Here is a 55,964-nt window from a genome sequence, read left to right on the forward strand (position 1 = left end):
TCACCACGCGCTCATAGGTCTGCCCGGTCTCGCGGGCGATGAGCCGGTTCAGGCGCTCCTGCATCTTGATGATCTCTTCGGCCTCGATCTCGATGTCCGAGGCCTGGCCGCGCACGCCGCCGGCGGGCTGGTGCAGCAGGAAGCGGGTGTTCGGCAAGCAGAGCCGGTTTTCCTTGGTCGCGCCCAGGAAGATGTGCGCGCCGGCCGAGGCCACCCAGCCGGTGCCGATCACCTTCACCTGATTGCCGCAGAAGCGGATCATGTCGTGGATGGTGTCGCCGCTCTCCACGTGGCCGCCGGGCGAATTGATGATCACACGGATCGGCTTGTCGCTGTCGGAAGCCAGGGCGGTGATCTGAGCCGTGACCCGCTCGGCCAGGCGCATGTCGATCTCGCCGAACACCAGAACGGTGCGGCTCTTGAACAGCGCGTTCTGGACCGGCCCGGCGGTCATGGGCATGTCGGGCAGGCGGCCCTTGTCCTCGTCGTCGCCGTCTTCGTCGTCGAGGTAGGAGATCCACTTCAGCATCTTCGGCAGCCTTGTCTGTTCGCCGCGAACGGGCGGCGGCGTTTCGTCCCCCAACAGCTATTGATCCCCGCGGCTTCGGGCAAGTGCGGAGGAGGGTTACTGTGTCGCCGTGACGACGAGGCGCCCATAGAAGTCGATCATCTTCTCCAGATTCTTCAGCGTCATGTGCTCGTTGGTGCCGTGGATCATGGAGATGTCCTTCAGCGACAGCTCCAGCGGCTGGAAGCGGTAGACGTCCTTGGCGACCGGGGTGAGGAACCGGCTATCCGTGCCGGCGGTGACCAGGCTGGGGGCCACGGGCGCATCGGCGACCGCGCCCGCGGTGGCGGCGAGGACCTTCCATCCCCACGAACTGGTCGACGATACCGGCGAGGGATCGTTGGGCTCGGCGTTCCAGGCCAGGGCCACCGGCAGGTCGCCGACCGCCGCCTCGGCGCGCGCCATCACCGTCGTCGAGGTGTCGCCCGGGGCGATGCGGTAGTTGATCCAGGCAGTGGCGTCCTGCGGCAGGACGTTTTCCTTCGGGCTGCCCCGCAGCATGGTCGGCGCGATGGTGGTGTGCATCAGGGCCGCGCCCGTGGGTGTGGCCGCCGTCTGCTGGGTCAGGAGCCCGCCGAACAGCCATTCGTTGGCCACCGCCATGCGCACGACGAACGGCGCGTCGGGCGCGAGCGCCTTGACCATGTCGGCGCCGGGGCCGCGGAAGGCGAGCGGGAACTGGTCGTCGGCGATGGCGACCACCGCCTTTGACAGCGTGACGGCGCCGCCGGAGTCGGCGGGCGGGGCCGACGAGTGGCCGCCCGCGGCCTTGGCCGTCACCCGCAGGGTGCCGTAGCCCTTCTCCGCCGTGCCGATGATCGCGGCCCGGCCCCCGCTGATCGGGTTGTCGCTGATCACCGCCATGCCTTCGTCGAGCACGAACTCGGCCGTGATCCCGCGGGACTTGAGGAAGGCGGCGGCGGATCGTGCGCCCTGGCCGAAGACTTCCTCGTCGCCGCCGGAGACGACCATCACGGTGCGCTTCGGCTGGAAGCCCTGCTTCGCCAGCGTCTCAAGCGCCTCGAAGATGCCGATCAGCGAGCCCTTGTCGTCGATCGCCCCGCGGCCCCAGACCGCGCCGCCTGCGACGGCGCCGGCGAAGGGCGGGTGCGTCCAGTCCTTCTCGGTGCCGGGGGTGACGGGCACCACGTCCTGGTGCGCCATCAGCACGATCGGCGCGAGGGTCTTGTCGGTTCCCGGCCAGGTGTAGACGAGGGTGCGGCTGGCCAGCTCCTCGCGCGCCATGGCGGCGTGGGCGGCCGGATAGCTCGCGGTCAGCAGGTCGTGCAGACGCGTCCATTCGGCGTCGACATCCTCGGCGGGGTCCTGGTGGCGCACGGTCTGGATCTGGATCGCCTGGCTCAGCCGCTGAGCCGCGCCGGCCACGTCGACGGCCATGGGCGGCGCGACCTTGATCCCGGAGACATCGGCCGACGCCGGCGCCTGGAAGGTGAAGGTCCGAACCAGCACCACGGCGGCCAGCACGACGAGCAGGGCCGCGAAGCCCAGGGCCATCCGCCCGACGATCTGCATGGAATGACGTCCCCCTTTCGCGCGATCCTTCACGCTCGCCGATTGAACCGCAAGGCGCAGCCGCCATTTCGCTGAAGTGGCCCGACGCGCCTTCCGCCTGAAGCCAGTTTCGCCGGAAGCGCTCGCGCTGGCCGGCGCCTGGTCGATGCTCCTGGATCTCGCGGTGGCGGCCCTCCTGCTGGGCGTGGCCGTCGCACGCTGGGCGCCGCCGCAGGATCTGCCTTGGACGCCGCTCAGGCTCGACCAGCCGGTCGGCCTCGCGACGGGGATGAAGTTCGCCGTGGCGGCGGGCGATCCTCTGCGGTGTCGGGTCGTCCTGCGCGAGGGTGGGATCCGGTTCGTCGAGGAGCCCGAGCGCACCCGCGGCGCCTGCACGACCCGCGACACCGTACGCCTGCAGGGGCCGACGCTGTCCCCCGCCGCGCCGGTGATGACCTGTCCGCAAGCCCTGGCCTACGCCTTCTGGACGCGGCACGCGGTCCAGCCGGCGGCCCGCGCCGAATTGGGCGAACCGATCATTGGGGTCGAGCACTACGGAACCTATGCCTGCCGCAACATGTATGGCCGGGCCACGGGGATGCGGAGCCAGCACGCCTTCGCCAACGCCCTGGACGTAGCCGCCTTCCGCACCGCGTCAGGCCGTCGGATCGCCGTGGTGAAGGACTTCCGCGTCGCGGGCGCGAACGGCCGGTTCCTGCGCCGCGCCCGCGACGGCGCCTGCCCCTGGTTCCGCGCCGTGCTGAGCCCCGACTACAACGCCGCCCACGCCGATCACCTGCACCTCGACATGGGCCGATTTTCGGCCTGTCGGTAGCTACTTCGGCCGGAACGCCAGCAAGACGTTGCCCTCGGCCTGGCCGAACATGCCGTAGCCCGAGCTGGCCAGCAGCAGGCCGTTGACGCCGACGATGGACACGCTGTCGAAGGCGCCGCCCTTGCCCGGTACGCCGTTCAGGGTGTCGAACGGGCGCAGGGTGTCGAAGCGCCAGAGCTCGGCGCCCGTCTTCCCGTCCAGCGCGAACAGGCGGCCATCCAGGCTGCCCTGCAGCACCGCGCCGTCGATCACCGTGGGCGCGCCCGAGAAGCCATAGACCCGCTCGCAGCGCGGCGCTTTCTTGCCCCGGTCGCCCGCGCAGTCGGCGGTGACGGTGTAGTGCCACTTGATCTCGCCGGTGTTGGCGTCGACCGCGTACATGCCGATCTGCAGCTTGGGATCGAAGTCGGCATGTCCCGGCATCGGCCGGCCGACGTTCGAGATCGGCGCGTAGACCAGGTCATGCTCGAACGCGAGACCCCAGTGGATGCCGCCCATCGGGCCGCCCGAGCCCAGGTCGCGCCGCCAGACCACCTTGCCGGTCTGCGGCTCCAGCGCCCACAGCGTGCCGGACTTCTGGCCCGCGAGCAGGAGGTCCTTCCCGTTCGCCAGCTTCGCCAGGATCACCGAGGCCCCGAAATCCACGTCGCGGAAGACGGTGTCTCCCACGCAGTTCAGCTTGTCCGCCGCCGGCTTGGGGCCGCAGCCGATGGTGAAGATGTCGTTGGCCGTGGCCTGCATGCTCCAGGCCTCGGTCCCATCCTTGAGCCGGATGGCGATCAGGGCGTCGGTGTTGTGGTGAGCCGGCGGAGAGTTGGCCTCGCCGGTGCCGAAGTAGATCAGGCCGCGCTTCTCGTCGACGACGGGCGAGTTCCAGATCGGCGCGCCCGAGGGGCCGAACAGCGGCTTGCCGTCGCCCCTGTCCTGCTTGACCGGCTGGGCGTCGGGCATGGTGTCGTAGCGCCACTGCTGCTCGCCCGTCTTGGGGTCCAGCGAAAGGACGACGCCGTGGTTGTTGCAGCACGAGACCTTGTTGTCGCCCCCGACGCTGATCTCGAACTGCGAGATCGGCACGATGATGCGGTCCTTCAGCACGCGGGGCGTGCCGGTGGTCATCGAGTAGGAATAGACCGCGACGTTCTTTGTCCAGAGCGGCTTGCCGGTGCGGGCGTCGACCACATGGACGGTGGAGTCGAGGCCCGAGAAGGCGAGGACGGGCGTCCCGTCGGCGATGATGCCGTAGCCCGGGCTGGTGCGCAGCGGCGCGCCGCCTGGCGTGTTGTAGACCCACTTCACGCAGGGCTTGGCCGGATCGCTGACGTCGAAGGCGTACATGGCGCCGGCCTCGGCGACCGGCAGGAATACGCTCTTGCCGACCACGGCCGGCTGAGCCCGCATCATGGTCACGTCCGGGAAGCCGATGGCCCAGGCCAGGCCGAGCTTGCCCATGGCGGTGCGCGACAGCCCGGTCTGCTTCGCCGAGAGCGTGCGCGTGTTCCGCTCGTCGAAGCCGAAGGTGGTGATGGTGGGCGCGACCTTCTGGTCGAGCGCGAGGCGCCCGCCGGTGCAGGCCATGGCCTTGCTCCAGGTCTCGGCGACCTTAGTGGACTTGCCCGTCAGGTAGCTGATGAGCTGGCCGCGGGTCTCGTCGGTGAGCCCGGCGCCCTGCGCCTGCATCTTGCCCTGGGTCAGGGCGTAGTTGAGCGTCTGGTAGCTCATGGCTTCCAGGTTTGCCTTCGACGGCGACCGGCTGGTCTCGGGATTGTCGTGACAGGCGGCGCATTGCAGACGGTAGATCGCCTGGCCGGGGTGCGGCAGCGCATTGGCCGGCTGCACCTGCTGTTGCTGGGCCTCGGCTCCACCCACCAACATGAACGCCACGGCCATCGCCGCGGCCGCCACAACGCCCACCCGCTTCATGACACTTCCCCCAGGACGCGCCGCAGGCTCTCCGCGGCCCACGTACGCTTTCGAAGATACGGAATCCTGGCGCGGCGTCCACCTTGACCGAGGGGCAACCGCCGTCGCAAATGGCGCGCAACTTTAAACGATCGTTTGGAAGGAGCGCCCGATGGGCCAAGTTCTCGAAGCCCCTGCCGTGAGCGTCAACGGCCTGTTCGACCTGACCGGCAAGGTGGCGGTGATCACGGGCTCGTCGCGGGGCATCGGGCGCGCCATCGCCGAGCGCATGGCCCAGCAGGGCGCCAAGGTCGTGATCAGCTCGCGCAAGGCCGGCCCTTGCGAGGAGGTCGCCGCGATCATCAACGAACGTAGCCCCGGCCATGCCATCGCCGTGCCGGCCAACATCTCGTCGAAGGACGACCTTCAGCGGCTGATGGACGAGACCCGCAAGGCGTTCGGCAAGATCGACATCCTGGTCTGCAACGCGGCGTCCAACCCCTACTACGGCAGCCAATTGGAGATCACCGACGAGGCGTTCTCGAAGATCCTGGCCAACAACATCATCGCCAACAACTGGATGATCCAGATGGTGGCGCCTGAGATGAAGGAACGGAAGGACGGGGCGATCATCGTGATCTCGTCCATCGGGGGCCTGCGCGGCACCGAGGTGATCGGCGCCTACGCCATCTCCAAGGCGGCCGACATGCAGCTCGCCCGCAACCTTGCCAAGGAGCTCGGCCCCTACAACGTGCGCATCAACTGCGTGGCGCCAGGCCTGGTGAAGACCGATTTCGCCAAGGCCCTGTGGGACAATCCGGCCGGCGAGGAGCGCGCCAGCAGCGGCACCCCGCTCCGCCGCCTGGGCGAGCCCGACGACCTGGCCGGGGCTGCCATCTACCTGGCCTCGCGGGCCGGAGCGTGGACCACGGGACAGGTCATCGTGGTGGACGGCGGCTCGACCTGCTGACGGCTGTGGAGGTTTCCTTCGAACCCTCCGCACCGGACGACCTGGAGCGCCTGACCGAGCTCAAGCTCCAGGTCATGAACCCGCAGCTTGAGCGGATCGGGAGACTCGATCCGATCCGCTCGGCCGCACGCTTCGTCCGGGAGTTCCGGCCCGGCGTGACGCGCCGGATACTGGCGGACGGCGCCTTCGCCGGTTGTGTCACCGTCTATCCAGATGGCGACGCCTGGACGATCGAGCACTTCTACCTGCGGCCCGAGCTCCAGGGCCGCGGCCTGGGCGGTGCGGTGCCCAGCCGGCTGCTGGCCGAGGCCGACGCCGCGGGCGTGGCGGTGCGGCTGAGCGTGCTTGTGGAGAGCGACGCCAACCGCTTCTATCCGCGCCACGGCTTCGCCGAGACCCACCGCAAGGCGTTCGACGTCTACTACCGTCGCGAGCCCGCCTAGACCTTCACCACCATCTCCAGGCCGTTGTCGAACGGTAGGGTCATGGCGCGCAGGCCGTTCTTCGGATCGGCGATGAAGTCGAAGAAGTGGCGGTAGGGCTGACGGAACTGGGTGGTGTTGTCGGCGACGACGACGGCGCCCGGCCGCAGGCGGGGCGCGATCAGCTCCAGGGCGGGCCGGGCCATCTCGGTCCAGATATCCATCAGCACGAAGTCGACTGGCCCTTCGATCACCTTGAGCGTCTCGCGCAGGTCGCCCTCGCGCAGGTCGATGTAGTCGCCGAGGCCCGCCGCCGCGAAGTTGGCGCGGGCCTGCGCGGCCTTGGCGGGTTCGTACTCGGTGCCGATCACCACGCCCCCGCCGTTCGCCCGGACAGCGTCGGCCAGGTAGAGCGTCGAGACGCCGAAGCTGGTGCCGACCTCGACCACGCGCTTCGCCCGAAGGGCGCGACACATCATGTGGCAGAACTCGGCCTTGATCGGCTCCAGCGCCACCATCTTGTCGGCCATGAACCGGTTGGCGTCGTCGTCCAGGGCGTCCCAGCTAAGATCGCCCGTCTGCGCCCGCTGCATGAAATAGCCGATGGTCGCGGGCTCCTGCGCCGCGCTTTGCGCCTGCAGGTCGTTCACGCGCGCCTGCAGCGCGGGATCGGAGAGCACACTCATCTCCAGGTCTCGCGCTCGTACTGCATGGCCCCCGCGACGTTGCCTTCGGTGTCGCGGAAGAAGGTGAGTTCGCCGACCCCTTCGATGCGGAACGGCGGCATGAGGATGGTCCCGCCGGCAGCCTCGATGGCGGCGACGGTGGCGGCGATGTCGTCGACGCCGAAGGTGATCTCCATCCCTGGCATCCGCTGGCCGCCGACGTGGCGACGACCCTGCAGCGCGGCCATGTGGCCTGCGCCGGTGGTGCGGCTCTGGTAGAAGCCGGGCGGGCCCCACGGGGTGAAGGTCCAGCCGAAGACGTCCTCGTAGAACCGCCGGGCGCGGGGTACGTCGTCGGCGTTGATCGCGAAATGGCGCAGCGTGGCGGGCATGTCGGCCTCCTGTCGCCGAACACTGTGCGGCTTCGCGGCGCGGCGCACTTGCGCTAGTCTGACGAATTATGTCGCCAGTGCGCCAGAATGCCCGGGACGTGGACGGCTACCCGGTGCGGGGCTTGGCGGTGACCTATCGCGACGGCATGAGGCTGGACCGGCACACCCATCCCTGGGCCCAGCTGGTCTACGCGGCGAGCGGGACGATGCGCGTGGCGACGCCGGACTCGACCTGGCTAGCGCCGCCCACGCGGGCGATCTGGGTGCCCGGCGGTGTGCCGCACGAGATCGAGATGCGCGGGACGGTCGCGATGCGCACGCTCTACCTCGCCACCGACGACGCGCGCCTGGGAGCCTGTCGGGCCATCGAGGTGGTTCCGCTGCTCAAGGAGCTGATCCTGCACGTGGTGCGGCTGGGCATGCTGGACGTCGACGACGTGGGGCAGGCCCGGGTGGAAGGTCTGCTGCTGGACCTGCTGTCCGAAGCCGAGACCGTGCCTTTCCAGTTGCCGCTGCCGGCCGACCGGCGGGCCCGCGCGTTCGCCGAGCGGCTGCTGGCCGAGCCGGGCGCCGAGGCCTCGCTGGTGGAGTTGGCGCGGACGGCGGGGGCCTCGCTGCGCACGTTGCAGCGGCTGTTCCTGGCCGAGACGGGCCTTTCGCTCGAAGCCTGGCGGGGGCGGGCGCGGATGCAGCAGGCGGTGGTGTCGCTCAGCAACGGGGCGTCCGTGACCTCGGCTGCGCTGGATGCTGGATACCAGAGCCCGTCGGCCTTCATCGCGGCGTTCAAGCGCGCCTTCGGCGTTACGCCGGCGCGGTGGCGGGCGCGGCCTTGAGCGAAAGGTCCCGCGCCGTGGCCAGCCTCGCCACGCCCTCGTCCAGCGTGGCGTCGGCCTTGGAGAAGCAGAGGCGCACGATGGTGGTCACCGGATCCGCCTCGTAGAAGGCCGAGACGGGGATGGCCGCGACGCCGGCCTCCTTCACCGCGCGCAGGCTGAAGTCACGGTCGCCCTCGGCGATCCCCGAACCCGGCAGGTCGATGTTGAGGAAGTAGGTGCCCTGGCTGGGCAGGACCGCGAGGCCCTCGCGCCGCAGCCCCTCGGCCAGGCGGTCGCGCGAGCGCTGCAGACCGGCCGGCATGTCGCGGAACCAGTCGGCCGAGTTCTCCAGGCCCCACGCCACGGCGGCCTGCAGGTTGGGCGGGGTGGTGAAGGTCAGGAACTGGTGCGCGCGCGCCAGGCTGTGGGTGAGGGCGGGCGCCGCGCAGAGGAAGCCCACCTTCCAGCCCGTCAGGCCGAACATCTTGCCCGCGGAGCCGATCTTCACGGTGCGCTCACGCATGCCGGGGAAGGCGATCAGCGGCCGGTGGCGGCGGCCATCGAACACCACCTGCTCCCAGACCTCGTCGCAGACGGCGACGGCGTCGTGGGCGACGCAGAACTCGGCGAGCAGCGCCAGGTCCTCGTCGGGCAGGACCACGCCCGTCGGATTGATCGGGTTGTTGAGGACGACGAGCCGCGTGCGCGGAGTGAAGGCCGCCTGCAGCATCTCGCGGGTGAAGCGCCAGTGCGGCGGCTCCAGTCGCACCAGTTTCGGCACGCCGCCGGCGCGGCGGATCAGCGGCGGATAGGCGTCGTAGAACGGCTGGAAGACCACCACCTCGTCGCCCGGCTCGATCAGGGCGAGGAAGCTGGCGGCCAGCGCCTCGGTGGCCCCCGAGGTGACGGTCACCTCGCTGGCCCAATCGAGGTCCAGGCCCTGGCTGCGGCCGTAGTGGCCCGCCACCGCCTGCCGCAGTTCGGGCAGGCCGGCCATCGGCGGATACTGATTGTAGCCGTTGAGCACCGCGTCGGCGGCCTTGGCGCGCACGGCCTCGGGGCCAGGGTCGTCGGGGAAACCCTGCCCCAGGTTCACCGCCCCGTGGGCACGCGCCAGGCCGGACATCTCCTCGAAGACGGTGGTGGGGAGGCTTGAAAAAATCGCGTTGGGCATCACGTGGAATTTGGCCGCAGACTGCGCCGAAGACCACCCCGGGAGGCGTCCATGGAGATCGTCGAGTTCCAGCCGCACCATGCGGAGGCCTTTCACCGGCTGAACGAGGCCTGGATCTCCAAATATTTCGTCATCGAGGCCAAGGACCTCGAGGTGCTGACCGATCCGCAGGGCAAGATCGTCGACAAGGGCGGGCGGGTGTTCATGGCGCTGAAGGACGGCGTGGCGGTCGGGTGTGTCGCCCTGCTCAAGATGGCCGACGGTGGGTTCGAGGTGGCCAAGATGACGGTCTCCGAGGACCTGCGCGGCTCGGGCCTGGGGCGGCTCCTGATGCAGCGTTGCATCGACGCCGGCGCCGAGATGGGCGCCACCCGGCTCTACCTGGAGACCAACTCCAGCCTGGGCCCCGCGCTGGGGCTCTATCGCGCCATGGGCTTCCGCGACCTCGCGCCCGTGGAGACGCCCTATGCTCGCGCCGACGTGTTCATGGATCGCCCCTACTGACCTCGCTTCTCTAGTTGCGAACGACTCGCAATAGCAATAGCGTCACGCGGACTTCCCCCCGAGTCCCGCGAGTTCCGCCATGCATGACCTCAAGCCCCGCGAAGACCTGCTCCACGGCGAGCGCCTGCTGATCCGCACCGTGCGGCTGCTAGCGCTGGCGACCCCCTGCCATAGCCTGCGCGCGCATTTCGAGGCGGCGTGCGGCGACGCGGGGCAATCGGCGTATCGGATGCTGGAGGCCTTCGTGCAGCAGTTGGGCGCGCGCGGCCGGCGGCGGCTGACGTTGTCGATCCCAGCCGACCCTCGGCTGACCGACGACGAGGCGCTGATCCTCGACGCCTTCGGTTGCGCCCAGGCGGAAGACTATCGCTCATTGGACGAGCGCCTGACGGGCCTGCTGGGCGCGGAGCCTCCGTTTCCGCTGGGTGCGGCGGCGTGCGTGGTGGCCGAGACGCTGGGGATGAACGGGTTGATGCTGCGCGCCCTGCCGGCGCCGAGCAGCTTCATCCCGTCGTCCTGGGTGGACCGGGACGCCTGCCGGATGGCGGCGGAGTAGCTATTTGCGGTCGCGGGCGAAGCGCAGGATCGCGCCGCTGCGGTCGTCGGCGACCCATATCGCGCCGTCGGCGGCGACAGCCATGCCGACGGGCGCGCCAGCGGGACGGCGGCCCTTCACGGCTTGCCAATCGGGCGTGAGGTCGACCGGCTTCGTGGCCTTCGGCAGGCCAGCGGCGTCGAGTTCGTAGGCCAGCACGCGCGAACCGGTGGGCCGATAGCCGTGCAGGCTGACGAGCAGCCTGCCGGTCAGCTCCGGAAACATCGCGCCGCGGTATTCGATCAGGTCCAGTGGTGCGCCATGGGGCGCCATCAGGACCTGCGGCTTGGCATAGGCGGCGCAGGAGACCTTCTTCGCCTTCCAGGCCGGCGCCGGTTGGCCGAGCCCCATGCAGTAGGGCCAGCCATAGTTCGCACCCTTGCGGATGACGTTCAGCTCCTCGGGCGGCCAGTTCGGATCCGCGACGTCGATGCTGTTCTCGGCCTGCAGGATGGTCCCGGCGCGGGTGCGGATGAGGGCAAGCGAGTTGCGTAGGCCTCGGGCGTAGACCTCGGGCTCGGCGGCCCATTTACCCGGACCCTGGGCCGCGAAGCGCCACAGCGCGGCCTGCTTCTCGGCCTCGGCGCACCGGGCCTGGCCGGTCTTGGGCGGGCACTGGTCGGAGGGCGCGCCGACGTTGACGATCAGACTGCCGTCGGCGTCGAAGATGAAGGCCGACAGCGGGTGGCGGTTCGCGTGCAGCCGATTGTCGGGCAGGCCGGTGAGGACGGGCGTCAGGGTAGCCTGCGGGTCGGTGGCGTCGGGATCGAAACGGCTGATCCGGCTCATCTCGCCGAGGTAGACCTTGCCGTCCGGGCCGACCGCCAGGGTGTGGGGCAGGTCGAGCTTCGTCAGGACGCGCTTGAGCTCGGGCTCGCCGCCGGGCTTCGGCGTCAGCCGCCAGACCGTGCCGCGACCGGCGTCCCAGGTCCCCAGGTCGACGACCAGCCAGTCGCCGTTTGCGAGCGGCAACAGGGTGCGCGGCAGGTGGATCGTGCGCTTCGAGGGCGGCAGGCCGGCGGGCGGCGGGGCCAGTACGATGCCCGCGCACAGGCCCTTCAGCGTGCCGATCTGGGCGCGGGGATAGCCGTCGCAGGTGCGCGCGTCGCGGGCGTAGCCCCACCGCGGCAGGGTTTGCGTCTGGGCGGCGCCAGCGACGAGCGCCAGCACGAGGCCGGCGAGCACCCGATGCATGGGGCTAGTGCTGGGTGGCCAGGACCACGCCCAGCAGCACGGCGGTCCAGTGCGCGGCGGCGGCGGCCACCACGTGGCCGTGCCAGATGGCGCGGCAGAACTTCAGCTTCTTGTTCACGTAGAAGATCACGCCGGTCGAATAGAGCACGCCGCCGGTGACCAGCAGGGCCATGGCGTACCAGGCCAGGCTCTCGACCATCGGCTTGAGCGCGACCACAACCAGCCACCCCAGCACGAGGTAGACCACGACCCAGAACTTCCGATCGATGCCGGTGAGGAACAGCTTCCCGAGCGCGCCCAGCGCCGCGATGCTCCACACCGCCGCGGTCATGCCCGGGCCCCACGCCCCGGAGAGGTTCAGCGTGAAGGGTGTGTACGAGCCGGCGATCATCAGGAAGATGCCGGCGTGGTCCAGGCGGCGCAGCACGGGCCGGTACTGGGGCTTGGCGAAGTTGTAGGCCGTCGAGAACGCCAACATGGCGATGACGCCAGCGCCGTAGATCGACACCCCCACCACCTGGCTGATCGAACCCTTCATCACCGCGAGGGTCAGCAGCACGATCCCGCCCACCAGGGCGAGGGTCAGGCCCATGACGTGCACGACGAGGTCGGCGCACTTGGCGGCGGGCGTGGGATAGTGACGGGGCGGGAAGGGTCGTTCGGGCGCGGACATGCGAAACTCCTACGCCCCTACCGTGTCACGCAGAAGGCGGACGCCGTCCAGAGGCGCGTGCGCCCGGCGCGCGTTTTGTCGCGTGCCTACTCGTCCTTCACGCGCTTCTTGCGGAAGCTGGGGTTCAAGACCTTCTTGCGCAGGCGGATCGACTTCGGCGTCACTTCCACCAGCTCGTCTTCCTCGATGTAGGCGATGGCCTGTTCGAGGGTCAGGCGGCGCGGCGGGGTCAGGCGCACGGCCTCGTCCTTGCCCGAGGCTCGGACGTTGGTGAGCTGCTTGGCCTTCATCGGATTGACGTCGAGGTCGTCCGAGCGGCTGTTCTCGCCGATGATCATGCCCTGGTAGGTCTTCTCGCCCGCGCCGACGAACATGGTGCCGCGCTCTTCCAGGTTCCACAGTGCGTAAGCCGCCGTCTCGCCGTCGGAGTTCGAGACCAGCACGCCCTTGCGGCCGGCATCGATCGCGCCCTTGTAGGGCTCGTAGTGGCTGAACACGCGGTTCAGCACGCCCGAGCCGCGGGTGTCGGTCAGGAATTCGCCCTGGTAGCCGATCAGCGAACGCGACGGGCTCATCAGGCTGATGCGCGTCTTGCCCGCGCCCGAGGGGCCCATGTCCTTCAGCTCGGCCTTACGGGCCGACAGCTTCTCGATGACGATGCCGGTGAACTCGTCGTCCACGTCGATCATCACGTCCTCGACGGGCTCCAGCCGCTCGCCGGTCTCGGGGTCCTGCTGGAACACCACGCGCGGACGGCTGATGGAGACCTCGAAGCCCTCGCGGCGCATGCCCTCGATCAGCACGCCCAGCTGGAGTTCGCCGCGGCCGGCGACCTCGAAGGCGTCCTTCTCGGAGGTCTCGGTCACGCGGATGGCGACGTTGGACTCGGCTTCCTTCAGCAGGCGCGCGGCGATCACGCGGCTTTGCACCTTGTCGCCCTCGCGCCCGGCAAGCGGGCTGTCGTTGACCGAGACGGTCATGGAGATGGTCGGCGGGTCGATGGGCTGCGCGGGCAGGGCCTCGACGACCTCCATCGCGCAAAGGGTGTCGGCCACGGTGGCCTTCGACAGGCCCGCGATGGCGACAATGTCGCCGGCCTCGGCGCCGCCGTCGATCGGCTGGCGCTTCAGGCCGCGGAAGGCCAGCACCTTGGTGATGCGGCCGCGCTCGATCTCCTTGCCGTCACGCGAGAGGGCATGGATGGCCATGCCGGGGACGGCCTTGCCGCTCTCAATGCGGCCGGTCAGCAGGCGGCCCAGGAACGGATCGCTTTCGATCAGCACCGACAGCATCTGGAACGGCTCGTCCTTGCGCTGCTCGGCCTTCGGCGGCGGCACGTGGTCGACGATCAGGTCGAAGAGCGGGCCCAGGTTGTCGTTGGGCTTGGCCAGGTCCAGCGTGGCCCAGCCGTTCTTGCCCGAGGCGTAGATGTGCGGGAAGTCGAGCTGCTCGTCGGTGGCGCCCATGGCGGCGAACAGGTCGAAGGCGTCGTTCAGCACGCGATCGGGATCGGCGTGCGGGCGGTCCACCTTGTTGAGGCAGAGGATGGGGCGCAGGCCCATCTTGAGCGCCTTGCCCAGCACGAACTTGGTCTGTGGCATGACGCCTTCTTCGGCGTCCACCAGCAGCACGCAGCCGTCCACCATGCCCAGGATCCGCTCCACCTCACCGCCGAAGTCGGCGTGGCCGGGGGTGTCGATGATGTTGATCCGCGTCTCGCCGGCCGCGCCGTTCCAGAGCACGGACGTGCACTTGGCCAGAATGGTGATGCCGCGCTCGCGCTCCTGGTCGTTGGAATCCATGGCCCGCTCGACCGTCGCCTCGTTGGCTCGGAAGACGCCCGACTGGGCCAGGAGCTGGTCGACGAGGGTCGTCTTGCCGTGGTCGACGTGGGCGATGATGGCGATGTTTCGGAGCGACATGGCGCGGGAAGTCTCTTTCAGAAGGCGCGCGCTTGTAGGGGAAGCCGCGGCATCCCGCCAGCCCGTTGTGCGCCGCACATAACGTCAAACGGAAGTGACGTAACGTGATATCCTGATTTTCCTATGAAAACAGGAAATGTTACGGGGTGCGACAGAAAAGTTTATGACGGCCGGCTTGCGTTTTTGTGCGCCGCACACTAGCTTCACCTTACTGGGGCGTCGCTGACGCCTCTGCCCTTCCTGGGCGTTTCCTCCCTATTGAACTGCCGCGCCCGATGGCGCGGCTTTTTTTTGGCCCCTGGACATGGTGGGCCGAGGCCGCGCGAGGGCCCGCTTCGAGCTATTCCGCGACCGTCGCTGGAGCAATCCCGCTCCAGGTTCGTTGCCCAAGTTCCCCGATCGGAAACGCTGGGAGACTGAGGATGCGAGCGATCACGGTTGCGCCGGGAGTGGCCGATTCCGTCGCGTTGGATGAGGCGCCCGAGCCCGACGCGACCGGGGCGCTGCTGGTGGAAGCCGTGGCCCTTGGTGTGTGCGGCACCGATCACGAAATCGTCGCTGGCGCGCGCGGCGCGGCCCCCGACGGCCAGGCGCGTCTTGTGCTGGGTCACGAGTCGCTGGGGCGCGTCCTGTCCGCGCCGGCGGACTGCGGCTTCGCACCGGGCGACGCAGTGGTCGGCATCGTTCGGCGGCCCGACCCGGTTCCCTGCCACGCCTGCGCCGCCGGTGAATGGGACATGTGCGAGAACGGGCTGTACACGGAGCGCGGCATTCAGGGCCGCGACGGCTTCGGCGCCGAGCGGTTTCGGCTCGAACCGGCCTTCGCCGTGAAGGTCGATGCCGCGCTCGGGCTGGCCGCGGTCCTCTTGGAGCCGGCCAGCGTGCTCGCCAAGGCGTGGGACCACCTCGAGCGGATCGGACGGCGCACGGCCAGTTGGTCGCCGCGCCGGGTGTTGGTGACCGGCGCCGGTCCCGTCGGCTTGCTGGCCGGCCTCATGGCCGTACAGCGCGGGTACGAACTGCACGTCTACGACCGCGTGAGGGACGGCCCGAAGCCGGGCCTCGTCCGCGACCTGGGCGGCGCCTATCACAATGGCGACCTCGCCAGCCTCTCCGGGCTGGCGGCGGATATTGTGCTCGAGTGCACCGGCGCGGGGGCCGTGGTGCAGGCCGTGATCTCCAATACGCGCCGCAACGCGATCGTGGCCCTGGCCGGACTGTCGTCGGCGACCAGCCTGCAGGAGCTGGACCTCGCCGCGTTGAACCGGTCGATGGTTCTCGGCAACCGCGTGGTCTTCGGCTCGGTGAACGCCAACCGCAGCCACTACGAGCTGGCCGCCACGGCGCTGGCGAAGGCCGATCCCAAATGGCTCGACCGGCTGATCAGCCGGCGCGTTCCCCTGACCCGCTGGCGTGAGGCCTATGAGCGGCGCTCCGGGGACGTGAAGGTGGTCCTCGATTTCGGCCTGGCCGGCTGATGGCGGGGAAGATCGAGGACTACGCGCTCATCGGCGATTGCGAGAGCGCGGCGCTGGTCGGCCGCGATGGATCGATCGACTGGCTGTGCTGGCCGCGGTTCGACTCCGACGCTTGCTTCGCGGCGTTGCTGGGCGAGCCCGGGAACGGGCGATGGCGGATCGCTCCGGTCGACGAGACCGCCCAGGTGTCGTGGCGCTATCGGCCCGACACGCTTGTGTTGGAGACCACCTACGAGACGGCTGAGGGCGCGGTGCGCGTCATCGACTTCATGCCGCAGCGAGGTGACGACCCCAGCCTCGTTCGCCTGGTGACGGGTCTCCACGGCCGGGTCGACATGCGCGGCGAGTTCATCGTCCGCTTCGGATACGGCGACACGGTGCCGTGGGTCACCCATCTCGAGGACGGCGGGCTGAACGCGATCGCCGGGCCGGATCGAGTGGTCCTGCGCACTCCGGCGGACCTCAGGCCCGAGGGCATGACCACGGTGTCCGCCTTCAACGTGGCGGCGGGCGAGACCGTGCCCTTCGTGCTCAGCTATCGGCTGTCGCACCTTCCCCCGCCGCCGCCCATCGACTCGGCCCAGGCCTTGTCCGACACGGACGCGTTCTGGCGCGGCTGGAGCGGCCGGGGTGACGTCTCGGGTCCGTACGACGAGGCGATCCGCCGTTCCCTCATCACCCTCAAGGCCCTGACCCACGCACCAACCGGCGGTGTCGTCGCCGCCGCGACGACCTCGCTGCCGGAACGGTTCGGCGGCCAGCGCAACTGGGACTACCGGTTCTGCTGGGTGCGCGACGCCACGCTCACGCTCCTCGCCCTGATGAACGCCGGCTATCTCGAGGAGGCCTCCGCCTGGCGCGAGTGGCTGCTAAGGGCCGTCGCCGGCAGCCCGGGCCAGATGCAGATCATGTACGGCCTCGGAGGTGAGCGGCGCCTGACCGAGTGGACCGTTCCCTGGCTGGCGGGATACGAGGGGGCGAGCCCCGTCCGCATCGGCAACGCCGCCCACGAGCAGTTCCAGCTGGACGTCTATGGCGAGCTCATGGACGCGCTCTACCAGGCGAGGAAGGGTGGGCTTGCGGATAGCGATCCCACCTGGGCGGTCCAGCGCGTGCTCCTGCAGCACGTGGAAGCGAACTGGGACGAGCCCGACGAAGGCCTGTGGGAGGTCCGCGGCGGCCGTCGTCATTTCACTTTTTCCAAGGTCATGGCCTGGGTGGCGATCGATCGCGCGATCAAGTCGGCCGAGCAGTTCGGGCTGGACGGCGACGTCGAGCGGTGGCGGAGCCTGCGCGCGACGATGCATCGCGACATCTGCGCCCGTGGCTTCGACCCCGGCCGTAACACCTTCACCCAGTCGTATGGCCGGCCCGAGCTCGACGCCAGCCTGCTGCTGCTAGCCGAGGTCGGGTTCCTCGACGCTGAGGACCCCCGGTTCCGGGGGACGGTCGAGGCGGTGGAGCGCGAGCTTCTGCGCGACGGTTTCCTGCTGCGATACGACACGGATGCGGCAGAGGACGGGCTGCCGTCCGGCGAAGGCGCCTTCCTGGCCTGCAGCTTCTGGCTCGTTGATGCGAGGCTGATGGTGGGGCGACGACGCGAGGCTGAGGACCTCTTCGCCCGGCTGCTGGCGGTCCGCAGCGACCTCGGACTTCTGGCCGAAGAGTACGACGCCACCGCCCGGCGGCTCTGCGGCAACTTCCCTCAGGCCTTCTCGCACATCGGGCTGATCAACGCGGCCTTCAACCTCAGTCGCGCGGCCAAGCCGGCCGAGCAACGCTCGGAAAAGCCGACCCCCGCTTCGACCGCCTGACGCTGGCCGTCCGCTAGGTCAGCCCTCGTTCCGCCGCTGCGAGCACCGCCTCGGCGCGGCTCGAGACGTGGAGCTTCTGGTAGATGACCTTCACATAGCCGGCGACGGTCTGGGGTTTCAGGCCGATCTCGCGGGCGGCTTCAGGGCCGGAGAGGCCGCGGGCCAGCAGGGTGAGGACCTCGATCTCGCGGGGGCTCAGGTTCGCATCGTCGCGCGGCCGGGAGGCGGGCGCCATCGGTTGCGGGCGCAGACGTTCCAGCATGCGGCGGGCGATGGAGGGCGACAGCGGCGGCTCGCCGGCGTCGATGCGGCGCAAGCAATCGGCGACCGTGTCGGGATGCTCCTGCTTCAGGACATAGCCCTGGGCGCCGGCCGCCAGGGAGTCGAACAGGTGCACATCGTCGTCGTAGATCGTGGCGACCACGGGCAGTGCGTCGGGGAAGTCCCGGGCGAGTTCGCGAACCAGGTCGGTCCCGGAGCCGTCGGGCAGGCCGAGGTCGACGAGCGCGAGGGTCAGCCGCCACGGCGGGGCGACGGCGTGGCCTTCGAGGATACGCCGCGCCTCCCGGAGGCTGGCGGCGGTGACCTGGGCCATGTTGGGAAAGGCGTCGGCGACCACCTCGGTCAGCCAAGCGCGGGTGTCGGGACGATCCTCCACGATCAGGCACCCCCGTTCGGGGGAGGCTGTCGCGGACGTCGCGGAGCTATCCTCGACCATAAGCTGGGGACCGTCTGTCTCGTTTTTGGCGCAAACGCCAATATCTCATAGTGGCATAGGCCGATGATTCCCCTAAGGTTTGGCGCGTCGCACGCGAAGAGCGTGCGCCTGGGGGGCGAGTTCCGCCGATGAGCGAGGGCCAGTTGGCGCCCGAGAGCCTGCGCGCTGCGCCGGGCCTGGCCCTGCGCGCGACGCCCATGCGGCTACTCGCCCTGGCGCTGGCGTTCGTGACCCTGGTGATCGCCGGTGTGATCGGCTTTTCCGTCAACCAGCCCTGGCTGGGCGTCGACATGACCTTCGACACCCGCGTGAACGGCGCGGTGGTGGCGTCGGCCACCGGGCCGTCGGCGGCGATCCCGCGCGGAACGGTGATCGTGGCGGTGAGCGGCGGGGGCGACCGGCTGCGGCTGGAGCGCGACGACCTGACCGGCCAGGTGGACGGCAGCTTTGGGCCGTTCGCGGAGTTCCAGCGGTTCATGTCGCGGCAGGGGCGCCTGGCGACGATGATGCGCCAGCCCGAGATGACGCTGACCGACGCCAGGGGCCGGGACTGGACGATCCAGCCGGAGTGGGGGCGGCCGATGTCGTCGCTGGGCGTCGACTTCTGGATCGGCGTGGTGGTGGGGGTCGTCTCATGGCTGATCTCGGCGGCGATCTTCGTGTTCCGGCCGCGGGAGCAGAGCGCCCGCTATATGCTGTTGAGCGGCTTTGCGATGCTGTTCTGCGCCCCGATGGGCGTGATGTATTCCGCGCGCGAACTGGCTCTTCCGGAGACGGCGTTCTACCTGATCAACGGGGTCAACTTCCTGGGCGGCAGCCTGTTCAGCGCCGCGGTGCTGGCGCTGCTGTTCTACTACCCGCGGCGGTTGGCGCCGGCCTGGGTGGGCTGGGCCGTCGTGGGGGCGTTCCTGGCCTGGTACGTGGCCCAGGCGTTGGGCTGGTTCCCCGATCTGACCTTCGCCCGGCGCTTCCTCAGCCTGTGCGGCCTGGCGGCCTCGTTCGTGTTGGGCGCGATCCACTGGCGGCTGACCCGCCGGGACCCGATCGCGCGCGCGGCCCTGAGCTGGTTCCTGCTGTCGTGGGTGGTGGTGGCCACGGCGTTCGCGGCCATCGTGCTGGCCCCGCAGATGTTCGGCGTCGATACCTCGGCGGTGGAGCCCTACGGCTTCCTGCTGTTCCTGCTGATCTACGGCGGACTGGCGGTGGGCATCATGCGCTACCGGCTGTTCGAGCTGGGGGAGTGGTGGGGCCGGATCATGGCCTGGACGCTGGGCCTTATGCTGCTGGCGGCGCTGGACATGCTGTTCCTGGCGGGCCTGCAGCTGTCTGGCGAGCTCAGCCTGTCGCTGGCGTTGCTGATCTGCGGCCTGGTGTGGCTGCCTATGCGGGGGTGGATCGCCGAGCGGGTGCTGCGACGGCGCGAGACCGACGACCGGGCGCTCTTCGAGGGCGTGGTGCAGATCGGCCTGACCAAGTCGCCGAGCGAGCAACTGGGGCAGTGGGTGGCGGTGCTGCGGCGCCGGTTCGATCCGCTGCGGCTGGACGTGGGCGAGGGCGGGGCGCGGGCGCGGCTTGAGGCCGACGGCCTGGCGCTGGTGACGCCCGCCCTGCACGGCCTGCCGGCGCTGCGGCTGGAGTACGCCCGTGGCGGCCGGGCGCTGTTCTCGCCGGCCGACGTGGCCCAGGCCGACGCCCTGGCCGACATGCTGCGCTTCGTCTTCGACAGCCGCGACGGCTATGAGCGCGGCGTGGTCATGGAGCGCAAGCGGATCGCCGGCGACATCCACGACAACCTGGGCGCCAGCCTGCTCAGCGCCCTGCACAGCCGAGACGGCGAGCGCAAGGACCGCTACATTCGCGAGACCCTAGCCGACCTGCGCAGCATCGTCACCGAGCCCACCGGGCCCGAAGCGGGCCTGGCCGAGACGCTGGCCGGTGCGCGCAAAGAGATGGCCGAGCGGCTGCAGGCCCGCGGGGTGACGCTGGAGTGGCCGCCCTCCGCCGCGCCGGAGCATGGGGTGAATTCCAAGGTGGCCCAGGCGCTGCGCGCCATGTTGCGCGAGATCACCAACAACATCGTCAAGCACGCCCGCGCGGCGACCGTGCGGGTGGCCCTGGGCCGCGAGGACGACGGCCTGGTGCTGACGGTGGAGGACGATGGCGTGGGGTTCGATCCCGCGACGGTCACGCCCGGCGCCGGCCTGGGCGGGCTCAGCGAACGGGCGGCGCGGCACGGCGGGGTGGTGGACTGGTCGCGTGGGCCGGCAGGGCGCGGCATGCGGGTGACGGTGCGCCTGCCGCTGACGGCCTGACCCTCAGGCCGCTCCGAGGGCCGACCAGTCGGCGGACGCCAGGGTCTTGGTCAGCTGCTCGACGTGCGCCCGCAGCCTCTCGAAGCCGGAGGTGGGCGAGAGCGTGGCCTCGTCGAGGTAGAGCGCGCGGTTGATCTCGATCTGCAGGGCGTGGGCCCGGCGATGCGGTTGGCCGTAGTGTTCGGTGGTGTAGCCGCCGGCGTAGGGCGTGTTGCGGGTGACCCGGTACCCCATCGCCTCCAGCTCGCGCTCCACCCGGGTGGGCAGGACGCCCGCGCAGGCGGCGCCGAACCGGTCGCCAAGGACGATGTCGCAAGGCCGCTCGCGCCCGGCCGCCTTTGCCGCCGCCGCCGGCATGGAGTGCCAGTCGACCAGGATGGCGAAGCCGTGCGCGGCCTGGGCCTCGGCCAGCAGGCCGGCCAACGCTTCGTGGTAGGGCCGATGCGCGCCCTCGATGCGCCTCCGCGCCTCGGCGAAGGTGAGCTTGCGGCGGTAGATCTCCTGGCCCTCGGAGACGACGCGGGCGATGGCGCCCAGGCCGGCGGCCACGCGCGCGGTGCGGGCGCGGGCGAACTCGGGCAGCGGGTCCGAGAACATCTGCGGGTCCAGCTCGAACGGCTCGCGGTTCAGGTCGATGTAGGCGCGGGCGAAGCTGGCGGTGATCACGGCGGCCCCGTGGCCGGGCGCAGCGGCGATCAGGTCGTCGACGAAGGCGTCCTCGGAACGGCGGATCGACACGGCGTCAAGCGCGGCCGCCGACATCATGTCCTCTGGGTAGAGACGTCCCGAATGCGGCGAGGCGAACACCAGCGGCGTGGGCGGCGCACCCTCCGGCCCCGCCCGGCGCACCTCGAACGCGGATCCGATCGGAAGCGTCTCGGCCTGGGGGAGCGGTTCGAGGGCGTTCATCGCCCGCATAGAACGCCGTACCGGCCCCAACCGTCAAAGGCTTCGGGCGTCAAAGCCCTTCCTTCATGGCGCCTTTACCCTTCGCTGGGTATTGTAGGCGATCCAGCGACCCATAATGCCGATGTCACGCATCCTCCTTGCCGAAGACGACGACTCCCTCCGGGGCTTCCTGGCCAGAGCGCTCGAGCGCGCCGGCCACGAGGTGACCGCCTGCGCCGATGGCGAAGAGGCGGTGACCTTCCTGGACGAACCATGGGACCTGCTGCTGACCGACATCGTCATGCCGGGCCTCGACGGGATCGAGGTGGCCCGCCAGGCCGCCGCGAAGCATCCGGGCCTGCGGATCATGTTCATCACCGGCTTCGCCGCAGTGGCCCTGGCCGCCGGCGAGAAGGCGCCAGCCGGTGCAAAGGTGCTGAGCAAGCCCATCCACCTGCGCGAGATCGTCTCCGAGGTGGAGCGGATGATCGCCGCGTAAAAAGGCCGCTCAGGCCCCGCTTGCTAAGGCCGGGGCCGATCTGTATATCCCCGCCTTCCCGAAGGTACGGACGTGTAGCTCAGCGGGAGAGCACCTCGTTGACATCGAGGGGGTCACAGGTTCAATCCCTGTCACGTCCACCATCCTTTCCTTCGAAAATTCAGACGTTTCCACGCTGACGCGGCATGGTCTCCGGATGCGCGGCTGAATCGTCGGGCCTCCGTCCGCCGCGCCCGTCCGGGGGCGACTCGCCTCTAGCGCGAACAAGCTTGGCCTGATCCGGACAAAAGGTTAACGACGTCTTCACGGCCATATCGGCCACCCATACGGGGATGGGGCGTTTATCATGATCAAGCAGATCGCCTTCGCGGCGATGTCACTTGCGTTGGCCGCTGCGGCGCCGGCGCGCGCCGAGGACTGGGAGCTCGTCGACTTCAACGGCGGTGAGGTGTGGGGGGCAGAGTGGACCTCCGCCACGAAACTCACCTGGGGCCTGGACGGCGTCGACGCCTGGTACCGGATCTATTTCGACGGCTACGACGAGAGCTATCAGAGCGGCAACACCGTCCTGCCGGGCCTGGCGTCCACCGTCCTCTACAAGCTGACGGACATCAGCGCCGACAAGAAGTCGTGGACGTTCGACTATATGGTCGAGAACGTCTCGGACCAGTGGGTCACCGAGTCCCAGGTCTCCGAGATCGCCTTCGACGTGAAGGGCCAGAAGAGCGGCACCACCAAGCAGTTCAACGGCGCCACGATCATCGACGGCGTGTACCGCACTGTCGGCAACGGCGACTTCGATCCCACGAACAATTACCTGATCGACGACGACTTCGACGTCTGCCTGACCACCAAGGGCTCGTTCGGCCGGTCCCAGGCGACCAACACATCGAGCAACTGCGATCCGGGTTCGAACGTGGGCCCGCAGCTCGGCAACTCGTCGGAAGGCACCTTCAAGCTGACCTTCAAGTACGGCATCGACTCGCTGAGCCTCTACAATCCGATCGTGGCCTACGACAACGTCGAGTACGACGTGCCCACGCTCAAGACGACCAAGGGCGGCAGCTACTACTACGGCCACCAGCACTACAGCGGGTGCGGACATAGCAGCGGCGCCGCCTATGGCACGCCGGAGGCCTATGTGCCCGAGCCCTCGACCTGGGCGCTGATGCTGATGGGCTTCGGCGGCGCCGGCGCCCTGGTCCGCGCGCGTCGCCGCGTAGCGGCCTGACGCCTCCGATCTGCCCGGACAAGACGATGAGGCCGCCGGCGTCGCCGGCGGCCTTTTTCGTCAGAACAGGCCCGCGGCCAGGTTGATGGTCAGGGCCAGGATCAGGGTGTTGAAGACGAAGGCGACGAGGCTGTGCAGGGTGCCGAGCCGGCGCAGCCCCTTGTTGGTGAAGGCGATATCGGCGGTCTGGGCCGCGACGCCGATCACGATCGAGAAGTGCAGGAAGTCCCAGTAGTCCGGCTCGTCGCCGCCGGGGAACGCCAAGCCGCCCGTGTCCTCTCCGCTCTCGGGATCCGCTGCATAGAATTCGTGGGCGTAGTGCAGCGCGAACACCAGCTGCATCACGAACCACGACGCGGCGACGGTGCCGATCGCCGCGGCGATCCGTACGGCCTTCTCGAGGTCGCGGGCGTGCTGGGCCAGCGAAAGTTCGAGGCCGGCAGCGGCCAGGCTGACGCCACAGGCGGCCAACAGCATCAGGAGGATGATCGCCTGACCCTGGTCCTGCTGGGCGGCGCGAGTGCGGATGTCGGCGGGGCCGCGGCCGGCGAGCGCCGGGAGGGTCAGGGCGAGGTAGAGCAGGCAGAACGCGTTCCAGCCGGCGATCGTGCAGGAGGAAGGGCGCAACTGCGGGGCCAGCAGCGCGCAGGCCACGCCGACCGCCAGGCCGGCGGCGAGCGCCAGCACCAGTTTCGGCCGCGCGGAGAAGGCGCCGACGCCCATGCGCCAGCGGCGGGTCCGGCGGGCTGGCCCTGAGCTCATCGGCGCGGCATCTCCAGCACGAGCCGGTTGCGGCCGGCGCGGCGGCCATAGGCTGCCACCCGGCTCCAGGCGCGCATCAGTTCGAGCCCGGCGCCGCCGCCGCGATCCGGGTTGGGTCCGTCGAAGACCGCGGTGCGCGGATCGAAGGCCTGGCCGGCGTCGGTGACGGTGATCCGGACCAGGCCCGGTCGCAAGGCCAGACGCAGCCCGATGCGGCTACCGATCGGCGGCGCGCCGTGCTCGACGACGTTGGCCACCCACTCCTCGGCGACGATCGCCAGGCGCTCGGCGTCGTCGCGCGAAAGGCCAGCCAGCTGGACGAAGCCCCGCACGACGGCCAGAGCACGCCCGACCGCGCCCCGATCGGCGGGAAGGCGCGCGTGGACGACGGGAGGGGATTGGGCAAGGGCCGAGAGCTGGGCTATGACAGAACCGTGTTTCAGGGAGGCGCGGATGCGCAGGAGTCGGGTCGCAGGATTGCTGATGGTCGCGGCGCTGTCGACGCCGAGCTTGGCCGCGGCCGAGATCGGTCGGATCAAGACCGTCACCGGGGCTGCCTCTGTCGTGCGCGGCAAGGCGGTGACGCCGGCCACCCCAGGCTACCAACTCCTGGTCAGCGACGTGCTCACCACGGGCGGCAACGGCCGCATCGGCATCACCTTCGTCGACAACAGCCGCTTCTCGGTGGGCCCGAACAGCCGGATCGCGCTGAGCCAGTTCGAGTTCGACGACACCACCCACAAAGGCAAGTCGCTCACCACCGTCGAGCGGGGCGCGCTGGGCGTCGTCTCCGGGCAGATCGCCAAGGAGAACAAGGACGCCATGAAGGTGCGCACGCCCACCTCGCTGCTGGCCGCCCGCGGCACCACCTTCGTGGTGGAGGTGAAGTGAGGCTGCTTCCGGCGCTCGCGGTGGCGGGCCTTCTCGCGGGTTGCGCCACGGCGGACGTGACCCTGTTGAACGACGCCGGCACGGACAAGTCGGGCCAGGTGGCCGTGCTGGACCCGAAGACGGGAAAGGAGATCGGCGCCCTGACCGCCGGCGACACCCGGGCGCGCGTGGGCGGCAAGTCGATCAAGCCGAAGGCGGTGAAGGCCGGCTTCTGGGCCAACCTGATGAGCTGGACGCCCTTCGCGCCGCGCGTCTACGTCATGTACTTCATGGAAGGCACCACGGACCTGACGCCAGAGTCGCTGCCGATCCTGGACGCCCTGCGCGCCGCGGCCAAGCCGGACTCCGAAATCCAGATCACCGGCCACACCGACACCACGGGCGCTGAGGAGGTGAACGACAAGCTCTCGCTTGAGCGGGCGGTCGAGATCCGCGCCGCGCTGGTGAAGCAGGGCCTACCGTTCGAAAACGCCAAGGTCACGGGCCGCGGCGAGCGCGAGCTGCGGGTTCCGACCGAGGACAATGTCAGCGAGCCGGCCAACCGCCGAGTGGAAGTTATCCTTCGGTAGGCGGGGCTATTCCGGAATGCGCGTGAGCTGCGTGTAGGCGATCCGCCATCGCCCGTCCCGATTCGCCCAGAAATGGGCGATGCGCAGCCGCCGGGTCTGATGGCGCCCCTCCTGGGTCCATCCGAGCTCGAAGGCCCATGCCGTCAGGGCCGCATCTCCGTGTGCTTCGTAGACCAGGGGCTCGACCTCGTAGGGGTCGATCTTGAAGCCCGGCACGGCGAAGTCGGCGAGGTAGGACGCCTTGTCCTGGACGCTCCCGTCGGAATTCACCAGCGTGTAGTCCTCGCTCACCAGGGCGGAGAGGGTCGCGACGTCATTCCGAACCGTCGCTTGGTTGTACGCGTCGAGTGCGCGGACGAGTTCGCCTGGCAGCGGACGAAGCTGCGGGGGGCTCGCCGGGGCCGAGGCTGTCGGCCAGGCCAGCGCCAGGGCTGTGATGATCGCGACCATTGCGGCCGCCTTTCGATGGATGCGGATATCTGCGGTCATGTCGCGTCCCAAAGAGCCACCGTCGCCGAGCGGGGGCGGGCCAGGCAAGAAGGCACCCGCCGGTAACGGCTCCCTGCAGACGTCTCTGAGGTCGCGTCGCTACGCGGCCCGCAGCCGCACCGCCATGACGGTCAGGTCGTCGCTGGGTTCGCCGCCGGCTTCGAAGGCGCGGACCTGGTCGATCAGACCGTCGACGAGGCCGGTGAGGGTGGGGGCCTTCGAGGCCTCGCTGAGGGCGGCGAAGACCTGTTCGCGGCGGAACAGGGCGCCGTCGGGCGCCTGGGCTTCCGATAGGCCGTCGGTGAAGGCGACCAGGGTCTCGCCGGGCGCCAGGCGATGGACCTCTTCGGGATAGGGGAAGGTCTCGTCGACGCAGAGCGGCGGGCCGCCGTCCAGCTTCAGCTCGCGTACCGCACCTTGAGCGTCGACCACCAGCGGGTTCTCGTGGCCGGCGCAGCAGAGGACCAGGCGGCCGTCGCGAGGGTCGAGAACGCCCACCAGCAGCGAGACGGCCATGGCCTGACGATTGTCGCGGGAGAGCTCGCGGTTGATCTCGCCGACGGCGGCGGCAAGCCCGGTGTTGGGTCGCATCAGCAGGCTGCGCGACAGCGCCTTGGACAAGGCCATGAACAGTGACGCCGGCACGCCCTTGCCGGTGACGTCGCCCACCAGGAAGCAGACCCGCCCGTCGTCGAACAGGAAGGCGTCGTAGAGGTCGCCGCCCACGGTCTTGGCGGACTGCAGCACCGCGTCGAGTTCGACGGCGGGCGAGATGCGGGGCAGCTCGGCGCGGGGCAGCAGCATGCCGGACTGGATTTCGCTGGCGGCGGCCAGCTCGCCCGAGATGCGCGCGGCGCTGACCCGCTCGTCCTCCAGCGCGCCGCGCAGGCGTCGCTGCACGCGCCGGCCCTCGACGAACAGCAGCACCACCATGACGGCCGAGTTGGCGGCGCCGGGGGCGAGCATGGGGTAGGGGTCGAGCAGCAGGTTGTTCTGGAACGCCCACCAGCTGGCCCCGAACGCCAGGGCGATCTCGACGGCGGCGCCGACGATCACCGGCCCCATCGGCGCGCGGGGCACGCCCAGGAACGAGACCAGGACGAGGGTCAGGCCGATGCCCCACTCCACCGGCGCCGCCCAGCCCGGGCGGCGCAGCGCCGTGCCACGCAGGATGGAGTCGACCGCCTGGGCCTGGACATAGACGCCGTAGATGGCCTTGGCGCGGGGCGTGCTGGTGACGTCGGAGGTGCCGGCGCTGGCCAGGCCGATCAGCACGATCTGGTCCTTGAACTGGTCGGGCCTGTGTCCTTGGCGCAGCACGTCGACGGCTGACGTCGTCTGGGTCTTCCGCCAGTCGCCGAACCGCAGCAACAGCTGGCCATCGGGACCGGCCGCCACGCGGTGGTCCCCCACCTTGACGGCGAACAGTCGGCCGCCACGGGTCTCAAGCTGGATCTTGTCCGCCCCCTCGGCGACGCGGACCAGTTCCACGGCGAAGCCGGGCGTGGGATGGCCGGCCGCCTTGGCGAAGAGCGGCACACGTCGGACGAGACCGTCGGCGTCGCGATCGCCGTTGACGAGGCCGTGGCCCAAGGGAGCGCCGTCCAGCAAGGGGATGTTGGACACCACCGAGGGGAAGACCAGCATGTCGTCGGGCAGCCGGCCCTCGATTCGGGCCTCGGGCGGCAGGGGCGGGGCGAGGCCGTCGGTGAGGTCGAAGGACTCCTCGGTCACGCCGGCGCGCGCGAGCACCACGGGATTGCGGCCGATCACCCGGGCGAACAGGGCGTCCATGGAGGGCAGGGCCTCGACCTCCCGCGCCACGCCGGGACTGAGCTCGCTGTAGATGCTGGTGAACTCGGACGGCGCCAGACGGTCGGGCTCGGGGAACAGCATGTCGAAGCCGATGACCGCCGCGCCGCGCTCGCTGATCGTCTCCACCAGCCGCGCCAGATAGAAGCGCGTCCACGGCCAGCCGCCCAGGTCGCGCAGGCTGTCGGCGTCGATCACCACCACATGCACCTTGCGCGAGATGTCGGGCGCCGGCGCAAGGGTCTGATAGGCGTCGTAGAGCGGCTGGCGCAGCAGGTGGCCGCCGAACAGCAGCGCGAGGGCGACGACGAGCGCCGCGCTCAGCCCCGCGATCCGGACGCGGGATCGCGCCCCGCCGTCCAGCTCGCTCAGGGCGCTGCTCGTCGACGCGGCGCGAAAGATCCGTCCAAACGAGAAGCCGCGAGCCCGGGCGCCGGGCCCGGCCGCGTCAGACCGCGACCTCGAGTCCGTCATAGGCGCAGATCACCTCAAGGGCGGGCCGGTCGGCGCGCACCAGTTCCTCGTAGCGGACGGTCTCGGCGTGCATGCGCTGGATGTCGGCGTCGGTGTAGGTCGGCTCGTGGTGGAAGAGGGCCAGCCGCTTCGCCCGGGCCGCGTGGCACAGGTCCACCGCGACGATGTTGGACGAGTGGCCCCAGTCCTGCTTGAGACTGACCGTGTCGCCCAGCGAATACATGGTGTCGCAGATCACCAGGTCGGCGCTCTTGAAGAAGGCCTCGAACGCCGCCTCGGCGTCCATGTTGTCGACCTTGTGCTCGCTGTCGGTGGAATAGATCGCGGCCCGGCCGTTCTTCTCGAACCGGTAGCCGTACGAGTCGTGGCTGTGGTGCTGGGCGCACAGGGTGACGGTGACGCCGCCCACGTCGAAGGGCTCGCCCGGTTTGTGGACCACGAACTCGAACTTCGCCCGCAGCCAGTCGAACGGCACGGGGAACGAGATCTCCTCCTGCTGGCGGCGGAGCGCGATCTCGGCGTCCTCGTGGCCTGAGTGGATCACGATGGTCGCGGCGGGATTGAACGCCGGCCCGAAGAACGGGAAGCCCATGATGTGGTCCCAGTGCAGGTGGGACAGGAAGAAGTGGTACACTGGCGCATGGCCGCCGGCGATGCGACGGAACGAGTCGATGCCGAACTCGCGCAGGCCCGAGCCCATGTCGCAGACGAGGAAGGCGCCCGAAGCGCCCTCGACCTCGACGCAGCTGGTGGCGCCGCCGTAGCCGCCGTAGGTCGCGAAGTCGAGGTTGGTCTGGGCGAAGGCTGCGGCTTCCGCCTCGTCGGCGAACTTGCGTCCGTCGGCCGCCACCAGCGCCTTGGCGATCTTCGCCTGCACGGCATCGGCTTGCAGGGCCACCGGCAAGGAGCCGCGCGTGCCCCAGAAGCGTACGAGCATCGAACCCCTCCTGCCGCCGTTCACGCGTCCGAATCGACGTCGTCGACGATCTTGAACAGCTTGTCGTAGCGGCTGATCGCGAAGATCTCCCGCATCCGCGCGTTGGGCGCCGCCAAGGTGATCGCCACCACCTCGCCCGCCTCGCGCCGCGCGATGGTCAGGGCGCGCAGGCCGCGGGACGACATGTAGTCGAGCCCACTGAGGTCGATCACCAGCGGCGCGCCGCTCGCCGCGGCCTCCTGCACCGCCGACGTCAGGTGGGCCGAGAACGCTTCCCAGGTGGTCTCGTCGACCCGTCCCGTGGGCGCGCCCACCACCCTTCCGCCCGCGTTGCGAACCTGCCAGTCCAAGTCCATCCGTAGCCCCCGACACCGGCGTCCCGCCCTGAACCTGGCACGCCTCTGTGCAACTGACGGCGCCGCATCGGGGCGTGCAACTGGATTCGCGCTGGCGGTGCAGTCTCTTGACTCGGCCCCGTTTCCCCGCGTCGCGCAGAGATGTTGCAACGGGGGTCACATGGGCTCCAGCCCTGGTGCGCGCCGTGGGGGATCCCGAAGACATAGGTGCTCGCGCATAAGTTACGCGTATCGTCCAACGGCCCACAAACCCTTGTGGCGCAAGGTGTTGCGCGAACATCGCTTCGCCAGTCTGACGTGGCGGAACAATGAAATTCCTGTGGCGGAGCTGAAACAATCGGCCTCAATATCTTCCGCACTCAGGACGGCCCGACAAACAGAGGCTGCCGAGGGGAGGAAAATCGATGACCAAAGGCAGGTTCTTCTGCAGCGCATCCGTGCTGGCCGCCACCCTGGCGTTCGGCGTTTCGGGTCAGGCGATGGCCCAGGCCGCATCCGGCCAGAGCGGCCCCGCCGAACTCACCGAAGTCGTCGTCACCGGTTCGTTCATTCGCGGGACGCCCGAGGACGCAGCCCTGCCGGTGGACGTGATCGGCGCCGACGAACTGCAGAAGCAAGGTAATCCCAGCCCCGTCGAACTGGTGAAGTCGCTGACCGTGTCGAACGGCGTGCTGGGCGACACCAACCAGTTCGACGCCCGCGCCCAGGGCGCGGAAGGCTCGGCCACGGTGAACCTGCGGGGCCTGGGCCCGGCGCGGACCCTCGTGCTCTGGAACGGCCGCCGGCTGGTGAACGCGCCGACGCTGAACGGCGCGTCGCCCGACCTGAACGTGCTGCCCTTCGCGGCGGTCGGCCGGATCGAGGTGCTGAAGGACGGCGCTGCGGCGACCTATGGCTCTGATGCCATCGCCGGCGTGGTCAACTTCATCTCGCGCAAGAACACCGACGGGCTCGAGGTTTCGGGCACCTACAAGTACATCGACAACGCGTCCGGCGACTGGGACGGCCACGCGGTGTGGGGCAAGCAGTTCGACAACCTCAGCATCCTGCTGACCGGTGAATACCACTACAAGTCGAAGCTGACGGTGGGCGAGCGCAAGTTCACCCAACCTGGGTATTTCACCAGCCCGGAGACTGGGTTCTCCTCGGGCAACGCGACGACAGCCTTCCTGCCCCTGACCAATACGCCCACCGGCAGCTTCACGCCGGCGGCCGGGCTTCAGCGCGACGCGGGCTGCGCCCCACTCGGCGGCATTCCCTCATTCAGCGGCGCCACGCCCACCTGCCTCTTCAACTATACGCCCTACGACAACATCCAGGAGACCGAGAAGCGGTTCGAGCTGTACGGCGAGGTCGAGTACGACCTCAGCGAGGACACCAAGCTCCACCTGGAGGGCTTCTACTCCGAAACCGACACGCCGGACTGGCACACCTCGCCGTCCTACCTGGCGCTGCAGGTGCCGACGTCGACGACCAACCCGGCGGCGGCCTCCGGCCTCAGCGCCGGCTACTTCGTGCCCTCGACGAATCCGGGCTTCGCGCTCTACCGGTCTCAGAACCCGACGCAGATCCCGGCCTTCGCGACCGGCGCCTATCTGCCAGGCGTGCTGTACCGTCCGCTGGCCATGGGCGGGAACCCGCTGTTCGGCGACGGTTCGTCCACGGGCAGCCGCAAGTTCGAGGCCTATCGGATCTCGGGCGGCATCTCGGGCAAGTTCGGGCCGGATATCGGCTACGACCTGGCCGCCACCTACATGCGTGAGGACCTGACCCGGATCGGCTACGACACCATCGTCAGCCGCTTCCAGCTGGCCTTGCGCGGCCTGGGCGGGGCGGGCTGCAACCCGGGCACCGGCACACCGGGCGTCGGTGGGTGCATGTGGTTCAACCCGTTCTCGAACGCGATCCAGTCCAACTACATCACCGGCCAGACCAACCCGAACTACTCGGCGGCCGTGGCCAACAACCCCGACCTGATCCGCTGGTTCTTCCAGCCGACCCGCACCGACGTCACGTCAGAGGTGTTCGTCGTGGATGCGGTCTTCAACGGCGAACTGCCGGGCATCGAACTGGGCGGCGGGAACGTCGGCTGGGCGTTCGGCGGCCAATACCGCAAGCAGTGGTACCAGGCCGAATACGACGCGTTCTCGGATCTGACCGTCACGCCCTGCATCGACACGCCGGTGACCGGCACGACGAGCTGCACCGTGCGGAACGGGCCCTACATGTTCCTGGGCGGCGGCACGCCCGCCGACCTGTCGGGCGACAACTACGGGGCCTTCGCCGAAGTCAGCCTGCCGTTGACCGACAGCTTCCAGATCCAGGCGGCCGCCCGGTTCGAGGACTATGGCTCGAAAGGCGGATCGACCTTCAACCCGAAGGTCTCTGCGCGCTGGCAGATCTCGGACGTCTTCGCGGTTCGCGGCTCGATCGGCACGACCTTCCGCGCTCCGCCGCTCACGTCGCTCGATCCGGGCCAGGTCACGAGCCTCCAGTTCCTGGGCGGCGCGTTCCGCGCCGTCGACGTGCAGGGCAATCCGGGCCTCGATCCCGAGAAGGCGACCACCTATTCGGTCGGCGGCATCGTCAACGCCGGGCCCTTCAAGGCGACGGTCGACTACTGGAATTTCGACTTCAAGAACCCGCTGGTGACCGAGCCCGTGGGCGGCATCTTCGCGACCCTGTTCCCGACGGCGACGGGCACGGGCAACTGCGGTCAAGGCGCGTTGGCCGGTCTGCAATCGCGCTTCACATTCAACGGCGCCTGCAACGTGGCGAACCTGTCGCGGATCCGCACCCAGGCCATCAACGGCCCTGGCGTGAAGACCGACGGCATCGACATCCTGGCGACGTTCAACATCGACGACTTCTTCGGCGCCCGGCTGCAACTCGGGACGTCGTTCACCTACGTCCGCAAATACTCGGTCGAGGCGACGACGGTCGAAGGGGTCACGGTCTCGCCAGCGTTCAACGGGGTCGGCAAGCTGAACTACCAGACCCAGATCTATCCGATCCCGCGGTGGAAGGGGCAGTTCTATATCGAGTACAACCGCGACATCCACACGGCGCGCCTGACCATGAACGCGGTCGACAGCTACGTGGACCAGCGGACCTCGCCGTTCCCGCCCAACGTTGTCCGCGACGGCCTGAACAACGCCGTGCCGCTGACCAACGCGGGCCAGAAGATCAAGACCCAGACCATCTTCGACTTCACCTATCGGGCGCAGTTGCCCTGGGACACGACCGTGGTCGTGGCCGTCGACAACATCTTCGACGAGGACCCCTCGTTCGCCCGCCTGGACCTGGGCTACGACCCGTTCACGGGCGGCGCGCTGGGCCGCACGGCCAAGGTGACCGTCACCAAGAAGTTCTAGTTCGCGGCCCCCAAGCTGCGCTTCCTGACGCCGTCGGCCCCGCCGGCGGCGTCTTTTTCTTGCTGGCCCTTGCCGCCGTCCGCAAACCGCCTCTTCGAAAAATCGTTGAGGATTGTATCCTTCCTGCAACGCTTCACCGTACCCAAGCGCTGAGTGGAAAAATTTCCTTATCGGTGTTCATATTATTGATCTTGCGAGGATAATGGTGGCGAAGGTGCGCGCCTTGCGCGCAAGAGATTTCTGAATCGCGGTACGTTGCCGCCACGGAATCCGGTGGCGCGCCGGGAAAACTCGCGCGATCATCCTCTCACCTAGGTCACGGAATCCGCACGTCAGAGGCGGGTCGGACCTATGGGGGAGGAAAACCATGAACAGACGCAGTGCACTCTGCGGCGGCTCGATGCTGGCTGTCGTATTCTCGCTCGGCCTCGCCGGGGCGGCAGCGGCCCAGGCCGCGCAGACCGGACCCGCAGAGGTCGAGGAAGTCATCGTCACCGGCTCGTTCATCGCCGGGACGCCCGAGGACTCGGCCAGCCCGGTGGACGTGCTCTCCAGCGCAGACCTGGAGAAACAGGGCTCGCCCACGGTGGTCCAACTCGTGAAGACCATCACTTCTTCCCAGTCGTCACTGGGCGAGAGCAATCGCTACAACGGTGGCGCCGGCACCGCGACCATCAACCTGCGCGGCTTCGGCGCGGCGCGGACCCTGACTCTGATGAACGGACGGCGGCTGGCGGACAGCCCGGCCGCGGCGTTCCAGGGCGGCGGCGCGAACCTGAACTTCATCCCGACCGCCGCGGTGGGACGCATCGAGATCCTGAAGGACGGCGCGGCGGCGACCTATGGCTCGGACGCCATCGGCGGCGTGGTCAACTTCATCACCCGCAAGGACCTGGACGGCATCGACATCGACGCCGAATACGCCCTGATCGACGGCTCCAACGGCGACTACAACGGCAACGTCGCGTGGGGGAAACGGTTCGACAACGGCAATGTCCTGCTGACCGCTGGCTACCGCCACCGGTCGCGGCTGGACATCCATGAGCGGAGCTTCGCGCTGAAGCCGTTCGACTTCGCCGGGTCGTCGGGCGCGGCCGGTTTCACCGGGGCGGCCAATCCCGGCTTCTACGTCGCCGGCGCGACCGCCTTCCGCGACAACGGCTGCCAGGAACTCGGCGGCACCCTGACCCGCTCGGTCACGTTCACGAACCCGCTGGCCGGAGAGCCCAACCAGGCGCCGACGGTGGCGTTCGCGGTTCCGGTGAACGCCAACCTGCCTGCGACGTCGGGCACCGCCACGGGGTGCCGGTTCCAGTTCTCGAACTTCAACGACCTGGTGAACCGCGAGGACCATTATCAGCTCTATGGCGAGGTCAACTTCGACCTGTCGGAGAACATGTCGTTCCATGGCGAGGTGGCCTGGACCAAGAACGACACGCCGGTGCAGCGGCTGTCGCCGGCCAACCTGACGGCGCAGTACCCCTCCCGCGTGATCGACGGCGGCACCTCGTTCTCGCCGGGGGCGCCCAGCGGGCCGAACCTGGCGGTGCCGTTCAACGTGCCGGTGAACAACCCGGGCTTCCTGGCCCTGGTGAACGACTGCCGCGCACCGCTGACCGCCACCGAATGCGCCGCCATCCGCGCCGGCGCGTTCAGCCCCACCGGCGCCCAGGCGGGAGCTCCGGGCGGCGCCCGCGGCGTCGACATCGTGCAGCTGGGATGGCGGGCGCTGGCCTTCGCCGGCAATCCGAAATACCCGGACCGGGCCGACCATCAGTCCATCGTCAATGACGGCTACCGGATCTCGGGCGGCTTCAAGGGCAAGATCTTCGGCGGGATCAACTACGACACCTCGCTGACGTTCATGGAGCAGAAGAACACCAGCAACACGAACGACATCCTGGTGAAGAACCTGCAGCTCGCGCTGCGCGGCTTCGGCAGCCAGGACGGTTCGGCCAACCAGTGCACCGCCGCCGAGACCGGCAACTACACCACCGGCGCCGGCAACGCGGCTCTCGGTTGCTACTTCTTCAACCCCTTCAGCAACGCCGTGCAGACCAGCGCGGTGAACGGGGCGGCTAACCCCTATTACAACGCCGCCGTGGCCAACGACCCGCTGGTCGTCGCCGGACTGTTCGGCAACTACACCAACGTCCTGACCAACCAGATCCTCGTGGCCGACGCGGTGTTCTCGGGCGAGACCGGCATCGAGCTGGCAGGCGGGAACGTGGCGTGGGCCCTGGGCGGGCAGTACCGCTACAGCCGGGAGATCCGGAAGTACGGCGCCTTCTTCAACGCCGACGAGAATCCTTGCCCCGACCGCCCGGCCTGCGCCGACGAAAGCGGCCCGCTGCAGTTCTTCGGATCGGCGGTGGATCGGGACGACGACGCCAACGTCAAGGCGATCTTCGGTGAAATCCAGATTCCGATCCTGGACAACCTGAACGTCAACGCGGCCATCCGCTACGAGGACTACCAGGGCAATATCGGGTCGACGACCAACCCGAAGATCGCGGTGAAGTGGCAGGCGACCGACTGGCTGGCCTTCCGCGGCAGCGCCAGCACCACGTTCCGCGCGCCGGGTCCCGGCCTGACGGGCACGGGCTGCAACAACGGCGTCCGCGTGCTGGGCAGCGCCTATCGCGCCTTCCAGACCTGCGGCAACCCCGACCTGAAGCCGGAGAAGGCCGACACCTTCAACGTGGGCGTCATCTTCGAAATGGGCGGGCTGTCGGCGACGCTCGACTACTTCAACTTCAAGTTCAAGGACGAGATCGTCGAGGAGAGCGGGTCGCGCTTGTATGCGACCATGTTCCCCGGCGGGACGAACGTGAATTGCGGCAACGCGGCCTTCGCCGAGCTGCAGGCGCGCTTCACCTTCGCCGGGACCTGCGGCGCGGCCAATGTCGCCCGCCTGCGCAGCTTCACGATCAACGGCCCGAACACCGACACCTCAGGCCTCGAAGCCCGCGTCCAGTACGATTGGGACGGCTGGTTCGACGGCTCGTGGGCCGTCGGCGGCGAGCTGACTTACCTGATCGAGTACAAGCGCAGCACCATCAACCTGCGGGACTCGTCCATCGCCATCGCGCCGTCAGAAGACCGGGCGGGACTGAGCGACGTGCTCAACGACTTCTTCTCGTATCCCGAGCTGAAGGGGAACGCCTTCGCGGCCTTCAACAAGGGCCCGATCAGCATCCGCTGGCAGCTTCGCTACTCGGAGGGGACGTCGCCGGCATTCGGCTCGCCGTTCTTCATCACCGTTCCGAACCCGAGCGCGCCTTCGGGCGCCGACCTCGTGGCGGTGGGCAAGTCCAAGGACTACTGGCAGCACGACGTGATCGTGCGCTGGGAAGCCCCGTGGGACTCGGTCCTGACGTTCAGCGTCCAGAACCTGTTCGACAAGGATCCGCCGTACGTGCCGTCGCCCTACAACTACGACCTGACCCAGGGCAATCCGCTGGGCCGGGTGTTCGAGCTGGGCGTCAAGAAGAGCTTCTAGCCTCCCTCCCGGGAGCCGCTTTAAGGGGGCGCTGGCGACAGCGCCCCCTTTTTCTTGGGCCTCTAGGGACGGGCGTGCTTGGGCAAGGCCTTGACCTCTTCCGGTGTCAGCTTGCGGATCTTGCTGACCGGGCAGCGCTGCGGGCCCAGCCCGCTGCTGGGCGAGATGATCTCGGCGTCCATGCCCGTGCAGATGTAGTTCCCGCCGCGCGAGACCAGAGCGATCTTGTTGCTCCAATCCACATCGTTGCAGCGGCCGAACATCTCGAACTGATAGACGTCCTTCACGCCCACGCGGACGTTGACGATCCGATTGTCGTTCGAGGCGAAGCTGTTGACTTGGTTGGCCCAGAAGCACTGGCTCTTGGGCTTGGCGGCGGCGGGTTCGACCGGCGACTTCGCGACGGCGGGTGCGGAAGCAGCCAGGCCCAGCGCCGCCAGGGCGGCGGCGGCGAGCGGGAGTTTGACGGTCCAGTTCATGGTGGTGGTCCTATGCCCCCAAGGATGTCTCCCCCGAGACGGCGGCACTATAGGGGCCGGACTGAGGCTTAGGAACGGCGGCGCGCGGCGCGTCTTGCAAAGCGGCAGGGATCGACCAGGTCGGCGGCGGCCCGGCCGATCGGTGACGGCGCGCCAAGCGCCAGGGCCGCCACGTGCTCGGCCAGCAGGGGCGCCAGCGAGAAGCCGCGCGATCCGAAGCCTGTGAGCGCGAAGAGACCGTGCTCGAGTTCGCCGGCCGCCGGCAGGCGGTCGGGCGTGACCGCGCGGATCGAGGCGCGGCCCCGCAGCCGCAGCGCCCGCGCCCGGTCGGCCAGCGCGGGCAGGGCGGAGGCCAGGGTCGCCAGGTTGCGCGCATGGTCGGCCTCGCGGACCTCGGCGCCGGCGTCGTCGCGGTCGTGGGTGGCGCCGAACAGCAAACCGTCGCGCGTGGGCAACACGTAGCCGCCCCAGGCCGCCGCGGGGCCGGCGAGCGGCTCGCCGGTCCAGCTAGCCTGGCCGCGCACCGGCTGCAGCGGCAGGGCCGGCGCCAGCTCGCGCGAGGCGAGGGCTGCGGACAGGATCACGGCGTCCGCGCGAAGGATCTCGCCGCCGCTCTCGTCGCGCAGGCTAAAGGCCTCGCCGTGCCGGGCGACGGCAGTGACGTTGGCGCGGACGGGTCGGCCGGCCCAGGCCGCCAGGATTGGCCCCGGATCGACCACCAGGGCAGTGCGCTGGTCCAGCGCCGGCGGCGCGGGTTCGCCCAGGCGCGTGGCGGCGGCGGCGGCGTCCAGCATGGCCAAGGCGTCGGGCTCGAAGACATCGGAGGCGGCAATACGGCCGAAACGGTCGGCGTCGCGCGCGTCTGGCGCGAGTTGCAGGACCCCCCGACCGAGGATCGCGTCGGGAACCTCCTCATAGAGGGCGGTCGCGCGACCGAACGCCTGGGCGAACAGCCGTGCGGCGTCGCCCAGGCCGGCGTCCAGGCGCGGCGTGACCAGGGCGGCCGGATTGCCTGAGCCGCCCGCGCCCGGGGCCAGGGCCTCTATCAGCACCGCCTCGCCCCCCAGCGCCCGGACCGCGCGGGCCGCGGCGGCGCCAGCGATCCCCGCGCCGACGATCGCAACGCGGCGGGACGGTGGCTCGGACGCTTCGCCCGGCAGGCGCGCTTCGGTCCGTTCGCGCTTGCGGCCGAAGCCGGGACGCTTCTCCACGGTGAAGCCCGCAGCGGTCAGGCCGCGGCGGACGTGGCCGGCGACGGTGAAGGTGGCGGCCCGCGCGCCGGGGGCGGATCGTTGCGCCACCAGGGCCAGGAGCTCGTCGCGCCACATCTGCGGGTTCAGCGCTGGCGAGAAGCCGTCCAGGAACCAGGCGTCGGCGGCGCCGGTCCAGCCTTCCAGCGCCTCGGCGGCGTCCATCACCGCCAGGTCGAGGACGGCGTCAAACTCGGGCAGGTCGACACGGTGGCGACCCCGGGCGCGGCCCGGCCAGCGGGCGACCAGGAGACGGGTCACCTCCACAAGTTCGGGCCAACGCCCGAGCGCCCGCGCGGCCTCGTCGGCGGTGATCGGGAAGGCCTCGACCGAGAAGACGTGGAGCTGGGCGCTGGGCGGACGGTGGCGGCGCCAAAGGTCGAGGAGCGCCGCGATGTTGAGGCCCGTGCCGAAGCCCAGTTCGCCCACGACGAAGCGGCGGCGGCCGGACCAGGCCTCGGGCAGACCGCAGCCCTGCAGGAAGACGGCGCGGGTCTCGGCCAAGCCGTCCTCGGCCGAGAAATAGACGTCGCCAAACAGGCGCGAGCGGGGCTGGCCGTCGTCGGTCCACGTCAGGGGGCTGGTCCCCTGGGAAGGATCGGCGGTCATGGAGGCATCCGGAAACGAGAAAGGGCCGCCCCGAGGGACGGCCCTTCCGTAACGCGAATCCGCGTGAAGAAGCTTACTTCTTCTCGGGAGCCGGAGCAGCGGCGGCGTCGGCGGCCGGAGCGGCCGGAGCAGCGGCGGCGTCGGCGGCCGGAGCAGCAGCGGCGGCCGAGTCGGCAGCGGCGGCGGCCGAGGTGGCGGCGGCGTCAGCCGAAGCGGCGGCGGCGTCGGCGGCCGGAGCGGCGGCGTCGGCGGCGGGGGCTTCAGCGGGCTTTTCTTCGGTCTTCTGGCAGGCGGCGACGCCCAGCATGGCGACGGCGGCGCTGGCGATCAGCAGTTGCTTCATCATGGTCCCAAATCCTCTGGTCGAGTGTCAGGCGCCGGTCGGACTTTCCCGCCGATAACGGAATGGGCAAGGCCGCCCCCCCGACGCAGGCGCAGACATAAGCCTGGGCAGCCCAGCATAGCAAGGCCAAAAATCACGGACTTGTGATCACTTTTTCAACCTTTGCCGTGGGCCGCGGCCGACGGCAAGGGGCGTCAGCCTTCGGCCGGAATATTCGAGAGGGCTTCTTCCAGTTCGAGGAAGCTGGGCTGGGCGTCGCTGGGCACGTTGCCGCGGCCGATCTCGACCGAGATTTGGGCGGCGTTGCCGTGCAGGTGGGCGACGAGAACGGCCTGGATGATCTTGTAGAAGGCGCCTTCCTCCTCGACCACTTCCTTCATGCGCGTCGCCATCGGGCCCACGATGCCGTAGGCCAGGAACACGCCCAGGAAGGTGCCGACCAGCGCGCCGCCGATCATTTCGCCCAGCACTTCGGGCGGCTCGGTGATGGCGCCCATGGTCTTGATGACCCCCAGCACGGCCGCGACGATGCCGAGGGCGGGCAGGGCGTCGGCCAGGTTCTGGATGGCGTGACTAGGCATCAGCGCTTCGTGGTGATGCTTTTCGAGCTGCTTCTCCATGGCGTCCTCGACCTGGTGCGGGTCCTCGAGGTTCATGGTCATCATGCGCAGCGTGTCGCAGATGAAGTCGATGGCGAAGTGGTCCTTCATGATCTTCGGGAAGCGGTTGAAGATCGTGGACTCCTTCGGGTTCTCGATATGGCTCTCCAGGGCGATCACGCCCTTGGACTTCATGGTCTTGGTCAGCAGGAACAACAACGAGAGCAGGTCGCGGTAGTCCGTGGCCTTCCACTTGGGGCCCGAGAACACCTTGCCCATGCCGCCGCCCACGCCCTTGATGGTGCCCATGGAGTTGGCGACGAGGAAGCTGGCGACGCCGGCGCCGCCGATGGCCATCATTTCGTGGGGGGCGGCGTGCAGGATCACGCCCATGTTGCCGCCAGACATGATGTAGCTGCCGAACACCAGCGCAAACAGCAGCACAAGACCAATGATCTGGAACATGGAATCCCCGCGACGTCGGGCGGGACCATGCCGGTTAATGCTTAATGTCGCGTGAGTGGGGCCGCGTCAGAATTGCCGCACGGGACCAACCCGCCTAAGGCAGGGGCATGGCCCGCCCTGCCGCCTCGACCCTTCCGAAGAGCTCGTTTGCTATCATCTTCGCGGTGTCGGCCGCGACGGCGATGGGCAACACCGGCCTGATCTCCGTGCTGCCGGCCATCGGCCGTTCGATCGGCATCCCGGACCCCATGGTCTCGGCGATCTTCTCCCTGTCTGCCCTGCTGTGGGCCTTCTCCTCGCCGTTCTGGGCTCGGGCGTCGGACCGGCGGGGACGCAAGCCGCTGATGCTGCTGGGCCTGGCGGGCTTCATGACGTCGATGGCGCTGTGCGGCGCCGTGGTCAGTGCGGGCCTGCATCACTTGGCGCCGCCGATGATCATCTTCGTGATGCTGCTGTTCGCGCGTGCGCTGTTCGGCCTCTTCGGCGCGGCCAGCAACCCGGCGACCCAGGCCTATGTGGCCGAGCGGACGCCGCTGGCGGCCCGCACCCAGGCGATGGCCAGCCTCGCGGGCGCCTTCGGCCTGGGCACGGTGATCGGGCCCTTCCTGGCGCCCCTGTTCGTCTTGCCGGTGGTCGGCCTGGCCGGTCCGCTGTTCAGCTTCGCCGCCATCGCGCTGGTCATGTTCTTCGTGGTCTGGCGCTTCCTGCCCGACCAAAGGGTGGCGCCTGAGGCGCAGCGTCCGCGGCGGCCGGTGGTCGTCGGCGCGGCGAAGGAGCGGCCGCTGTGGCGCGACCCGCGGATCACGCCTTTCCTCATCTACGGCTTCATCGTCGCCACCTGCCAGACGGCCCAGGCCCAGAGCCTGGCCTTCCTGATCATCGACAAGGTGGGCCTCTCGCCGATCGCGGCCCAGGGCTACATCGCCACGGCGATGATGTTCGGCGCGGTGGCCGGCCTTCTGGCGCAGTGGGGGCTGATCCGGATGTTCGAGATGACCCCGCGCCAACTGCTGCGTTGGGGCGTGGGCGTCGCGGCGGCGGGCAATGTGATCGTGGCGCTCGCCCCGGGCGGCGACAACGGCTTCTACGTGGTGGTGGCCGGCTACGCGCTGTCCAGCCTTGGCTTCGGCTTCGCCCGACCGGGCTTCACCGCGGGATCGTCGATCGCGGTTGGCTTGGACGAGCAGGCGCGCGTGGCGGGCGCCATCGCCGCGGTGAACGGGATCAATGTGATCTTCGCCCCGGGCTTCGTCTTCCTCTACCAGCACTTCGGCCCCGCGCCGTTCGTGCTGAACGCGGCGCTGATGCTGGGCATGCTGGTCTACGCCTTCCGCAGCACCGCCCTGAAGAACGCGGATCCCAAGCCGGCGACGCGCGAGGCGGCCACCATGGCCACGATCGAAAAGAGCGACGAGGGCGGGACCGCCTAGGTGGCCGGCGCCGCCGCGGCTTCGGCCTTCAGGCGCGCGACCATGTCGCCCGACAGATAGCCATCGGCGGTCAGCCCGCGGGCCTTCTGCCACTCCCGCAAGGCGCGGCGGGTGGCCATGCCGACCACGCCGTCCGCCCCGCCGGTGTCGAAGCCGAGCACATTCAGCGCCCGTTGCGCCGTCATCCGGTCGACCAGGGACAGGGGCGTCTCCTGCGGCCAGGCCTTTACCAGCGGCGCTCCGCCGGCCACCCGGTCGGCCAGCAGGCCCACGCCGAGGGCGTAGGCGATACTGTTGTTGTACTTGCGGATCGCGAAGTGGTTCGGGAGCAGCAGGAAGATGGGGCCGTTCGCGCCGGCCGGCGCGATGAGCTGGGCCGGCGCCTGGGCGTCGGCGGCGCTCCAGCCCTTGCCGTCCGCCGGCCTCACGCCTCTATCGGCCCACCAGGCCGGCGCCTCGGTCGGGCCCTCGGTGAGGCTGAAGTCGAAGCCGGCCGGCACAGTGACCTCGCGCGCCCAGCCCTGGCCGCGCACCCAGCCGGCCTTGGCCAGCAGGTTGGCCGCCGACGCCAGCGCGTCGGTCGACGAGCCCCAGATGTCGCGCTTGCCGTCGCCGTCTTCGTCGACGGCGGTGGAGAGGAAGGTCGTGGGAATGAACTGGGTCTGGCCCATCGCCCCGGCCCAGGAGCCGCGCAGGCGCGAACGCGGGAACTCGCCCGACTGGATGATCTGCAACGTTGCGATCAGTTCGCCCTCGGCCCAGGCGCGGCGACGGCCCTGGGCGGCCAGGGTCGCGAGGGCGCGCAGGGTGTCGTTGTCGCCCTGGATGGCTCCAAAGCCGCTCTCCATGGCCCAGACTCCGATCAGGACCTCACGCGGCACGCCGAAGCGGGTCTCGATGTCGCCGATCATCGGGGTGTTGGCGGCCCGCCGGGCGCCGATGGTGATCCGGTCGGCGGTGACCACCCCCCGGATATAGTCGCCGATCGGCTTGGAGAACTCGGGCTGGCGGCTATCGAGCGCGCCGACGCGCGGGTCCGGCGTCAGGCCGGCCATCTCGCGGCTCAGCACCTCGGGCCGGATCCCCGCGGCCAGCGCGCGGCCCTGGAATTCGGAGGCCCAGGCGTCGAAGATCATGTCGCCCGACGCGGTGGGCGGCGCGACCGAGGGGGCCGCAGCCGGGATCGCCATTTCGGCGGCGGCCACGGCCGCGGTCGCCGCCGGCAGCACCAGCGTGGGGGGCGCGACGGCGCCAGGGCTCGCACAGCCGGCGAGGGCGAGGAAGGCGGGAAGAACGCGGGAGGGCTTCGAGGGGCGGGACATCAGGCGGAGTCTAGAGCGCGTTGTGCGCCGCCCCAATCAAAACGGCGTCAGGTTGACTCCGGACAGGTCGGCCCGTATATGCGCCCGCTCTTGTTCGCCAACCCGGCCGGCCACGGCCCGATTGAAGATACGGTCCCATGAAGGTCAGAAGCTCGCTCAAGTCGCTCAAGACGCGTCACCGCGACTGCAAGCTCGTGCGCCGCAAGGGCATCGTCTACGTGATCAACAAGACCGACCCGCGCTTCAAGGCCAAGCAAGGCTAAGGACGGCGCGTGCCTTGCTCCCGCGGGACGCCCGTCAAGGCCGTTCTCTGGGACTTCGGCAATGTCATCGTGCGCTGGAACCCGCGCACGCTTTACCAGAAGATTTTTCCTGACCCGGTTGAATGCGACCGGTTCCTGTCCGAGGTGTGCACCCTGGCGTGGCACACACCGACGGACTGCGGCGTCACCTTCGCCGACAACTGCGCGTCCCTGAGCGCGCTGCATCCCCACCACGAAGCCGAGATCTGGGCCTGGCATCACCGCTGGGACGAGATGTTCTCGGGACCGATCGCCGAGACCGAGGCGGCGATCGACGAGCTGCATGCGCGCGGCGTGCCCCAGTACGGCCTTTCCAACATCAGCCACGAGACCATCGACTCCACCCTGGCCATGAGTCCTGCGTTCGGCCGGCTGGCGGGGTTCGTGGCGTCGGGACGGGAGCTGGTGATGAAACCGGAACCGGCCATCTACCGTATAGTCTGCGAGCGGTTCGGCCTCGCGCCGGACGAAATGCTCTTCGTGGACGACAGTGCGGCGAATATCGCCGCGGCCCGGTCGCTCGGGTTCGACGCGCACCATTTTACCGACCCGGCGGCGCTGCGACCCGCGCTGGAGTCTCGCGGCCTTCTCTGAGGTTTCGCAGGGCGGCGGCGGCCAAATCGGCCTCCGCCTGCATCTGTAATGCAACCTTAACCGTAACGAAGCTGAGCCTTGGCACGACACCTGCACGTGTCGGCTTGTCGCCCCTGGCGGCTGTCTCAAACCGGAACGGGCTCCGCACGGGGTTCGTCGCAAAGAACGGACGACTTCGACGATGCGCACCCGCACCACCCTCCGCGCCCTGTTCGCGACCGCCGCCGCTGCCGCCGCCCTGGCTGCCGCCGGCACCGCCTCGGCGCTCACCATGACCGTCTACAACACCGACCTGCCGCTTCCGCCGGGCCAGGTGATGATCGAGGACTTCGATTCCGTGCACGCCACGGGCCCGGACTTCACCTTCACGGCCGGCGCCAACACCTTCGTTCGCGACGGTGACCTGGGCCTCGACCCGGGTGTTAGCGCCCCGCCGCCCGGCGATACGACCAACTATTTCACCGTCAAGAACGGCGGCACGGCGACCCTGAGCTCCACCAAGGGCTTCGCGTCCTTCAGCTTCTACCTGGGCTCGCCCGACACCTTCAACTTCGTCACCCTGCACTACCAGAACGGCAACACCGTCACGCTGCAGGGCTCGGAAATCTGGGACGCGACCTCGGGCGACAACGGCGACCAGAGCTGGGGCCGTCGCGTCAGCTACGACTTCGGCAATCAGGCCGTCAGCTCGATCGACTTCACCTCGACGGGCAATTCGTTCGAGTTCGACAGCCTGGCCGGCGCGGCCGTTCCTGAGCCCGGCACCTGGGCGCTGATGATCGCTGGCTTCGGCGGCGCGGGCGCCATGCTGCGCCGTCGCCGCACTGCTTCTGCGCTCGCCTAGCCCTCTCTCCACTAGACGAGCCGACTGAGAGCCCCTCGCCATCGCCAGGCGGGGGGCTTTTCTCATTTTGGGACAGGTTTCGGCCGTCGACCGCTAGTCGCCGTTGCGAACCAGTTCAAAGAACTCCTGCCGCGTACGCGGGTCGTCGCGCACCTCGCCCAGCAGGTGGCTGGTGGTGAGGCGCGAGCCCGGCGTGTTCACCCCGCGCATGGTCATGCAGCTGTGCTCGGAGACGATCACCACACCGACGCCCTTGGGCTGCAGGATGTCCTGGATAGCCTCGGCGATCTCGGCGGTCAGCTTCTCCTGGATCTGCAGGCGCCGGGCGAAGCCGTGCACCACGCGCGCCAGCTTCGAGATCCCCACCACCCGGTCGTTCGGCAGGTAGCCCACGTGCGCCTTCCCGAGAAAGGGCAGCATGTGGTGCTCGCAGAAGCTCACCACCCGGATGTCGCGCAGCAGCACCAGCTCGTCGTAGCCGCCCACCTCCTCGAACGTCCGCTCCAGATACTCCCTCGGATCGGTCTCGTAGCCGGCGAACAGCTCGCGATACGCCTTCACCACCCGGCGCGGGGTATCGAGCAGGCCTTCGCGGTTCGGGTTGTCGCCCGCCCATTCGATGAGCGTGCGGACGGCGGCAAGCGCCTCGTCTTCCGTCACGGTCTTGCGGGTCTGATCGGTCATGCGCCCTCCGCGTCCATCAGGCTCAACGATTGGGTTGCGGCGAAGGTTCAGTGGCGCGTGACAGGGCGTGTGCAGATGGGTAGGTTCCGCGCCCTTCCGCACCCCCTCCATCCAGTTTAAAGGCTTGGCCATGGCCGACGACGCTACCGCCCACTCCGACGTCCTGAACGCGACCGCGCAGGGCCAGCTCAAGAGCATCATCGAGCGCGTGGAACGCCTCGAGCAGGAGAAGGCCGAGATCGCCGAGCAGGTGAAGGAAGTGCTGGCCGAGGCTAAGGGCAACGGCTTCGACGTGAAGATCATCCGCAAGGTGATCCGCATCCGTAAGCAGGACCGGGCCAAGCGTCAGGAAGAGGACGCCATCCTCGACCTGTACCTCTCCGCGATCGGCGAGATCTGAGCCGCAAGCCGCCCCTCTCGCCCTTCGAGGCGCGAAAGGCGGCGGCCAAGCGCGCCGCCCTCAACGCCCTGCGCCGCGCGAAGCGGACGGCCGACAAGGCCGGTGTGAAGCTCTCCGAATGGGAGGGCGAATTCCTGAGCGAAGTGGCGGACCGGGTGAAGACCTATGGCCGGGCGTTCGGCGATCCTGAGAAGGGCGCCGCGGGCGAGGCGCTGTCGGCGCTGCAGGCGGTCAAGCTCAAGGAGATCGCCGCGAAGGCGAAAGGCGAGAAGAAGCCGCTGCAGCGGAAGCCTTTCCGGCGCAAGGCGGACGACCGCTAGGCGGCCGGACAGCATGGTGAATGCGCGATTCACCATGGCCCTTCACGATGTCTTGGCCGCGATCGGGGCCTACTCCGACCGTGCCTGGACCCCTTTCCATCCGCGCGGTCGCCGCCGCCGCCATCGTGGCGCTGAGCCTGCCGGCGGGGTCGGCCGCGGCGGGTGAGCTCACGCGCGCGAAGTTCGCCGCGATCATGGATTCCACGTTCGGCGCGGGCGCCTGGCGCATGACCGGCGGCTACCGCACGCCCGAGCGCGAGGACCAGTTGCGCGCACAGGGCGCGATGACCGTGCGGCCGGGCGGGACGTCGCGGCACTCGCTCGGCAGGCCGGACGCCCCGGGCGCCTACGACCTGGTCGTCGACGGCATGAGCCCCTACGAAGCCGCGGACCGGCTGCGCCAGGCTGGCGCGCCTTTCGCGCGGTATCAGCCGAAGGGTACACACGGCACCCAGGGACCGCACCTGCACCTGGAGCCCTACGGCTTCGGCCCGGCGCTGGGCGCCGGCGTTCGCGTGGCCTCGTTCGACAAGCCCGCGATCGCCGCGGACGACGCTCGTATGCGGTCGGTGACGCTCATGCTGCCCGCGCCGAGTGCACGGGAGGCCGCGGCGACCCGACAGGAGCTGGCCCGCCTACGCGCGGGCGCGGCGGCGAACTTGGCCGAGGCGCAGCTCGAACTGGGGCGCGCCTATTCCCTGGGCTACATCGTGCCGCGCGACTTCGCGACGGCGCAGTCGTGGCTGCAGGCGGCCTCGGACAATCCGGCCGCCGATTCCCAGACCCGCAGCGAGGCCGTCGCCGAACTCGCCGAGGTCACGGCGCTGCTCGAGGCGGTGCGGTCCCAGGGGCCGGCGCGCCTGGCCCAGCTCGGAACCGACGCCACGGATTGAGAGGCCTTCAAAGGCGGGATCGTACGTCCTCACCCGTAGGGGGAGGGGGACCATGCGCAGCATGGTGGAGGGAGTTTTGCGGGAAGCGCCGAGCTTGGAGCGTTCCCCCTCCACCGTTCTTCGGCCGGTCCCCCTCCCCCTACGGGTGAGGAGAGCCGACTCGAACGCCTAGGCCGCGACCTCTTCGTCCGCCTCTTCGCCGGCGCCCTTCACCAGGCCATCCAGGCCCTGTTCGCGGACCTTGCGGTAGAGGGTGGAGCGGCCGATGCCGAGGCGGCGGGCCACTTCGCTCATGTGGCCGGCGTAGACCTCGATGGCGAGCTGGATCAGATCACGTTCGATCTCTTCCAGCGTGCGCAGGTGGCCGCGGGCGTCCAGAATGCGGACCGGCTGGTCGCCGACGGGAGCCTCCGAGGCGGGCGCCGTGCCGGCCGAGGGGGCGGGCGAGCTCGCCACATACTCCGGGGGCGGCGCGGCGACGCCCGAGATGGCCGGGAAGTCGTGCGGCTGCAGGTAGGGCGCGTCGGCGAGCACGATGGCGCGATAGACGGCGTTCTCGAGCTGGCGGACGTTGCCCGGCCAGTCGAAGGCGGTGAGGTAGGTCAGGGTCTCCGGGCTCGCACCCACCACCGACTTGCCCTCTTCCACGTTGAAGCGGCGGACGAAGGCGTCGAGCAGGGCCGGCACGTCCTCCTTGCGTTCGCGCAGGGCGGGGGCCTCGATGGGGAAGACGTTCAGGCGGTAGTAGAGATCCTCGCGGAACCGGCCCTCGGCGACGGCCTGGCTCAGGTCGCGGTTGGTGGCCGAGACGATGCGGACGTCCACCTTGATCGAGCGCTTGGCGCCGATCGGGTCGATCTCGCTCTCCTGCAGCGCGCGCAGCAGCTTCACCTGGATGTCGAGGGGCAGTTCGCCCACCTCGTCCAGGAACAGGGTGCCGCCGTTGGCCTCCTGGAACTTGCCCAGGTGCTTGTCGCTGGCGCCGGTGAAGCTGCCCTTCTCGTGGCCGAACAGGATCGACTCCACGAGGTTCTCGGGGATGGCGCCGCAGTTCACGGCGATGAAGGGCTTGCCGGCGCGGTCGGACGAGCCGTGCACCGCACGCGCGATCACTTCCTTGCCGACGCCGCTCTCGCCCGTGATCAGGATGGGAATCGACGACTTGGCCGCCCGCTCGCCGAGACGCTTGACCATCAGCATGGCCGGCGAGGTCCCGATCAGGTCGTCGAAGGTCGTGCGCCCGGAGGCATGTTTCTTCAGCCGGTCCACTTCGCTCTTCAGCGAACCCATGGACAGGGCGTTGCGGATGGAGACGGTGATGCGCTCCGGGCTGGCCGGCTTCACGAAGAAGTCGCACGCGCCGGCCTGCATGGCCTGGACGACGGTGTCGATCCCGCCCGTCGCGGTGAGCACGATCACCGGCTGATGGAAGCCCCGGGCGCGCATTTCGACCAGCGTATCCTGCCCCGAGATGCCGGGCATCACCAGGTCGAGCAGGACGACGTCGACCGTCGCCCCGGAATTCAGATGCTGGATCGCCTCGTCGCCGCTCTGGGCGTGGGCGACGGCGAAACCGTCGCGCTCCAGGACGGCCTGGATCAGACGGCGTTGCGTCGGATCGTCATCGACGACCAGGACCGTTTTGGCCATATGAAAACACCCACCGGACTTGGACGCTCGCCGTTCTGACGAGGCCTTGTTCTTGTCCCCCTTTGGTACAGGGCAAGGGTAAAGGCGGCGTTTCGCAGGCCCGAATCAGGGGTTAACGGCCGAGGTTTCCCGCGTCGCGGTGTCGCGCCTCGCCCGATCAGGTCGACTCGACGTGATCGGGATGAAGAGGCGCGCCAGCTTGACTTGGCGCGCGATCTTGCGCCGAACCGGCTGCCACTTCGGCGGATCGCGCGCCTGGGATGGTGAACGTCGGCAGGAACGCCTGGACGATCGGGCCGATCGCGAAGGCGTAGAGAACGGTGCCGACGCCGGCCGTTCCGCCCAGCAGCCAGCCACTGGCCAGGACCGTCAGTTCGATGCCCGTACGCACAAGGCGGATGGACCAGCCGGTCCGCCGGGCCAGCCCGGTCATCAGGCCATCTCGGGGGCCGGGGCCCAGCCCCGCGCCGATGTACATTGCGCCGGCGATCCCGTTGATCCCGATGGCGGCCGCCAGCGCCAGGACGCGGAGCGGCAGGCCGTTCAGGTCAGGCAGGACCAGCATCGTCAGGTCCATGGCCGTGCCGATCACCAGCACATTGGCGATGGTGCCGATCCCCGGCCTCTGGCGCAGCGGAATCCAAAGCAGCAGCACCAGCGCGCCGACGATGTTCACCAAGAGGCCGATGGAGAGGCCGACCCGCCCGGCCAGCCCCTGGTGGAAGACATCCCACGGATCCAGACCGAGGCCAGCGCGCACCATGAGGCCCATGGCGGCTCCGTAGAGCGACAGGCCGAGCAGCAGTTGGGCGAGGCGTCGGGTCATCAGCATGGCATCCAGATCGTGCCAACTGGCCTTTGAAAATAGAGCCAGTTCTGAGAAGGTGGCGTGCATGAGCTACCGCCGCATCGGTCCGGCCTCGCTGACGCGCCTGCTCGGGGTGTGGCGCGGGGAGAGAACCGGCCCCGCCTATCGCCAACTGGCCGACAGCCTTCGCCTCCTGATCCTGGACGGGCGGTTGCCGCTCGACGTGGTGCTGCCGGGCGAGCGCGAACTGGCCACCGCCCTGGAGGTCAGCCGCACGACCGTGACCGCCGCGCTGGGCCGGCTGCGCGACGATGGCTTCCTCGACCGGCGCCAGGGCGCGGGGGCGCGGACGCGGCTGCCGGCCGGGCCGGGCGAGCGCGGGGTGACGCCGCTTGTCGCGGGCGCGGCGGACGCGAACCTGATCGACATGGCCTCGGCGGCGCCGGCGGCCAGCGACGCGATGCATCAGGCCTATGCCGCGGCGCTCAGCGCCCTGCCAGCCCACCTGCCGCAGCACGGCTACGCGCCCCTGGGCCTGCAGGTGCTGCGCGAGACCATCGCCGCCCGCTACACGCGGCGCGGCCTGCCGACCTCGCCCGACCAGATCATGGTCACCAACGGGGCGCTGCACGCCCTGGCCCTGATGCTGCGCCTGACCTGCGGGCCGGGCGACCGGGTGGTGATCGACCATCCGACCTATCCGCACGCCATCGACGCCATCCAGCGGGCCTCGTGCCGTCCGGCGCCGGTGGGGCTGCCCGGCGAGAGCTGGGATGTTGAGGGTGTCGCCGCCGCCTTCCGCCAGAGCGGGCCGCGCCTGGCCTATTTCATCTCCGACTTCCACAATCCGACCGGCCGCTGGATGAGCGGCGACGTGCGAGCGGCCATCGTCGAGGCGGCGCTGCGGGCGCGCACCACGGTGATCTTCGACGAGACCCTGACCGACCTGTGGCTGGAGGGGCCGGTCGAGCGCTATGGCTTCGCCGAGCCGGAGGAAGGCCTGGTGCGCCTCGGCTCCACCGGCAAGAGCTTTTGGGGCGGGCTGCGCCTGGGCTGGATCCGCGCCGACCTGCAGACGATCCAGGCGCTGTCGCTGCGCCGCTCGTCGCTGGACCTCGGCACGCCGGTGCTGGAGCAACTCGCCGTCGTCCACCTCCTGTCGAACGAGGACGCCGCCCTGGACGCCCGGCGCGCCATGTTGCGGGGCCAGCGCGACCATCTGCTGAGCTGCGTGCGTCGGGCGCTGCCCGACTGGAAGGTGGCTTGCCCCCCGGGCGGCCTGTCGCTGTGGGCCGAGCTGCCGGCGGCGGTGTCGTCCTCGCTGGCGGCCACCTCCGAACGGTTCGGCGTGCGCCTGGCGGCCGGTCCGAGGTTCGGGGTCGACGGGGCGTTCGAGCGCTTCATGCGCCTGCCCTTCACCCAGCCGCCCGAGGTGCTGACCGAGGTAGTGGAGCGCGTCGCCCGCGCCTATGGGCGGCTGCAGCCGGGCTCGACCTCGGCGCGGGCGCAGATGGGGGCGGTGGTCTAGGCGGGCGAGAGCTTCACCGCGGCGTTTGAGGCGCTGGCGAGTCGGCCCAAACGTCAGGTCGATGCTGTCCAGGATGCAATTCAGAGGCGTCTGGCGTGACTACCAGACGCAGGTCCTCGATGAGATGGAGGGCCATCTTGAGAACGGCCGCCTGCACGTCGTCGCGGCGCCGGGCGCCGGCAAGACGGTGCTGGGTCTTGAGATCGTCCGGCGCCTGGGCCGCCGAGCGCTGGTCTTCGCGCCGACCGTCGCCATCCGCGACCAATGGGCCGATCGGCTGACGCCGCTGTTCCTCGACGCACCGCCGGGGCCGGACGACATATCGCACAACCTCGCAGACCTCAGGCCGCTGACCCTGGCGACCTATCAGGCGCTGGACGCGCTCCGGCGTTCAGAGGACGTCGAGCGGCTCGCCCGGGATCTCGACGCTGCCGGGCCCTGCACCCTCGTGCTGGACGAGGCGCACCATCTGCGGCGCGAATGGTGGACCAGCATCGAACGGCTGGCCGCGTCGCTCACGGACGTTCGGATCATCGCACTGACGGCGACCCCGCCTTACGACGCGAGTTTCGCCGAATGGGCCCGCTACGAGAGCGTGTGCGGGCCCATCGATCTGGAAATCGGCATCCCGGAATTGGTCCGCAACGGCGATCTCTGCCCCCACCAGGACCATGTGATCCTGTCCGAACCGACCCAGGACGCGCTCGCCCTGCTCGATGCCCGCCGCCGCGCGATCTCGGAAATCCAGCGCGACCTCTGGGCTGACGGCGAGCTCCTGGATCAGCTTGAGGCTCATCCCTGGCTCCAGAAGCCGCTGGACCATGTCGAAGCGATCCTGGAGGCGCCGGAGATGCTGTCGGCGGTCCTGGTTCTGCTGGGAGGCGCCGGGCGCAAACCGCCACCCGCGCCGCTCAAGCTCCTCGGTGTCTCGGCCAAGCGGCTGCCCAGGCCGTCGTTCGTCTGGCTGGAGACCTTTCTGAACGGCGTCCTGGCCCAGCACGCGGCCACGTTCGTGGTGGGACCGAAACGATCCAACGCCCTGCGGCTCCGTCTCCACCAGCAGGGCCTGATCGAGGGAGGCCGCGTTCGGCTGAACGAGGCCCGGTCGATCTTCCAGCTCATGGCGGGCAGCCGTGCAAAGCTGGAGAGCGTCGCTGGGATCGCACGGGCGGAAGACGGCGCGCTGGGCGAGGCGCTGCGGATGGTGATCCTCTCGGACCACATCCGCGCCGCCGACCTGCCGACCGACACCGGCAGTCGGTTCGAGCCGGCCAAGTTGGGGGTCGTGCCGATCTTCGAACACCTGCGGCGCGAGGGTGTCGCGGCGGGCTTCGTCGGCGTCCTCACCGGCACGCTGGTGATCCTCCCTCGCGACGCATTGCCGAAGTTGGAGACGCTCGCCGCGGCCGGGCGCGCGATCCGGACCTTCGATCTGCCGGGCTGCCCGCAGCACGTGCGTGTGGAACTCGTCGGGGGAAATCAATCGCGCCTGGTCCAGTTGGTGACCGCGCTGTTCCAGCGCGGCGACGTCCGCATCCTGGTGGGCACCCAATCCCTGCTGGGCGAAGGATGGGACGCTCCGGTGCTGAACAGCCTGGTTCTCGCCAGCAACACCGCGTCGTTCATGCTGTCGAACCAGATGCGGGGCCGCGCCATACGCATCGAGCCCGGCAACCAGGGCAAGGTCGCCAATATCTGGCACCTCGCGACCGTGGAACCCCCCTCACGCGGCTTCGTGGCAGAGGCGTCGGACTTCGTGAGTTGGGGCGCCTTGATGGACGAGGGCCCACCGGGCCTGTCGGACCTCATGCACCTCCGGCGACGGTTCCGCGCCTTCGAGGGCATTTCCAACGACGAACGCTCCACCCTGATCGAGAGCGGTGTCGGCCGCCTGGGTCTGAGGCTCGCGCCGGACTTTCGGGCGACCAATGCGCAGACCCTCGCCGCCGCGGCCGACCGGGAGGCCATCGCACGGCGGTGGGCCGTGTCACTGGGCGCTGGTGGAACGCGCGCGCGGGTCCGCGAGACGGCGGCGCCGAACTATGCGCCGCAGGCGCTGACCTGGCCCGATACCCTGCATGCGCTGGGCTGGTCGGCCATGTGCGCCGCGACATTCGCGGCGTTCGAGCAGGTCGGCGGCCTGGAAGGCCTGCAGGACCTCGGGACCATCGGCATGATTCTGGCCGGCGCGGCGGCGATGGCCGCGTTGCCCGACCTTGCGAAGGCCGGCCTGCTGGTCTGGCGCAGTGGTACGGTGGAGGCCAGTCTCGCCCAGGTGGGGCAAGTGGTGCTCACGACGATGGTCCAGGCGGGCCTTGCGAGCCCGGCGGATCTGGAGAACGGTCGCTTCGAGATCCGCACCAGCCTGGACGGACGAAAGGACGTTGTCCTTCACGGCGTGAGCCGCAGCGTCGAGCGGCAGGTGATGCAGGCGATCGCCGAGATCCTGGGACCCGTCCAGAACCCGCGCTTCCTGGTCCTCCGTCATAGTCGGTTCGGCCTGCGCACGCGGACCGACTACCACGCCGTCCCTGCGGCGCTCGGCGTCCGCAAGGCCTGGGCCGAGACGTTCGCCAGGTTATGGCGGCAGAGGGTCGGACCGTCGCGGCTGGTCGCGACACGGACGTCAGAGGGGCGGCGCGTGCTACTGCGGGCTCGTGCCACGTCCATGGCGGCGGGTTTCCAGCGCTCGGTCGACCGGCGCTCGGCGTGGCTCTGACGGCCGTCGGCCCGTGGGACAGTGCGGCCGCCCTGGCGAAGGCCGCGTAGCAGTGGCTCCCACCATCGGTCGACGTGGCGTCGGCGTCTCCGTTCCGCAGCGGCACGCTTGCGGGATGGGCCAGCCGGGGCATAGTTCCGCCCGAACGCCGATCATTCGAGAAGTCGGCTGCGGGAGAGGGCGTTATGAGGATCATCGGGCTGGGTCTGGCCTTGGCCGCCGCCGTGTCGCTAACCGGCTGCCAGAAGGGCGCGTCGGGCAATGTCGACGCCAAGCGGCTGGAGGCCGCGGCCGGCAACGCCGAGTGGCTGTCGTACGGCAAGGACTACAACGAGCAGCGCTTCAGCCCACTCGACAAGGTCAACGCGTCGAACGTCCAGAAGCTGGGCCTGGCGTGGTACGCCGAGTTCGACACCGACCGCGGCCAGGAGGCGACGCCCCTGATGGTCGACGGGGTGCTCTACACCTCGACCGCGTGGTCCAAGGTGTTCGCCTTCGACGCCAAGAGCGGCAAGCTGCTCTGGAAGTACGATCCGGGTGTGGAGGGCGCGAAGGGCTTCGACGCCTGCTGCGACGTGGTCAACCGCGGTGTCGCGGTATGGAAGGGCAAGGTCTACGTCGGCACGATCGACGGCCGCCTGATCGCGCTGGACGCCAAGACCGGCAAGGTGGCCTGGAGCCAGCAGACCACCGACACCTCCAAGCCCTACACGATCACCGGCGCGCCGCGCGTGGTGAAGGACAAGGTGCTGATCGGCAACGGCGGCGCCGAGTACGGCGTGCGCGGCTACATCTCGGCCTATGACGCCGCGACCGGCAAGCTGGTCTGGCGCTTCTTCACCACCCCCAACCCGAACGGCCAGCCCGATGGCGCGGCCTCTGACAAGGTGATGGCCGAAAAGGCGAACGCCACTTGGTCGGACGGCGAGTGGAAACAGACGGGCGGCGGCGGAACGGCCTGGGATTCCATGGCCTACGACCCGCAGCTCGACATCATGTACTTCGGCATCGGCAACGGCACGCCCTGGAATCACCAGAAGCGGTCGGGCGGCAAGGGCGACAACCTGTTCCTCTCGTCGATCCTGGCGCTGAAGCCGGACACCGGCGAGTACGTCTGGCACTACCAGACCACGCCGGCCGAGAGCTGGGACTACACCGCCACCCAGCACATCATGCTGGCCGACCTGAACATCGGCGGGAAGCCGCAGAAGGTGCTGATGCAGGCGCCGAAGAACGGCTTCTTCTATGTGATCGACCGGGCGACCGGGAAGCTGATCTCGGCCAAGCCCTACACCAACATCAACTGGGCGACGGGCGTGGACATGGCCACGGGCCGCCCGATCGAGGCGCCCGGTGCGCGCTACAAGACCTCCATGAACCTGCAGGTGCCGGGTCCTCTGGGGGCGCACAACTGGCAGCCCATGGCGTTCAACCCGAAGACCGGCCTGGTCTACATCCCGCTCAACGTCACGCCGTTCGCCTACGCCGACGACAAGGGCGGCAGCTACAAGGCCGGCGCCTGGAACGTGGGCGTGGACTTTGTGATCAATTCGCTGCCTACCGACCAGGCGCAGCTCGCGGCGCTGACCTCGATGATCAAGGGCCAGCTCGTGGCCTGGGATCCGGTCAACCAGAAGGCGGTCTGGACCGTCGACCACCCCTACTTCTGGAACGCGGGCGTGCTGTCGACCGCAGGCGGACTGGTGTTCCAGGGGGCGGCCGAAGGCGCCTTCTCGGCTTACGACGCCGCTTCGGGCAAGGCGCTCTGGACCTACAAGACCGGCAACGGGGTGATCGCCGCGCCGATGACCTACGAACTGGGCGGCGAGCAGTATGTGGCGGTGATGGTGGGCGTGGGCGGCGGTGGCCAGATCTCGGCCCCGGCGTCGATGCCGACCCGGCCGCGCCTGCCCGGGCGTCTGCTGGTGTTCAAGGTGGGCGGGACGGCCAAGGCCCCCGACTTCCCGGCGCCGGCCCAGGCCCCGCCGATCGACGTGGCCAACATCGCCTCCACCGGCGACGTGCAGCACGGCTTCGAACTGTTCCACAAGAACTGCCAAGTCTGCCACGGACCCAATGCGTCGGGCGCGTGGCTGCCCGACCTGAAGCGCTCGCCCATGATCATGACGGCCGACAACTGGAAGGGCGTGGTCATCGACGGCGCCAGCGCCAGCCGCGGCATGGCCAGCTTCTCGCGCTTCCTGTCGGCGAAGGATGCGGAGGACATCCGCGCCTATGTGCTGACCGAGGCGCGGAAGGCGGCGCAGGCGAGCGCACCGCCCCCGCCTACGCCGGCGGGGTAGGGGCGTAGAGTTGCTCCCCCGCTGGGGGAGCTGTCGGCGAATGCCGACTGAGGGGGTCCTCAACCGCCGTGGAGGAAGCCCCCTCCACCGCTTCGCGGTCCCCCTCCCCCTGATGGGGAGGAATTAGAGGACCGCCGCGAACTGGTCGACGATCCAGTCGGCCTGCTCGTCGGTGA

Annotated in this window: 51 protein-coding genes and 1 tRNA gene (2 of these 52 only partly in view); 26 read left to right on the forward strand and 26 right to left on the reverse strand. The window is 69.4% G+C overall.

All coding sequences use genetic code 11. The features are described 5' to 3' along the window. A protein-coding gene (locus tag ACODSY_RS16575) for an ATP-dependent Clp protease proteolytic subunit (RefSeq protein WP_488952871.1) crosses the window boundary here: on the reverse strand, positions 1–529 show its 5' portion. It extends 92 nt beyond the left edge of the window; only the first 529 of its 621 coding nucleotides appear in the window; the start codon lies at positions 527–529; its stop codon lies off the left edge, out of view. A gap of 96 nt (positions 530–625) precedes the next feature. Next, positions 626–2,101 carry a M20 family peptidase gene (locus ACODSY_RS16580; protein WP_488952872.1) on the reverse strand — a complete coding sequence of 492 codons (1,476 nt, stop codon included), beginning with the start codon at positions 2,099–2,101 and terminating at the stop codon, positions 626–628. Between the two features lie 76 nt (positions 2,102–2,177). On the opposite strand from ACODSY_RS16580, the gene ACODSY_RS16585 reads away from it, so the two are divergent. Then, on the forward strand, positions 2,178–2,915 hold the full coding sequence (locus ACODSY_RS16585) for an extensin-like domain-containing protein (RefSeq protein WP_488952873.1): 738 nt from the start codon (positions 2,178–2,180) through the stop codon (positions 2,913–2,915). Here ACODSY_RS16585 and ACODSY_RS16590 read toward each other — a convergent pair whose 3' ends face one another. After that, a complete protein-coding gene (locus ACODSY_RS16590; RefSeq protein ID WP_488952874.1) occupies positions 2,916–4,835 on the reverse strand; it encodes an outer membrane protein assembly factor BamB family protein in 1,920 nt (639 codons plus the stop codon). A 151-nt stretch (positions 4,836–4,986) separates the two neighbouring features. Here ACODSY_RS16590 and ACODSY_RS16595 point away from each other — a divergent pair, with 151 nt between their 5' ends. After that, positions 4,987–5,784: an SDR family oxidoreductase gene (locus ACODSY_RS16595; RefSeq protein WP_488952875.1), complete on the forward strand. Its 798-nt coding sequence runs from the start codon at positions 4,987–4,989 to the stop codon at positions 5,782–5,784. Between the two features lie 5 nt (positions 5,785–5,789). Next, a complete protein-coding gene (locus tag ACODSY_RS16600) occupies positions 5,790–6,227 on the forward strand; it encodes a GNAT family N-acetyltransferase (protein ID WP_488952876.1) in 438 nt (145 codons plus the stop codon). On the opposite strand, the gene ACODSY_RS16605 is transcribed toward ACODSY_RS16600, so the two are convergent. After that, positions 6,224–6,892, reverse strand: a complete 669-nt coding sequence (locus tag ACODSY_RS16605; RefSeq protein ID WP_488952877.1) for an O-methyltransferase — start codon at positions 6,890–6,892, stop codon at positions 6,224–6,226. The two genes, ACODSY_RS16600 and ACODSY_RS16605, sit on opposite strands and share 4 nt — an antisense overlap. Continuing rightward, positions 6,889–7,263, reverse strand: a complete 375-nt coding sequence (locus ACODSY_RS16610; protein WP_488952878.1) for a VOC family protein — start codon at positions 7,261–7,263, stop codon at positions 6,889–6,891. Before ACODSY_RS16610 ends, ACODSY_RS16605 begins: the two co-directional genes overlap by 4 nt. Before the next feature lie 77 nt (positions 7,264–7,340). On the opposite strand from ACODSY_RS16610, the gene ACODSY_RS16615 reads away from it, so the two are divergent. Next, positions 7,341–8,096, forward strand: coding sequence for an AraC family transcriptional regulator (locus tag ACODSY_RS16615; protein ID WP_488952879.1), 756 nt, complete (start codon positions 7,341–7,343; stop codon positions 8,094–8,096). On the opposite strand, the gene ACODSY_RS16620 is transcribed toward ACODSY_RS16615, so the two are convergent. Then, positions 8,065–9,252, reverse strand: a complete 1,188-nt coding sequence (locus tag ACODSY_RS16620) for an aminotransferase (RefSeq protein WP_488952880.1) — start codon at positions 9,250–9,252, stop codon at positions 8,065–8,067. The genes ACODSY_RS16615 and ACODSY_RS16620 overlap by 32 nt on opposite strands. Positions 9,253–9,303: 51 nt before the next feature. Here ACODSY_RS16620 and ACODSY_RS16625 point away from each other — a divergent pair, with 51 nt between their 5' ends. Together ACODSY_RS16625 and ACODSY_RS16630 are read left to right on the forward strand one after the other, a co-directional pair. Beyond that, complete coding sequence (locus ACODSY_RS16625) at positions 9,304–9,756, forward strand: GNAT family N-acetyltransferase (protein ID WP_488952881.1); 453 nt, start codon at positions 9,304–9,306, stop codon at positions 9,754–9,756. Between the two features lie 79 nt (positions 9,757–9,835). Further along, positions 9,836–10,312, forward strand: a complete 477-nt coding sequence (locus tag ACODSY_RS16630; RefSeq protein WP_488952882.1) for a hypothetical protein — start codon at positions 9,836–9,838, stop codon at positions 10,310–10,312. On the opposite strand, the gene ACODSY_RS16635 is transcribed toward ACODSY_RS16630, so the two are convergent. The 3 genes from ACODSY_RS16635 to typA all read right to left on the reverse strand — a co-directional run bounded on the left by ACODSY_RS16635 (position 10,313) and on the right by typA (position 14,140). Continuing rightward, positions 10,313–11,545 (reverse strand): PQQ-dependent sugar dehydrogenase, encoded by a 1,233-nt coding sequence (locus tag ACODSY_RS16635; RefSeq protein ID WP_488952883.1) that lies wholly within the window; start codon positions 11,543–11,545, stop codon positions 10,313–10,315. 4 nt (positions 11,546–11,549) lie between these two features. Beyond that, positions 11,550–12,218 carry a PAQR family membrane homeostasis protein TrhA gene (trhA, locus tag ACODSY_RS16640; RefSeq protein WP_488952884.1) on the reverse strand — a complete coding sequence of 223 codons (669 nt, stop codon included), beginning with the start codon at positions 12,216–12,218 and terminating at the stop codon, positions 11,550–11,552. A gap of 86 nt (positions 12,219–12,304) precedes the next feature. Next, positions 12,305–14,140, reverse strand: a complete 1,836-nt coding sequence (gene typA, locus ACODSY_RS16645; protein WP_488952885.1) for a translational GTPase TypA — start codon at positions 14,138–14,140, stop codon at positions 12,305–12,307. Positions 14,141–14,562: 422 nt separating this feature from the next. On the opposite strand from typA, the gene ACODSY_RS16650 reads away from it, so the two are divergent. Both ACODSY_RS16650 and ACODSY_RS16655 read left to right on the forward strand, forming a co-directional pair. Beyond that, positions 14,563–15,618, forward strand: a complete 1,056-nt coding sequence (locus ACODSY_RS16650; RefSeq protein ID WP_488952886.1) for a glucose 1-dehydrogenase — start codon at positions 14,563–14,565, stop codon at positions 15,616–15,618. Further along, entirely contained in the window at positions 15,618–17,432 is a 1,815-nt protein-coding gene (locus tag ACODSY_RS16655; protein ID WP_488952887.1) for a glycoside hydrolase family 15 protein, read from the forward strand. Before ACODSY_RS16650 ends, ACODSY_RS16655 begins: the two co-directional genes overlap by 1 nt. 13 nt (positions 17,433–17,445) lie before the next feature. Here ACODSY_RS16655 and ACODSY_RS16660 read toward each other — a convergent pair whose 3' ends face one another. Next, complete coding sequence (locus ACODSY_RS16660) at positions 17,446–18,090, reverse strand: LuxR C-terminal-related transcriptional regulator (RefSeq protein WP_488952888.1); 645 nt, start codon at positions 18,088–18,090, stop codon at positions 17,446–17,448. Between the two features lie 188 nt (positions 18,091–18,278). On the opposite strand from ACODSY_RS16660, the gene ACODSY_RS16665 reads away from it, so the two are divergent. Further along, positions 18,279–20,462 (forward strand): sensor histidine kinase, encoded by a 2,184-nt coding sequence (locus ACODSY_RS16665; protein ID WP_488952889.1) that lies wholly within the window; start codon positions 18,279–18,281, stop codon positions 20,460–20,462. 3 nt (positions 20,463–20,465) lie between these two features. On the opposite strand, the gene ACODSY_RS16670 is transcribed toward ACODSY_RS16665, so the two are convergent. Further along, the gene (locus ACODSY_RS16670) at positions 20,466–21,371 is read right to left on the reverse strand and encodes an N-formylglutamate amidohydrolase (protein ID WP_488952890.1); all 906 of its coding nucleotides are present in this window, start codon (positions 21,369–21,371) and stop codon (positions 20,466–20,468) included. Between the two features lie 121 nt (positions 21,372–21,492). Here ACODSY_RS16670 and cpdR point away from each other — a divergent pair, with 121 nt between their 5' ends. The 3 genes from cpdR (at position 21,493) to ACODSY_RS16685 (ending at position 23,080) form a co-directional block, all read left to right on the forward strand. Then, positions 21,493–21,849 (forward strand): cell cycle two-component system response regulator CpdR, encoded by a 357-nt coding sequence (gene cpdR / locus ACODSY_RS16675; RefSeq protein WP_488952891.1) that lies wholly within the window; start codon positions 21,493–21,495, stop codon positions 21,847–21,849. A gap of 68 nt (positions 21,850–21,917) precedes the next feature. Next, positions 21,918–21,992 (forward strand) — tRNA-Val (locus tag ACODSY_RS16680). Positions 21,993–22,195: 203 nt separating this feature from the next. Beyond that, complete coding sequence (locus tag ACODSY_RS16685) at positions 22,196–23,080, forward strand: cistern family PEP-CTERM protein (RefSeq protein WP_488952892.1); 885 nt, start codon at positions 22,196–22,198, stop codon at positions 23,078–23,080. 60 nt (positions 23,081–23,140) lie between these two features. Here ACODSY_RS16685 and ACODSY_RS16690 read toward each other — a convergent pair whose 3' ends face one another. Both ACODSY_RS16690 and ACODSY_RS16695 read right to left on the reverse strand, forming a co-directional pair. Next, positions 23,141–23,842 carry a DUF1345 domain-containing protein gene (locus ACODSY_RS16690; protein WP_488952893.1) on the reverse strand — a complete coding sequence of 234 codons (702 nt, stop codon included), beginning with the start codon at positions 23,840–23,842 and terminating at the stop codon, positions 23,141–23,143. Continuing rightward, entirely contained in the window at positions 23,839–24,390 is a 552-nt protein-coding gene (locus tag ACODSY_RS16695) for an ATP-binding protein (protein ID WP_488952894.1), read from the reverse strand. Before ACODSY_RS16695 ends, ACODSY_RS16690 begins: the two co-directional genes overlap by 4 nt. On the opposite strand from ACODSY_RS16695, the gene ACODSY_RS16700 reads away from it, so the two are divergent. Beyond that, the gene (locus tag ACODSY_RS16700) at positions 24,296–24,733 is read left to right on the forward strand and encodes a FecR family protein (RefSeq protein WP_488952895.1); all 438 of its coding nucleotides are present in this window, start codon (positions 24,296–24,298) and stop codon (positions 24,731–24,733) included. The genes ACODSY_RS16695 and ACODSY_RS16700 overlap by 95 nt on opposite strands. Further along, complete coding sequence (locus tag ACODSY_RS16705) at positions 24,730–25,302, forward strand: OmpA family protein (protein ID WP_488952896.1); 573 nt, start codon at positions 24,730–24,732, stop codon at positions 25,300–25,302. Before ACODSY_RS16700 ends, ACODSY_RS16705 begins: the two co-directional genes overlap by 4 nt. 6 nt (positions 25,303–25,308) lie before the next feature. Here ACODSY_RS16705 and ACODSY_RS16710 read toward each other — a convergent pair whose 3' ends face one another. The 4 genes from ACODSY_RS16710 to ACODSY_RS16725 form a co-directional block, all read right to left on the reverse strand. Beyond that, positions 25,309–25,791: a nuclear transport factor 2 family protein gene (locus ACODSY_RS16710; RefSeq protein ID WP_488952897.1), complete on the reverse strand. Its 483-nt coding sequence runs from the start codon at positions 25,789–25,791 to the stop codon at positions 25,309–25,311. A gap of 99 nt (positions 25,792–25,890) precedes the next feature. Next, the gene (locus tag ACODSY_RS16715) at positions 25,891–28,077 is read right to left on the reverse strand and encodes a CHASE2 domain-containing protein (RefSeq protein ID WP_488952898.1); all 2,187 of its coding nucleotides are present in this window, start codon (positions 28,075–28,077) and stop codon (positions 25,891–25,893) included. Next, on the reverse strand, positions 28,052–29,014 hold the full coding sequence (locus ACODSY_RS16720) for an MBL fold metallo-hydrolase (RefSeq protein WP_488952899.1): 963 nt from the start codon (positions 29,012–29,014) through the stop codon (positions 28,052–28,054). The genes ACODSY_RS16715 and ACODSY_RS16720 overlap by 26 nt, the downstream gene beginning before the upstream one ends. A gap of 20 nt (positions 29,015–29,034) precedes the next feature. Then, positions 29,035–29,370 carry an STAS domain-containing protein gene (locus tag ACODSY_RS16725; RefSeq protein WP_488952900.1) on the reverse strand — a complete coding sequence of 112 codons (336 nt, stop codon included), beginning with the start codon at positions 29,368–29,370 and terminating at the stop codon, positions 29,035–29,037. A 404-nt stretch (positions 29,371–29,774) separates the two neighbouring features. Here ACODSY_RS16725 and ACODSY_RS16730 point away from each other — a divergent pair, with 404 nt between their 5' ends. Beyond that, complete coding sequence (locus ACODSY_RS16730) at positions 29,775–32,744, forward strand: TonB-dependent receptor plug domain-containing protein (protein ID WP_488952901.1); 2,970 nt, start codon at positions 29,775–29,777, stop codon at positions 32,742–32,744. 367 nt (positions 32,745–33,111) lie between these two features. Further along, on the forward strand, positions 33,112–36,246 hold the full coding sequence (locus ACODSY_RS16735; RefSeq protein WP_488952902.1) for a TonB-dependent receptor domain-containing protein: 3,135 nt from the start codon (positions 33,112–33,114) through the stop codon (positions 36,244–36,246). 62 nt (positions 36,247–36,308) lie between these two features. Here the strand turns inward: ACODSY_RS16735 and ACODSY_RS16740 are convergent, their stop codons facing one another. The 4 genes from ACODSY_RS16740 to motA all read right to left on the reverse strand — a co-directional run bounded on the left by ACODSY_RS16740 (position 36,309) and on the right by motA (position 39,991). Then, complete coding sequence (locus ACODSY_RS16740) at positions 36,309–36,725, reverse strand: DUF6491 family protein (RefSeq protein WP_488952903.1); 417 nt, start codon at positions 36,723–36,725, stop codon at positions 36,309–36,311. A gap of 68 nt (positions 36,726–36,793) precedes the next feature. After that, positions 36,794–38,584 carry a tRNA (5-methylaminomethyl-2-thiouridine)(34)-methyltransferase MnmC2 gene (gene mnmC2, locus ACODSY_RS16745; RefSeq protein ID WP_488952904.1) on the reverse strand — a complete coding sequence of 597 codons (1,791 nt, stop codon included), beginning with the start codon at positions 38,582–38,584 and terminating at the stop codon, positions 36,794–36,796. Between the two features lie 73 nt (positions 38,585–38,657). Continuing rightward, positions 38,658–38,930, reverse strand: a complete 273-nt coding sequence (locus ACODSY_RS16750) for a hypothetical protein (protein ID WP_488952905.1) — start codon at positions 38,928–38,930, stop codon at positions 38,658–38,660. 191 nt (positions 38,931–39,121) lie between these two features. Continuing rightward, positions 39,122–39,991: a flagellar motor stator protein MotA gene (gene motA, locus ACODSY_RS16755; protein ID WP_488952906.1), complete on the reverse strand. Its 870-nt coding sequence runs from the start codon at positions 39,989–39,991 to the stop codon at positions 39,122–39,124. A gap of 107 nt (positions 39,992–40,098) precedes the next feature. Between motA and ACODSY_RS16760 the strand changes: the two genes are divergently transcribed. Next, positions 40,099–41,421, forward strand: a complete 1,323-nt coding sequence (locus ACODSY_RS16760) for an MFS transporter (RefSeq protein WP_488952907.1) — start codon at positions 40,099–40,101, stop codon at positions 41,419–41,421. On the opposite strand, the gene ACODSY_RS16765 is transcribed toward ACODSY_RS16760, so the two are convergent. Continuing rightward, entirely contained in the window at positions 41,418–42,743 is a 1,326-nt protein-coding gene (locus ACODSY_RS16765; protein WP_488952908.1) for a lytic murein transglycosylase, read from the reverse strand. The genes ACODSY_RS16760 and ACODSY_RS16765 overlap by 4 nt on opposite strands. A 137-nt stretch (positions 42,744–42,880) precedes the next feature. On the opposite strand from ACODSY_RS16765, the gene ykgO reads away from it, so the two are divergent. From ykgO to ACODSY_RS16780, 3 genes are all read left to right on the forward strand, one after another. Further along, complete coding sequence (ykgO, locus tag ACODSY_RS16770) at positions 42,881–43,006, forward strand: type B 50S ribosomal protein L36 (protein ID WP_488952909.1); 126 nt, start codon at positions 42,881–42,883, stop codon at positions 43,004–43,006. A gap of 9 nt (positions 43,007–43,015) precedes the next feature. Continuing rightward, on the forward strand, positions 43,016–43,639 hold the full coding sequence (locus ACODSY_RS16775; RefSeq protein ID WP_488952910.1) for an HAD family hydrolase: 624 nt from the start codon (positions 43,016–43,018) through the stop codon (positions 43,637–43,639). A gap of 181 nt (positions 43,640–43,820) precedes the next feature. Further along, a complete protein-coding gene (locus tag ACODSY_RS16780) occupies positions 43,821–44,483 on the forward strand; it encodes an Npun_F0296 family exosortase-dependent surface protein (protein WP_488952911.1) in 663 nt (220 codons plus the stop codon). A 93-nt stretch (positions 44,484–44,576) separates the two neighbouring features. Here the strand turns inward: ACODSY_RS16780 and folE are convergent, their stop codons facing one another. After that, positions 44,577–45,167 (reverse strand): GTP cyclohydrolase I FolE, encoded by a 591-nt coding sequence (gene folE, locus ACODSY_RS16785; RefSeq protein WP_488952912.1) that lies wholly within the window; start codon positions 45,165–45,167, stop codon positions 44,577–44,579. A 130-nt stretch (positions 45,168–45,297) separates the two neighbouring features. Here folE and gapR point away from each other — a divergent pair, with 130 nt between their 5' ends. The 3 genes from gapR to ACODSY_RS16800 all read left to right on the forward strand — a co-directional run bounded on the left by gapR (position 45,298) and on the right by ACODSY_RS16800 (position 46,780). Continuing rightward, complete coding sequence (gene gapR / locus ACODSY_RS16790; protein WP_488952913.1) at positions 45,298–45,567, forward strand: nucleoid-associated protein GapR; 270 nt, start codon at positions 45,298–45,300, stop codon at positions 45,565–45,567. Continuing rightward, positions 45,564–45,887 (forward strand): hypothetical protein, encoded by a 324-nt coding sequence (locus ACODSY_RS16795; RefSeq protein ID WP_488952970.1) that lies wholly within the window; start codon positions 45,564–45,566, stop codon positions 45,885–45,887. The genes gapR and ACODSY_RS16795 overlap by 4 nt, the downstream gene beginning before the upstream one ends. Before the next feature lie 80 nt (positions 45,888–45,967). Continuing rightward, positions 45,968–46,780, forward strand: coding sequence for a M15 family metallopeptidase domain-containing protein (locus ACODSY_RS16800; protein ID WP_488952914.1), 813 nt, complete (start codon positions 45,968–45,970; stop codon positions 46,778–46,780). Between the two features lie 168 nt (positions 46,781–46,948). Here ACODSY_RS16800 and ACODSY_RS16805 read toward each other — a convergent pair whose 3' ends face one another. Beyond that, entirely contained in the window at positions 46,949–48,430 is a 1,482-nt protein-coding gene (locus ACODSY_RS16805) for a sigma-54-dependent transcriptional regulator (RefSeq protein ID WP_488952915.1), read from the reverse strand. A 157-nt stretch (positions 48,431–48,587) separates the two neighbouring features. Continuing rightward, entirely contained in the window at positions 48,588–49,256 is a 669-nt protein-coding gene (yczE, locus tag ACODSY_RS16810; RefSeq protein ID WP_488952916.1) for a membrane protein YczE, read from the reverse strand. Between the two features lie 67 nt (positions 49,257–49,323). On the opposite strand from yczE, the gene yczR reads away from it, so the two are divergent. From yczR to ACODSY_RS16825, 3 genes are all read left to right on the forward strand, one after another. Next, entirely contained in the window at positions 49,324–50,766 is a 1,443-nt protein-coding gene (yczR, locus tag ACODSY_RS16815; protein WP_488952917.1) for a MocR-like transcription factor YczR, read from the forward strand. 73 nt (positions 50,767–50,839) lie between these two features. Then, complete coding sequence (locus ACODSY_RS16820; protein ID WP_488952918.1) at positions 50,840–53,485, forward strand: DEAD/DEAH box helicase family protein; 2,646 nt, start codon at positions 50,840–50,842, stop codon at positions 53,483–53,485. A 185-nt stretch (positions 53,486–53,670) separates the two neighbouring features. After that, positions 53,671–55,788: a PQQ-dependent dehydrogenase, methanol/ethanol family gene (locus ACODSY_RS16825; RefSeq protein ID WP_488952919.1), complete on the forward strand. Its 2,118-nt coding sequence runs from the start codon at positions 53,671–53,673 to the stop codon at positions 55,786–55,788. A 123-nt stretch (positions 55,789–55,911) separates the two neighbouring features. On the opposite strand, the gene rocD is transcribed toward ACODSY_RS16825, so the two are convergent. Further along, positions 55,912–55,964: the final stretch of an ornithine--oxo-acid transaminase gene (gene rocD, locus ACODSY_RS16830; RefSeq protein WP_488952920.1), read on the reverse strand. 1,165 nt of this gene lie beyond the right edge of the window; only the last 53 of its 1,218 coding nucleotides appear in the window; its start codon lies off the right edge, out of view; its stop codon occupies positions 55,912–55,914.

The organism is Phenylobacterium sp. FG114, assembly GCF_057809855.1.

Bases quoted from the DNA above. Each gene is read 5' to 3' on its own strand.
- ACODSY_RS16580 (WP_488952872.1), bottom strand. From the start codon at position 2,101: ATGCAGATCGTCGGGCGGATGGCCCTGGGCTTCGCGGCCCTGCTCGTC.
- ACODSY_RS16590 (WP_488952874.1), bottom strand. From the start codon at position 4,835: ATGAAGCGGGTGGGCGTTGTGGCGGCCGCGGCGATGGCCGTGGCGTTC.
- ACODSY_RS16595 (WP_488952875.1), top strand. From the start codon at position 4,987: ATGGGCCAAGTTCTCGAAGCCCCTGCCGTGAGCGTCAACGGCCTGTTC.
- ACODSY_RS16605 (WP_488952877.1), bottom strand. From the start codon at position 6,892: ATGAGTGTGCTCTCCGATCCCGCGCTGCAGGCGCGCGTGAACGACCTG.
- ACODSY_RS16610 (WP_488952878.1), bottom strand. From the start codon at position 7,263: ATGCCCGCCACGCTGCGCCATTTCGCGATCAACGCCGACGACGTACCC.
- ACODSY_RS16620 (WP_488952880.1), bottom strand. From the start codon at position 9,252: ATGCCCAACGCGATTTTTTCAAGCCTCCCCACCACCGTCTTCGAGGAG.
- ACODSY_RS16625 (WP_488952881.1), top strand. From the start codon at position 9,304: ATGGAGATCGTCGAGTTCCAGCCGCACCATGCGGAGGCCTTTCACCGG.
- ACODSY_RS16630 (WP_488952882.1), top strand. From the start codon at position 9,836: ATGCATGACCTCAAGCCCCGCGAAGACCTGCTCCACGGCGAGCGCCTG.
- ACODSY_RS16635 (WP_488952883.1), bottom strand. From the start codon at position 11,545: ATGCATCGGGTGCTCGCCGGCCTCGTGCTGGCGCTCGTCGCTGGCGCC.
- trhA (WP_488952884.1), bottom strand. From the start codon at position 12,218: ATGTCCGCGCCCGAACGACCCTTCCCGCCCCGTCACTATCCCACGCCC.
- typA (WP_488952885.1), bottom strand. From the start codon at position 14,140: ATGTCGCTCCGAAACATCGCCATCATCGCCCACGTCGACCACGGCAAG.
- ACODSY_RS16650 (WP_488952886.1), top strand. From the start codon at position 14,563: ATGCGAGCGATCACGGTTGCGCCGGGAGTGGCCGATTCCGTCGCGTTG.
- ACODSY_RS16655 (WP_488952887.1), top strand. From the start codon at position 15,618: ATGGCGGGGAAGATCGAGGACTACGCGCTCATCGGCGATTGCGAGAGC.
- ACODSY_RS16665 (WP_488952889.1), top strand. From the start codon at position 18,279: ATGAGCGAGGGCCAGTTGGCGCCCGAGAGCCTGCGCGCTGCGCCGGGC.
- ACODSY_RS16670 (WP_488952890.1), bottom strand. From the start codon at position 21,371: ATGAACGCCCTCGAACCGCTCCCCCAGGCCGAGACGCTTCCGATCGGA.
- cpdR (WP_488952891.1), top strand. From the start codon at position 21,493: ATGTCACGCATCCTCCTTGCCGAAGACGACGACTCCCTCCGGGGCTTC.
- ACODSY_RS16685 (WP_488952892.1), top strand. From the start codon at position 22,196: ATGATCAAGCAGATCGCCTTCGCGGCGATGTCACTTGCGTTGGCCGCT.
- ACODSY_RS16690 (WP_488952893.1), bottom strand. From the start codon at position 23,842: ATGAGCTCAGGGCCAGCCCGCCGGACCCGCCGCTGGCGCATGGGCGTC.
- ACODSY_RS16700 (WP_488952895.1), top strand. From the start codon at position 24,296: ATGCGCAGGAGTCGGGTCGCAGGATTGCTGATGGTCGCGGCGCTGTCG.
- ACODSY_RS16710 (WP_488952897.1), bottom strand. From the start codon at position 25,791: ATGACCGCAGATATCCGCATCCATCGAAAGGCGGCCGCAATGGTCGCG.
- ACODSY_RS16715 (WP_488952898.1), bottom strand. From the start codon at position 28,077: ATGACGGACTCGAGGTCGCGGTCTGACGCGGCCGGGCCCGGCGCCCGG.
- ACODSY_RS16720 (WP_488952899.1), bottom strand. From the start codon at position 29,014: ATGCTCGTACGCTTCTGGGGCACGCGCGGCTCCTTGCCGGTGGCCCTG.
- ACODSY_RS16725 (WP_488952900.1), bottom strand. From the start codon at position 29,370: ATGGACTTGGACTGGCAGGTTCGCAACGCGGGCGGAAGGGTGGTGGGC.
- ACODSY_RS16730 (WP_488952901.1), top strand. From the start codon at position 29,775: ATGACCAAAGGCAGGTTCTTCTGCAGCGCATCCGTGCTGGCCGCCACC.
- ACODSY_RS16735 (WP_488952902.1), top strand. From the start codon at position 33,112: ATGAACAGACGCAGTGCACTCTGCGGCGGCTCGATGCTGGCTGTCGTA.
- ACODSY_RS16740 (WP_488952903.1), bottom strand. From the start codon at position 36,725: ATGAACTGGACCGTCAAACTCCCGCTCGCCGCCGCCGCCCTGGCGGCG.
- mnmC2 (WP_488952904.1), bottom strand. From the start codon at position 38,584: ATGACCGCCGATCCTTCCCAGGGGACCAGCCCCCTGACGTGGACCGAC.
- ACODSY_RS16750 (WP_488952905.1), bottom strand. From the start codon at position 38,930: ATGATGAAGCAACTGCTGATCGCCAGCGCCGCCGTCGCCATGCTGGGC.
- motA (WP_488952906.1), bottom strand. From the start codon at position 39,991: ATGTTCCAGATCATTGGTCTTGTGCTGCTGTTTGCGCTGGTGTTCGGC.
- ACODSY_RS16760 (WP_488952907.1), top strand. From the start codon at position 40,099: ATGGCCCGCCCTGCCGCCTCGACCCTTCCGAAGAGCTCGTTTGCTATC.
- ACODSY_RS16765 (WP_488952908.1), bottom strand. From the start codon at position 42,743: ATGTCCCGCCCCTCGAAGCCCTCCCGCGTTCTTCCCGCCTTCCTCGCC.
- ykgO (WP_488952909.1), top strand. From the start codon at position 42,881: ATGAAGGTCAGAAGCTCGCTCAAGTCGCTCAAGACGCGTCACCGCGAC.
- ACODSY_RS16780 (WP_488952911.1), top strand. From the start codon at position 43,821: ATGCGCACCCGCACCACCCTCCGCGCCCTGTTCGCGACCGCCGCCGCT.
- folE (WP_488952912.1), bottom strand. From the start codon at position 45,167: ATGACCGATCAGACCCGCAAGACCGTGACGGAAGACGAGGCGCTTGCC.
- gapR (WP_488952913.1), top strand. From the start codon at position 45,298: ATGGCCGACGACGCTACCGCCCACTCCGACGTCCTGAACGCGACCGCG.
- ACODSY_RS16805 (WP_488952915.1), bottom strand. From the start codon at position 48,430: ATGGCCAAAACGGTCCTGGTCGTCGATGACGATCCGACGCAACGCCGT.
- yczE (WP_488952916.1), bottom strand. From the start codon at position 49,256: ATGACCCGACGCCTCGCCCAACTGCTGCTCGGCCTGTCGCTCTACGGA.
- yczR (WP_488952917.1), top strand. From the start codon at position 49,324: ATGAGCTACCGCCGCATCGGTCCGGCCTCGCTGACGCGCCTGCTCGGG.
- ACODSY_RS16820 (WP_488952918.1), top strand. From the start codon at position 50,840: ATGCAATTCAGAGGCGTCTGGCGTGACTACCAGACGCAGGTCCTCGAT.
- ACODSY_RS16825 (WP_488952919.1), top strand. From the start codon at position 53,671: ATGAGGATCATCGGGCTGGGTCTGGCCTTGGCCGCCGCCGTGTCGCTA.